The organism is Veillonella sp. R32, assembly GCF_010093125.1.
Lineage (GTDB): Bacteria > Bacillota > Negativicutes > Veillonellales > Veillonellaceae > Veillonella_A.
Genome location: NZ_NMZQ01000011.1, coordinates 115343 through 160143, shown reverse-complemented (window position 1 = coordinate 160143; position 44801 = coordinate 115343). Strand labels below are relative to the sequence as shown.

Genomic DNA, 44801 nt, shown 5'->3' with positions numbered 1-44801 from the left:
TTTTGTCCTATAACCCTAATTTCCATAATATCCATGTTGCGCATTTTTTTGTAGTAAATAGTTAGGGCATTGCAAATACGATCTGGTGAACCGCAGTCGTAACATTTGTCTTGGCGGATAGCACAGGGATTTTTAGAGGACTTTTTATTTTTTACTACATTTTGAGGCGCTGCTACATTGCGGGCTCGATAAATGGCCGCGCTTAGGTCTGGGGTGATTTTATTGGTGCCGAGTACAAAAAATACTTCTTCAGAGCCAAAGAGGGAACAGGCTACACGGTTACCGGTGCCATCAATATTGACCATTTCACCAGTTTGCGCTAGGGCATTAACGGAGGTGAGGAAGACATCTCGTTGCATAGTACGGAGAGCAGTTTGACGAAAATTCTCACTGTCTAAAGGGCGATGAATATCGGTTATCTCTATATTTTGCCCTTCTAAAGCCTCGTATACCTTTAACGTTTGTAATGTGCGTGAGTCGCCTAAAGCAACGCGCTTATTTTGAATGCGTGATTTTAAATAGGCTATTGCGTCTTCACCAGTTTCAAAATAGTGGACTACAAAGTTATTGCGCTCTAGATTTTTGATAGTTTTGGCCATATCAATAGGGGCTGTATTGTTTGTAGGGTTAGTTACTGCATCAATGGTAGTGTTTGTATTCGCCATAAAGAAACCTCCTTAGGAAGTAATAATACACCATAGTACTTTGACTTGTTTGTATAGTATGTATATTTGTATTTTATCATGATAAACGCCTTAAGGGCTAGTTAGTACAGCGATTTACCTACTTATATTCATTAGATTATAATTACTAGTTCCTGATTAGTATTTATTGATAGTTCATGATTGAAACTTATTGCTAGTTTATAATTGGCGCTTATTGCTAGATTTTGTTTAGCACGCATTAGTACTTTAGGAGGGGGATTTATTGGTAGTTTATAATCGGTATTTTATGGTAAGTAATAAGAAAAATTTGTAAATTTTACTTGACAGCAGAAGAAAATGTGTTTATTATAATATACAACCTTAGTGGACAGAGTATTACTTGAAGTGAACAAAAAGAATTGCTTTGTTGTTATCTTTACTATATTGTGGGGATATAGTACTAAGGAAATTGTTTGAGAAAACAGGGAATTGCTTGGCGAGTAAAAAGAGTGAGAGACATTTGCGAGCCTAGATAATTGAATAAGGTGCTCTTAAACCGTAGAGACGGAGATAAAAATAGGACGTGCACTTACAGAGAGTGAAGGTGGCTGAGATTTCACAGAACGCAGCTTATTAAATGGACCGTTGAGGGCGCTAGGAACGATTAGTATACGACGCATTATGTATGTAGTTGGTATAGCTTATAGGCCGATATAGCTTTGAGTTTATGTCAATACGAGTACATAGGGTATGCGTATGAAGTTAGCTGATTTAGTATGTAGCGACGCGACATTGGCGTTAACAATGAGGGGTATGTTAGTATCCTGCGAATGAGAGGGATTGAAGTAACTAGGGATATCAGTTATGGTAGCTTTTAGTTATAGTATCCAAACAAGGTGGTACCGCGAGTTTATACGACCCGTCCTTGGCATATATTGCCAAGGACGTTTTTTTATATCTAAAAGGAGCGAGTTATATGAGTCACATGTCATTGGCGGAACTACAGAATTATAAAGGGAAATATCCTGTAGTACCGATTTATAAAGAAATTTTTGCGGATGTGCGTACACCTATTAGTGTATTAAAGGCTTTAAAAAAAGTTAGTAAAACGGCCTTTTTATTAGAAAGTGCGGATAATAAAGAAAACTGGGGTCGCTATTCCTTTTTAGGCTTTGATCCCTTGTTAGAAATTACTTGTAAGGACGCGGTAGTAACGATTAAGGGGGCTATTACGCAACAGTTTACGACAACAGAGCCAAATGATGTGATTCGTAAGCTGTTGGCTGAATATAAAAGTCCTCGTTTTGAAGGATTACCTACCTTTACAGGCGGTTTAGTAGGTTACTTTGGTTATGAATACATGGGCTATGCAGAACCGACCTTACAACGTGGTTTTCAGCAGCAACGGGAACGGTTGAAAAAAGCCAGCTTAGGACAGGCGGTACCTAGTTTTAATGATGTAGATTTAATGCTCTTTGATAAAGTGATTGCCTTTGATCATTATAAAAATAAGATTTTCCTAATCGTTAACATTCGGACCGATGAATTAGAAACCAATTATTATAAAGGGCAGTTAGCATTAGATAGTTTAGCTAACTTAGTAGGAACGGGTGAGGAAGCAGATATACCAGCCGGGCAATTACTCAGTGACTTTGAAGGGGAGTTTTCAGAAGCGGAATTTGTCAAAGCTGTGGAGCAGGTAAAAGGCTATATTATGGAAGGTGATATTTTTCAAGGGGTGTTGTCAAATGGCCAACGCGCTAAATTCTCTGGTAGTTTGTTAAATGCGTACCGTGTGTTGCGAACGACCAATCCATCTCCTTATATGTTTTATTTTAGTAGTCCTCAGTTAGAATTGACTGGCGCATCGCCAGAAACACTGGTGAAAGTACATCAAGGGCGGGTAGATACATTCCCTATAGCGGGCACTATGCCACGAGGCAAGAATGAGGCTGAAGATAAAGCTTATGAACAGCAGTTGCTAGGTGATGAAAAAGAGTTGGCGGAACATAATATGTTGGTTGATTTAGGACGTAATGATTTAGGTAGGGTGTGTCAATTTGGTAGTGTAGCGGTTACGTCTCTTCGCGAAATACAACGCTTTTCGCATGTGATGCATATTTGCTCTGCTGTAACCGGAACCCTTCAAACTGATAAAGATGCGTTGGATGCGCTAAGTGCTACGTTACCAGCGGGTACTTTATCTGGGGCCCCTAAGATTCGAGCGGTTCAGATTTTACAAGACCTTGAAAGGTCACCGCGTGGTATTTACGCCGGTGCCATTGGGTATTTAGACTTTACTGGCAATATGGATACTTGTATCGGTATTCGCATGGCCGTTGCTAAAGAAGGTCAAGTGCTTGTGCGGGCCGGTGCAGGGATTGTACGGGATAGTAATCCTAAGAGTGAGTATGAAGAAACGCGTAATAAAGCACAATCTATGGTAGAAGCGATTCAGAAGGGAAGTATGGTGACTGGCTATGATATTGTTGATTGATAATTATGACAGTTTTTCCTTTAATTTGTACCAATTGTTAGGTGCCTTAACGCCACAGATTAAAGTTGTGCGCAGTGATGAGCTCACCGTAGCAGAGGTACTAGCCTTAAAGCCTAGTCATATCGTATTATCGCCTGGCCCTGGTCGTCCTAAGGAGGCTGGTATTTATGAAGCCTTAATTCCTAAGGTGGCGGGGAAGATTCCTTTACTAGGTGTGTGCTTAGGCCATCAAGCCATCGCTGAAGCGTATGGTGGAACTATAGGCTATGCGAAAGAGGTACTACATGGTAAGTCTAGTGAGGTTACACAATTGGTGGCATCAAAGTTATTTGTAGACGTACCTAATGTATTTACAGCGGCTCGTTATCATTCCTTAGCCGTGATGCGCGAGTCCTTGCCTGATGAGTTAGTAGTGACGGCTGAAACGGCGGATGGTGAGATTATGGCCTTGGAACATCGTCAATATGCTTTGTATGGCTTACAGTTTCACCCTGAATCTATTTTGACACCTCAAGGGACACAGTTGCTGACTAACTTTTTAAAGATTTGAGAAAGAAGAGTGATCATATGATACAAGAAGCAATAGAAACAGTAGTAGAAGGTCGAAATTTGACCTATGACATGGCGTTGGGGGCTATGCGAGACATAATGAATGGCGAGGCCAATGAAGCACAAATGGGGGCTTTATTAGGGGCTTTACGTTTAAAAGGAGAGAGCATTGAAGAAATTACCGGATTTGCTCAAGGTATGCGTGAGAAAGCAGTACCGGTAGCTCATGAGCAGGACGTGTTTGAAATTGTTGGCACTGGTGGAGATAAGGCGAATACCTTTAATATTTCAACCACCGCCGGTTTTGTGATTGCCGCTGGAGGCGTTCCGGTAGCGAAACATGGAAATCGCAGTGTATCTAGTAAGTGTGGTGCCGCTGATTGTTTAGAAGCGTTAGGCGTTCAATTAGGTATTCCTGGTGAAGCGAATCAAAAGGTATTAGCTGAAGTGGGGATGTGTTTCATGTTTGCCCCTTTATATCACAGCTCTATGAAATATGCAGCACCAGTTCGTAAGGCCTTAGGCATTCGTACGGTATTTAATGTATTGGGGCCATTAACTAATCCGGCTGGGGCGACTAAACAGCTTATGGGCGTATATGATCGTCAGTTAGTGGAGCCCTTAGCGCAAGTGTTGGCTAATTTAGGCGTTACTCGAGGTGCTGTAGTTCATGGTTTTGATGGGCTGGATGAAATTACGGCTTGTGATAAAACGTACGTATGTGAAATTAATGAGGGGCAACTTACGTCGTATATATTAGATCCTGCTGAGTATGGCCTTCCCTATGCAAAGTCTGAAGAGTTAGTGGGCGGCGATGGAGCTGTTAATGCCGCTATTACCCGAGCTATTTTAGAAGGGGAAAAGGGACCACGACGGAATGCCGTCTTATTGAATGCAGGCGTCAGTTTCCATTTAGCTGAACCGAATACTTCGATTGAGGCCGGCCTTGCGAAAGCGGCGCGCCTTATTGATGAAGGTAAAGCCTTAGCCGTGTTAGAAGCGTTAGTAAAAACTACGAATGAAGTAGTAAGACAATGAGGTAGACTATGATTCTTGATGATATTGTACAGGCTACGCGTAAGCGAATTGCTAAGGAAAAAAAGGAGACACCCTTACACGAATTAAAGGTATTAGCTACGTCCTTAGCTGACACGGAGTTAAAAGAAGGGCCCTTTGCCTATCCCTTTGAAAGGGCCTTGCGTGCTAGTGATATGAATTTTATCTGTGAAGTTAAGAAGGCATCTCCTTCAAAGGGCATTATTGCGGCCGAGTTTCCTTTTGTAAGGATTGCTAAGGATTACGAACAAGCTGGGGCCGCGGCGATTTCCGTACTTACCGAACCCGATTTCTTTAAGGGCCATGTATCGTATTTGATGCGTATTCGTGAAGAAGTAAATCTTCCTTTATTACAAAAGGATTTTTTCCTTGATGAATATCAAATATATGGTGCTAAAGTGCATGGGGCTAACGCTATACTGCTGATTTGTGCCATTTTAAATGATGAAGAATTACAGACTTTTCATGAGCTAGCGACTAGTTTGGGCTTATCTTGTTTGGTGGAAACTCATAGCGCTCAGGAGATAGAGCGCGCTTTGGCTGTGGGCGCTCGAATTATTGGCGTTAATAATCGCGATTTACGAGATTTTACAGTTAATATTGAGCATAGTTTGTCGCTTAGGCCATTAGTGCCACCTGAGGTAGTTTTCGTTTCAGAAAGTGGCTTAGAAACAGCAGCGGATATTCAGCACTTACGAGATCATCATATTCAAGCGGCTCTCATTGGGGAACATTTCATGCGGGCCCCTCATAAGGTGAAGGCGTTAGCCGAATTATATGGGGCGACACCAATTGTGCAGACTAAGATTTGTGGCTTGAAACGCTTAGACGATGTGAAGGCTATCAATGCGTTACCGGTGAAACCACAATATGTAGGCTTTGTATTTGCTCCTAGTTCGCGCCAAGTTACGGCGGAGCAAGCGCAGTCCTTAGTGGCTCAGTTAGAACCTACTATTCAAAAGGTAGGCGTTTTTGTTGATGAGACAGTAGACAGGATAGTGAATCTCGTTAAGTCGGTGCCTTTAGATGTGGTGCAAGTGTGTGGTGAAGGGGCGGAAGCTAAGGTGGTCGCTTTAAAAGAGCGACTGGCAACCCCCATTTGGCGTGCTGTGTCCGTACAATCAGCTGAGGATATTAAGGAGAGTGAAAAATCACAGGCTGATGTATTGCTCTTTGATACTCATAAAAAAGGATATAGTGGTGGTACGGGCGACGTGTTTGATTGGACTTTATTACAAGCATGTAAGAGGCCTTTCTTTTTAGCTGGTGGCTTAGGGCCTCAGAATATTGCTCGTGCTATTCGTCAAGTAAGACCTTATGGTGTTGATGTAAGTAGTGGTGTTGAGACAGAGGGCCAAAAAGATGCTATGAAGATTCAGCAATTTTTACAGATTATAGCCAATATAACGAAAGAGGTATGTATATGACAACGAAACGTAAAGGACGCTATGGTAATCATGGTGGTCAATATATTCCCGAAATTTTAATGAATGCGGTGCTTGAAGTGGAAGCCGCGTATGAACAATATAAGAAGGACCCTGCCTTTATTGCAGAATTAGAAGATTTGCAAGTGCATTATACAGGGCGGCCCTCCCTTTTATACTATGCGAAGCATATGAGTGAAGACTTAGGCGGCGCTAAGATTTACTTGAAGCGTGAAGATTTAAACCATACAGGCTCTCACAAGATTAATAATGTGTTAGGCCAAGTATTATTAGCTCAGCGCATGGGCAAAAAGCGTATTATTGCTGAAACGGGGGCTGGTCAACATGGCGTAGCAGCCGCTACGGCAGCGGCGCTTTTAGGGATGGAATGCGAAATTTTCATGGGCAAAGAAGATACGGAACGGCAAGCTCTTAATGTGTATCGTATGGAACTTTTAGGAGCTAAGGTGCATCCTGTTACTTCCGGCACGATGACGTTAAAAGATGCAGTGAGTGAAACTTTGCGTGAATGGACTCGTCGGGTGGATGACACCTACTATGCTATGGGTTCGGCTGTGGGGCCTCACCCATTTCCTATGATTGTGCGGGACTTTCAAAGCATTATTAGTAAAGAGACGCGGGCACAGATTTTAAAAGCGGAAGGCAAACTTCCTAGTATGGTCATGGCCTGTGTAGGTGGCGGTAGCAATGCTATTGGTATGTTCCATCATTTTATTCCTGATGAAGGGGTACAATTGGTAGGCTGTGAAGCGGCTGGTCTTGGCATTGAAACGAAAGAGCATGCAGCAACGTTAGCGAAAGGTACGCCTGGTATATTCCATGGTATGCGTTCTTATTTTGTGCAAAATGAATATGGTCAAATCGCACCGGTTTACTCTATTTCAGCCGGTCTTGATTATCCCGGCATTGGGCCAGAACATTCCTATTTACATGACACGGGTCGAGCTACTTATGTACCGATTACGGATGAAGAAGCGGTAACGGCCTTTGAATATTTATCTCGTACAGAAGGCATTATTCCTGCTATTGAAAGTGCACATGCTGTAGCACAGGCTATGAAAGTAGCGCCTACCATGGGGCGGGATGAATCAATTATCATTTGTTTGTCAGGCCGTGGCGACAAAGACGTAGCCGCTATGGCTAAATATAGGGGGCGTGAAATTCATGAGTAAACTAGCATATACTGATAATTTTGATATTCAAGCAGCCTTCGCTAAGGGCAAGGCATTTATTGGCTTTTTAACAGCGGGCGATCCTAATCTTGAGGCTACGGCTCGTTATATTCAAACGATGGCGCAGGCTGGTGCTGATTTAATTGAAATTGGTATTCCTTTTTCAGACCCTGTAGCTGAAGGAGAGGTAATACAACGGGCTTCAGAACGGGCGTTAGCTAAGGGAGCGTTAACGGATGCTATTTTTGATATGGTAGCTCAGGTTCGTGAAACTGTTACGATCCCGCTCGTGTTTATGACCTATTTAAATCCTGTATATGTGTATGGCACCGACCGTTTTTTCAAACGTTGTAAAGCCCTTCAAATTCGTGGCATTATTGTGCCAGACTTACCTTATGAAGAAAAGGAGGAATTGGAAACGGTAGCGGCCACATATGGAGTGACTGTTATTTCTCTCATTGCGCCTACGTCGGAACAGCGAATTGGACGCATTGCTAAAGAGGCTAAAGGCTTTATTTATTGTGTATCCTCGTTAGGTGTTACGGGTGTGCGTAAGAATATTACTACTGACATTGAGAGCTTAGTAGGAACGATTAAAAAATATACTGATATTCCGGTGGCCATAGGTTTTGGCATTGCCGAACCAGAGCAAGCGAAGGCTATGGCGGCCGTTTCAGATGGAGCCATCGTAGGGTCAGCCATTGTAAAAATCATCGAAGCTTATGGTGATAAGGCTGAAACACCTTTAGCAGAGTATGTAAAGTCTATGAAAAACGCTGTTAGCCAAGCTTAAAGGAAGTCTAAAGTAATCTAAAGAAATTTGTGTTGGCCAGTTCATAGAGAAGGATAAGGCAGTATACGCCTAGAAGCTATGGCAATTTAGCATAGCTTCTAGGCGTTTTTTCATGAAATGTTTAGGTCGATTCGGTATAGTGCACATAGGGAGATTACGCAGAAATTTAAAAACATGTTATAATATGGATGAATTAAGTCAATAAGGAGAATAACCATGAATTGGAAAAAAGTAGTACTAGTAGCGACTGTGTGTACGGCCTGCACCTTAGGTGTAAGTCAAGCTGACAATCGGTTAGCCGATGTAAAACCTACCGATTGGGCTTATCAGGGACTACAGACTTTGGTAAAACATGGGGCCATTACAGATACGAAAGGGTTAAATTTGAATGGTCAAGTATATACTCGTTATGAATTAACCCCCTTAATTGCAGATATTGTAGAAAAACGGGAACAGATGAATGATACGGATAAAAATATAGCTATTCGTTTGTATAGCGAATTCCGTGAAGATTTAATGCAATATAATCGCGACCAAGAAATTAAAGAAGGTAAGCGGGATGAAAGTGCGGCGGCTAATGGTGAAACGCCAGCCTTGACGAAGGAACAAATTGCAGAGCGTATGAAAAGCTTTGATGTAGATCGTAGCCGTGTGCAAACCGGTGGTGACGTACGGCTTCGTTTTGGCAATGGTGGTAAGAACGATTACCGTGCTCGTGTAGGTGTTGTGATTGGCGGTGGCAATGTGGCCGCACCTGATGCTTTATATGATAAAGTAGGGCGTCGCGCTATTGAAGAAGCTGATAAAGAAGCAGAAAAATCACGAGCTCAGTTTGCTAAGAATCGGGCCCGTATAGAAGCAGAAGAAGCAAAGGAAGCAAAGGAAGCAAAGGAAAAAGCAGATGCTGAGAAGAAAGCTAAGTCATCAGCGACTCAGGCTAACTCGGCAGAAGGCATTACATCGAGTGAACCTGTTTCAGATAGTAAAGAGGTGACTCCCGTAAACGAGGCTAGCAAAGAAACTACGCCAGTTGTGGCGGATAGCACTCCGGCTACGGACGTAACACCGGATACCGTACATAATAGTGATTCCCGTGAAGGCAAGGCATAGGCGAACATAACCTAGGAAAGTAACCATTTTGTTGTGAGTTTGGGTTACTAACGGTTGTTATGGCTTAGCTAGTTCGCCGTTTAGTAAGCAAACAATATAGATAGGAAATGGTGAAGTGTATGTTTTTAAGTCGTATTAAAAATAAGTTGAACACGGTGCATCAACACCGTATGCAAGTATCAGAGGTCTTTCGGTATATTGGGCCAGGGATTATCGTTACGGTAGGCTTTATTGATCCAGGCAACTGGGCTGCTAACTTAGCCGCCGGAGCCATGTTTGGTTATAATTTATTATGGGTCGTTACCTTATCGACTATCATGCTTATTTTATTACAACATAATGTGGCGCATTTGGGTATTGTTACCGGCCGTTGTTTATCCGAATGTGCTTATGAAACGTTGCCCCGTTGGTTATCGAGTATTTTGCTTAGTACGGCAGGGCTGGCGGCGGCAGCTACGGCCTTAGCCGAATTCATTGGGGCCGCTATTGCACTTAAAATGCTCTTTGGCATTCCTCTATTTATTGGTTCTATTTTAACGGCTATTATCTGTACATTTATGTTACTGACTAACTCGTACAGCAAGCTAGAAAAGGTGATTGCTGGGTTTGTATCGCTTATTGCCTTAGCGTATTTAGCTGAATTATCTATGGTTGATGTAGACTGGGCGGCCTCAGGTCTTGCGTGGGTGAATCCAACCTTGCCGAATGAATCCATGCTTGTAATCCTTAGTATTTTAGGGGCTGTTATTATGCCTCATAATCTCTTTTTGCATTCTGAAATCATTCAGAGCCGTGAGTTTAATAAAGCGGATCCGCAGGTGATGCAAAAACGGTTGCGCTATGAATTTTTAGACACCATTTTCTCCATGGGTATTGGCTGGGCTATTAATTCCGCCATGATTATCTTAGCGGCTGCTACGTTTTTTCAACAAGGCATTGTGGTAGAAGAGTTGGAGCAAGCCCAAGAATTATTGGTACCTTTAATTGGCCCATCAGCAGGTGTAATTTTTGCATTAGCCTTATTATTTGCTGGCTTTGCTTCCTCCGCTACGGCGGGTATGGCAGGGGCTAGTATTTTTGCAGGTATGTTTGGTGAATCCTATGATATGAAAGATTTTCATAGTCGGGTTGGGTTGGCGTTAACCTATGTGCCTGCGTTAGTGCTGATTCTATTTATTCAAGATTCCTTTAAAGCCCTGCTCATTTCACAGATGTTCTTGAGTTTACAATTGCCATTTACTATTTTCTTGCAGTTGTATTTAACAGGTTCAGCTAAAGTCATGGGGGCGTATAAAAATAAACCGTCTACCGCTATTATGCTGTGGATTATTGGTATTGTAGTAACTGGTATGAATATTTTCTTGTTATTTGAAGCGTAAACAGTTGTATAGTCAATTACACTGCTACTATTTAGTGGGTGTTAGGGCTGTTGCGTAGTAAATCATATGAATCGTATTTGATATGTCTGTAATTTTATAGACATGAGAGACGTTGGGTATGGCCACTTAGTAGGTAATGCCCAACGTTTTTGTATTATAGGAGTAGGCGTTGGCGTATTCCTAGGCGTATAGCAATGAATATTAAAAATGTGCTATAATTATATGATTAATGGGAAAATATGAGCGCTTTTTAGCGATTGTATAATTAATTCTTTCAGTGTCATGATTTCATTTGTAAATAGGAGGAAATAACTATGGCAGATGTTCTTCGTTCTGACTATGAAGAAATTGTTGAAGATGTATCGGTTCAGTTACAATCACAGTTAAATGCAGCTGAGTCGGGAACAATTATAGATTTATTTCACAGCGATACCTTAGATCCAGCACAGAATTTTTTATTCTTTGGTGCTACGGAACGGGCTTTATTAGAATATCGCAAAGGGCATAATAAGAAGACTGTATTTGTGCGCGTACAACCAGAAGGCTTAGCAACAGCTGAACCAGTGGCTACGCCAGTGAGTGCTTTGTTAGATCGCTTGATTTTGCGTCGTATGGACGAGTTCATGCATGACAAAATTTTTGTGGAAGATGTGTTCTATAATGGCGAACAAATCGTATATAGTGGGGCGGATTTAAAAAATCGTCATGTAGTGCTATTAATTGATGGCATTGACGAAGGTTCGCCATATCTCGCCGAAGTGATTGCTTTATGTGAAGAAATGAAGGCTAAATTTGTGGTAGCCGTGCCTTTGGTTATTTGGAGCCAAGCTGTACAAGAGCGTTTGACGGCTGAATTAAACGAAGAGGGGAATACACAACAAGGAATTGAAATCAATGAAAATACTCCTGTCTCCTAGTAAAACCAAGACTTTGCAAGGCACGCCAACGATGCCTTTGTTTCAAGAAGCAAGAACAGAGGCCATTGTAGGACAGGTACAAAGTTTAACGGTTGCTGAATTAGGTAAAGCGTTGAAGTTAGCTGAGGCTAAAGTAGAACCGTGGGTAACTTTTTATAAGGCTTATGAAACAGCGCCTGTGGGGACGGCTATTGAGAGTTATAATGGCTTAGCGTTTAAAAATTTAGATTGGGCCAGTTTAACTGAAGAGGCGCAGGCATTTGGCAGGGACCATGTATATATTTTGTCCGCTTTGTATGGTTTAGTTAGTCCCTTAAGTCCGATTAAGGAATATCGGCTCGACTTAGTGGATCGTATTTTTCCGAAAGGGACATCCGCAACAGGGCTGTTAGCAGGTTGCCAATCGTTATATGATTGTTGGGCAAAACCAGTTACAGAAGCCTTGGCCAATGAAGATTGGTTATTGAACTTAGCGTCTAAAGAATATTATAAATTAGTGGACCATCCGCGGATGGTGACAGTGGAATTTTTAGAATGTAAGCAAGGCGTGTGGAAACAATTGAGCACATCGTCAAAGCAAATGCGGGGCCAATTGGCTCACTATATGTTAGCCACTAAGGCTACATCGTGGCTTGATTTGCCAGAGGTGCTAGGTGAATTTACTCGTTTCACAGAGCTACCGGAGAATCTGTCTGAATCGTTGACAGTACAATATCGACGGAACCAATAACAATTAAAGTTAGTTTATACAGTAAAGAGAGAACAACAAGAGTGACTATGACAGTACAGGATATTTTGAAAAAAGACTTGGTCGGCGCTGACACGCTAACGGTGGAAGAATTACGCTTCCTCATGAGCGTCACTGACGAAGCCGATTTACAAGCTATCTATAAAAAAGCGTACGAAGTGAAGGCTCATTATGTAGATAAAGTAGCTTACTATCGTGGCTTAATTGAATTCTCCAATCGTTGCATTAAGAATTGCGAATATTGTGGAATTCGACGTGAAAATGACAAAACGGAACGCTTTGATATGAAGCGGGAAGATATTATAAAAATGGCGCAGTGGGCCTATGACCATGAGTATGGCTCTATTACCTTGCAATCAGGCGAACGCAGTGATGCGGCGTTTGTAGATTATGTAGTCGATTTAATTCACGATATTAAAGCCATTGGGGATGGGTCCCTAGGCATTACTATGTGCGTAGGCGAGCAGTCTGAAGAGGCGTATCGACGAATGGTAGAGGCCGGGGCTAGCCGGTATTTATTGCGCATTGAAACTAGTAATCCTACGTTGTATAGCAAGATTCATCCAAATGATGAACTTCACTCCTTTGAAACGCGTGTAGCTTGCCTTAAAAGCTTACGCAAAGTGGGTTTCCAAGTAGGCACTGGGGTTATGATTGGTTTGCCACATCAAACGGAAGATGATTTGGTTAATGATATTTTATTCTATCGTGATATGGATATTGATATGATTGGCATGGGGCCTTATGTAGTGCATCATGATACGCCATTAGGACAAGAAGCATTAGCTATGGGTCTTGATGATAAGGCCGGTAAGTTGCGCCGTATTCAATTAGGCCTTAAGATGATTGCGCTGACACGTTTATTCTTAAAAGATGTTAATATTGCCGCGACTACCGCGTTGCAGGCGCTTGATCCTTTGGGGCGTGAAAAAGGGCTGGCAGCTGGGGCTAATATTTTGATGCCAATTATTACCATTCCAGAACATCGGGCTAAATATCTATTATACGATAACAAACCTTGTGTGGATGATAATGCCGATAAATGTAAGGATTGTCTGACCCGCCGTGTTATGTCCATTGGCGATATGGTAGGGTGGAAACAAAACGGCGACTCTAAACATTATGGTAAACGGACTGGTTTATACTAATTTTATAAGTCTTTTTAGAGAACAGGTAACTACGATATGAGTGGCTACCTGTTTTTTGTTATATAAAAGGGACTATAACAAAAGATAGTAGCATATACTATCTCCGTTATAGTCCCTTTTTGCGTGTTCAGAGATTTTAGATATTAAATGTTATGGATTGTTTTACGTGTGTTATATTGTGTTTTTATGTATATAGAATAAGTGTTGTGTTTTATAATTAAGGAATTTTTTGCTAGTAAAACTAAAAAATAAGATTTTAAATGAGTTGTTCGCCATAAATATCGCGTGTTGCTGTATCTTCATTGTTAATGCGGATACGATCAATTTTATAGCGATCTTTGTCATTACCAGAAATACGATCAATACGAATTCTGTCTAAGACTTCAACTCTTGCTAATTCTGGATTAAATTCAATAACAGCTTTATTTAAATCAGCATCCATAGGCGCTCCGTTTTGCAGGGCTCGGTAAATAATTGTTGCAAATTCGTAGCGTGTCATTGGACGGTCTCCTTTAAATTCACCGTCTGGATACCCTTCCAGTAAACCACGGTCAGCTAATGATTTTACATATTCATAAGCCCAGTGATTTTCTGGTACATCAGGGAAGTTTACATTTAAATTCATATCCATATTTGTTCCATTATGAATGGTACCTCGTAAGGTAGCTAAGTCCTGCTGTTGCGCCAAGACTAATTCTTTTAAGGCTTCTACTTCTTTGGCTAATGCGATTTTAGAAGCACTTACATTGTTAGTTTGACCAAACTTAAAGCTAATACCGGTATTTATCATGTTTTTACCATTACCTAAAGAACCGGCTACATTAATGAGTGTATCTTCATTAGGACGATAAAAGGCACCTAATGCAACAGCATTAGCGCTTTGGTAATTACCATAACCTACAGCAAAGTTCCACTTATCATCAGGATTAAAATCCAAAGGATGTAAAGCAGCTAGGGCCGCTGCACCAGCGCCTACTTTTTTTACATCATTTCGTAATTTACTAATTGATTGATTCGTAGTATTGCTTAGGTTTTGAATATGTTGGCTAGTATCATATAGCTGGGAGCCGTTGATAGCATCCGTACTATTTTGACTAATTTCACCAGGTGCTACATTGCGAATTTTTTGATTATTAGCATTAAGACCTTGGCTGTTAATGTATGTTTTATCCCCTACATTATATTGCTGACTAGTAACACTGTTAAAAGTAGGCGTACTACTCATACGAACAGTTAATTGATTACCATTAGCTTCGGTTGTAATGTTTTGTCCATCCCCTTTTATGTTAAAGGTTGACCCTAACTTAGTTTCAGAGGATGTACCTTGATCACCGGCAAAGGTGAGTCCTTTTTGGAGTTGACTATGCACGGATTTAATTGCATCATGAACGGTGTTTTCACCAGTATCGCCAATATTAGACATAGAAAGTGAACCGTCTGGATGAACTCGTGCATTACCACCGAGTACTTGGGCTGTACTGTTGGCCATACGTCCCATAGCATCTGTTACGGTAAAGAGCTGAGAGCCATTAACGGCATCAGTGCTTGTCTCAGAGATACGACCAGCTGCTACATTAGTAATCGTTCGCTCGTTATTAGGGGCACCGACACTTACAGTGCTAGTAGGATTGTTGCCTGCAAAGCGACCGTAATAGATTCCCATATGCGTATGAGATTGTGTTTGTACGACCTCACTAGTTTGCGAATTAGCGCCTAAGGCTACTGAACCTTGGTGTGTGGCTTTAGCATTAGCACCAAAAGCCATGCTATTTTCTGCAGTAGCAGTAGCGCCGTTACCAATGGCTACACTGTTTAAGCCAGAGGCTTGGTTCCCCGTGCCTAAGGCTACTCCATTTTCACCAGTTACCATATTGTTATGACCAATAGCGGTACCTTGATGGGCAAAGATTGAATTACCTGAGCCAAAAGCACTAGCGTTGTTAGCTGGTTTGTCCATGATGCGACGTTCTACAGTGCGTTCACCTTCAAGCGGACATTCATCAATTATGTCTGCAGCAGAAAGAATTGTTGGTTGGAACCGTTCGTCGCAATCTGGATCACGCGGTACGGTGCGGACCGTTGGCTCTCCTAATGAATTACCCTTCATATCTTGCCAACTAATCTCTTCTGTAATGTAATCAGGTGTAACAGTTCGTTTGGTAGTGGCTTTTACATAGGTTCCTACCGTATTATTCACACCATAGCCTACGGATTGGTTGCCAAAAACTCGATTCGTGTGACCGAAAGCTTGTGCTAAATCACCATTAGCAGTATTGTTATTGCCAAAAGCGTTGGCCCCTTTACCGTCTACATCATTTTGATTACCATAGGCACTAGAGCTACCTTGCGTGCTATAAACATAGTTGTCCTGTCCTACGGCTGAATGACCGGGGCCAGGCACATTTGTTTTGGCTAAGTAATTATTATGTACATAGCTGTTTAGATTTAATTCGAAACCAGGGTGATTATTACCTCCATTCCCATTTTCACCATCAAATATGCTAGCTGCTTGTGCCGAAAACATAGAGGCACCTACAGCTGTAGCTGTTAATACCATGATTGATAACTTCTTCATATAAACCTCCAATCTAATGACATGATTCAATCATGAATAAAAGATATATGAAACATTTTGTCGTAGTTCATCGTAAAAATCAATAATTTGAAGTAGAAAAAGTTATGATAATTTTATATAAGTGTGGAAAAATAACTTAAATATATAGTGAAAATAAGGATTTTTGTTCATGAAACCAATTCATGAACATATTTAAATATATTGATAATATATAGTATATAATGTATTATTTTATTTTTAGTTATAAAATACATGTATTACTTAAAGTTATAGAAATAAAATGCTATAGAATATATATGAATTAAAAATTGAAGATATTTGAGGATAAATGAGTATATTTGCTGATATATTCATATGTGTTTATGTTTATGGATAGTTACATAAAAAAGAAGCAGAAAACACTGAAATAGTGCTTTCTGCTTCTTTAGTATAGGTTTTTATTAAGATTGTTTAATGACTGGTGTAATTTCAGATGTACAATGTGGGCAACGAGTAGCATCTTCGGCTACTTCTTGTTTACAGAATGGGCAAAGGGTTGGCTCTTCTTTTACTTCTTCTTTTTTAGGGAATAAGCGATTTACTTGTTTAATAACTAGGTAAATCGCAAAGGCTACAATTAAGAATTGAATTAAAGAATTTAAGAAGCTACCATACGCAATAACAGGGATACCTGCTGCTTTAGCTTCTGCTAAGGTATTGGCGTGTTGGCCGTTTAAGCTGATGAAGAAATCAGAGAAATCTACACCGCCAAGAACTAATCCAATTGGTGGCATAATAATATCGCTTACTAAGGACGATACGATTTTACCGAAAGCAGCACCAATAACAACGCCCACAGCTAAATCAATTACATTGCCACGTAAGGCAAATTCTTTAAAACCTTTAATAAATTCTTTCATATGTTTTCTTTCCTCCTAATAGTTACCCTTACAATGTATATAGCACTTGCTATATAAAAACTTTGTCAACTTTTTTGTTAACTGTATGGTAGTATATCTATAATTTCTGAACCTAGTATAGCACAACTATTGAGGTACTGTATACTATAAAATTTATAATTTTCGATATATTTTTTTAATAGGTTATATATAGTTTTTTTAGGGGCTTATTTCACTGAGTAAAGGTTATATATAGCAAAAAGTCACCATGTTATGAGAGAAATCATGGTGACTTTGCTAGATAGGTAATTGTTAACTTTGTAAGTTTTTTGGTAATAAGAAACGACCTACTAGGTAGGTAAGGACGGCAATGGTAATCATTACCGGGAACGTAGTGCCTAAGGGCGTTTCAAAAGTTAATACATTACGATATAAGATGAAACTAAGTACCCAAAGGACTAGGTTTGGAAGGTAAAATTTACGCCCAGATGCATCCTGCTTAAGGAGAAAGTATTGGGTAAAGAGAATCGCAATCATGGGCGTGAATACAGAACCAATGAGGAATAAAAAGTTTTCGTATTCTGTCATAGGCACGAAGATGGCTAGCAGAATACCGATAATTGTTAGAAAAATGGCGGTTATTTTTTCAGATAATGGCGGCCAAATACTAACAGCACTTACGCCTGCTGAGAACGCATCTAAGTAGGTAGTTGTGACAGTAGCAAAGATGATAATCAGTAAAGGCCATAAGCCAAGACCCGTTTTTAACATAACGGCAGCAATGTCAGTTTCACCTGCATATAGGGCTGAACCTAAGCCAATTACATACATCCAAATGCTGATGAGGGTATATGTGATTGTGCTAACTACGGTAGCAGCTACAGGCCTTTCTGCATGGCGAGTGTAGTCTGATACAAGTGGAAGCCAAGATAGGGGCATGGCCGTGGCTAATTCGATAGCAGCACCAAAGGACAGCGATTGATCGTCACTTAGTTGTAAAGTGGTTGCTATAACTGATTGTGGATCAAAGATGATGAAACTTAGCCAAATGGTAAGAATAAATAAAAGTGTTACCGCCACTAGATTGAGTCGTGTCAAATTAGTAAATCCTAGGAGTAGCCAGAGGATGATAAGTCCGCCAATGATTAAAGACCAAAGGGTCGTTCCTAAGGGGTAAATGGCATCTGTTGCAGCGGCGCCTGTTATAATCATAACGGTAGTCCAGCCGATGAGTTGAAGCACATTGGCTAAAGCAAAGCCAGAGGCTCCTTGACGGCCAAAACCAATGCGCACTGTTTCCATAGCACTGCGCCCTGTTTGGGCACCAATGAGACCCGCTAAGAAGAATAAGCAGCCGCCAATTAGATGGCCTAAGATAATAGCCCAAAGACCTTGGGTAAAACCAAGGGGCGCAAATAAGGTGCCAGTAAAAATTTCGGCAATCGATAAAGCAGCACCAAACCATAATAAGCTGTGAGATAAAAGTTTAGTTTTAGGAATTGTTGTTGTACTCATAGAATACCCTTTCCAACGGCTTATGCTTGGCAGGTGTATATGAGTTAGTCAACAGTTTACTGCCAATTATAAGGTATGTTGTTGTAAGTTATGTAAGGCTCCGGTACGGCGTAATGTGAACAGTAAAATTCCGGCCAATAGGGAGCCTCCTATGGTAGAAATCAAAAAAGGAACCACATAGGTATAAAAGGCGACTTGGCCAGCTGTTTTACCAAGAACTACAATCGCTAATGGATAGGCCGATAGACCACCTAAAATGCCTGTGCCAAATACTTCAGCGCCTAAGGTGAGCAGCAGACTGCCTGTACGTTGGTAAACAATACCCGCTAAGAGAGCGCCCCACATACTACCAGGATAGGCAAGAATACTGCCTAAACCTAAGAGGAGACGCAAGGTACTGGCGCAAAAGGCCACACTAACACCTACATAGCGACCTAAAAAGACGGCACAGAGAATATTTACCATATGCTGAACAGGGGCACATTTACTAATCCCTACAGGGAAGGAAAAGGTACTGCCCACTACGGCTACGGCAACTAATAAACTAGCTATGGTAACTTTTTTAACATTACTTGAAGATGAATTCATTACAAACACCTGTTGCGGTCGAGACTTACTGGTCTCCTCTCACGCCGGAACACGGCTTCCCATCGCTGTAATGACAACTGTCGGGCGCTCCCCCGCCAGTTGGTCTGTAGTGACAGACAACATAAAAAAACAGAGGCACCGAATACGGTACCTCTGTAAGAGTTTGTGTCGTCTATAACATCTTCCTACGACGGCATTATCCGTATCAGGTATAAGGGTCGAAGTTAGATGACTTCCTCTCAGCCTACGTTCATAAGCTCCCCTGAAATTTATACCGTGATTATAGCACAGCTTACTAAGAGTATGCAACTTATAATCTTGGATTATTTCAAAAGGCCTTAGTTCTAGGCTAATTATAACTTTAAGAAATAGCTCTTTACAGGCTGTAAGACCTATGCTATTATAATAAAACCATTTACATAAGTAACTGCCACCGGGTAGTGTGCGTAAGCATATTGTACATATCAGTAGGTCTTAGAAGATATGTATGATGTGCTTTTTGTTTTTTATAGCAGAGCTTTGTTGATATAAGGAGAGAGCATGAATATTACTTTTAAAAAGATACACTTAGATGATTTGATGGATTTGCGTGCTATAGCGATGCAAACGTTTAGAGAAACTTTTGGTCATCATAATACAGAAGCAGAACTAGAAGACTATTTTAATACGGCTTTTAGTCCAGAAACATTAGCGTCCGAATTAATGGATTTGGATTCGCAACATTATTTTGCCTTGGTAGATGATGCGATAGCAGGCTATTTGAAACTTAATCAAGGAGCTGCGCAAACCGAACAGGAACTGGCGAATGCGTTTGAAGTGCAGCGTATCTATGTATTAAAAGCGTTTCAGGGGCAAGGGGTAGGTAAATTTTTGTTCGAAAAAGCCTTGCAGTTAGCCTGTGAAACCGATTGTGAATGGGTATGGTTAGGCGTTTGGGATCAAAATTATAAAGCACAACGTTTTTATGAAAAATATAAATTTGAACGTTTTAGTGAGCATCAATTTCCTGTAGGCGATAAAGTCGACACCGATTGGATGTTGCGTCGTTCCGTGGCTTCTTTACAAGCTGAGTTTGGTCAATCTAAGTAGTGTTTAATCCTAGATATTATGCCTAATTGTAGGTGTTGGTACTGGGCCTCAAATAGTTAATGTATGATAAATTAATAATAAAAAGGAAAAGCCCTTATTCAGTTGTTACTACTGTGCTATATAGCATGCTAGTTGCTGAATAAGTTTTTTTTTGCAGGATAAAATTTTAAAAGAAAGATGTGATAGGAAGTGTTTATTTAAAAATAAACATTATACTATGCATTTAGTTTTTTAGCGGTTTTTTAAGAATGGCCAATAAAAGCGCGGTTACTATAGAACCAATGAGGATAGCGCCTAAGTACATTAGAGGATTACCAATAGTTGGTACTACGAAAATACCACCATGAGGAGCTCGTAAGGTGCATTCAAAGGCCATGGATAAAGCCCCGGCTACTGCGGCGCCAATTACACAGGATGGAATGACGCGAATCGGGTCAGACGCTGCAAAAGGAATGGCCCCTTCCGTAATAAAGGAGAACCCCATAATATAGTTGGTAATACCTGATTTGCGTTCCGCTGGGGTGAAACGATTTGGGAAGAAGGTAGTGCAAAGAGCAATGGCTAATGGCGGTACCATACCACCGGCCATAACAGCGGCCATAACCCCGTATTCACCAGTGGCTAATAAGCCCGTGCCAATGACATAGGCTGCTTTATTAACAGGACCACCCATATCAACAGCCATCATGCCGGCAAAGATAAGGCCAATGACTACACGGCTACTTGTATTCATACTCTTTAATGCATTCATTAGACCTTCATTTAAGGCGCCCACTGGAGGGTTAATAATAAAGGTAATAATAATACCCATAAGAAGTACGCCTAGTACTGGATAGAGCAATACAGGTTTAATACCCTCCAAGGTGTGTGGTAAGCCGGAAAAGGCTTTTTTCAATAGGAGCATTAAATAACCGGCTACAAAGCCAGCCAAGAGAGCCCCTAAGAAGCCGGAACCACCAGCATTAGCTAAATAGCCGCCTACAAAACCAACGGCTAGGCCTGGTCGGTCAGCAATACTCATGCCGATGAAGCCCGCTAGGACTGGTAACATGAAACTAAAGGAAGCGCCTCCAATTTTCATAAAGAAAGCGGCTAATTCTGTACCAGAACCAAATTTACTAGGGTCTGCTGGATTGAAATCATCAAATAAGAAGGCTAGGGCAATAAGAATACCACCGCCAATAACGAATGGCAACATATGAGATACACCATTCATTAAATGTTTGTAGATTTGACGGCCTATGCTGTCATTCGCTGTGACTGCATTACTATCGCTGTCTTCGCCACTAGCTTGATAGGTAGCGGGATTGCCGGTAGTGGCTTCCGTGAGCAGTTCTTTAGCCTTATTAATACCGTCAGCCACTTTTACTTGAATTAGTGGTTTGCCATTGAAACGAGCCATTGGCACGCTTTTATCAGCGGCTACAATAATACAGGTGGCATTAGCAATGTCTTCAGCTGTAAGGGCATCTTTTACGCCACTAGCACCATTTTGTTCTACTTTGATAGAAATACCCATATCGGCAGCTGTACGGCTTAAGGCTTCGGCGGCCATGGCTGTATGAGCGATACCTGTAGGGCAGGCTGTAACGGCTAACACTTCATAATGCCCTGTACTTGCTACATTAGTTTTATTAGTTATTGCTTTGGAACTCGTTGTAGTAGTTGAGGCAGGCTCAGTTTGGGAGGTTTTCATGGCAGTTGTAGCCGGTGTAACATTTTGCTCAACTATAGCTAACGCTTCGGTTTCTGTCATATTTGGTTTGAATTGATTGGCTTCTTTTACATCAATGAGAGCTAAGAAACCTTCCACAGTTTGCGCTTTGATTAAGGCTTCTTTGAAATCAGGATCCATAATAAGGGTAGCTAAATTAGCGAGTACTTGCACATGTGTATCGGCTTCCCCTTCAGGGGCTGCAATCATGAAAAAGAGGCGAGATGGTTCACCATCAAGGCTTTCAAAGTCCATACCACCTGGTACGGTCATGGCAGCTAGACCAGGGGCGGCAACACCAGCGCTTTTGGCATGTGGCGTAGCAAGGCCCATACCAAGGCCAGTGGAACCGGACTCTTCACGAGTGAAGACATCTTTAATGTATTGTGCTTTGTCATTTAAATTGCCGCTAGCATCCATTAAATCGGCTAATTGACGGATAGCTTCTTCTTTGGTGCTAGGTGAGGCCTGCAGTTGAATGGATTGTTTTTTTAATAAGTCCGTAATTTTCATAATATCCTCCTACAGTAATGCTTCTACATCGGCACGACTCGCTAACCACTCTTGAAAAGCGGACGCTGAACCGGCTGCAACGCCCATAGCTAGGGCTGTATCATAATCGCCTTGTGATTCTAAATAGCCTGCTAAAAAGCCAGCTACCATGGAATCACCAGAGCCTACTGAATTAACTAAGGTGCCTTTAGGCACTTTTTTAGTTCGCACTTGACCATGCTCATCTAAAAGAATAGCTCCATCACCAGCGCGGGAGACTAAGACATTGCGCGCTCCTTTCGATTGTAGTTGACGGGCTGCATCGATAATATGATCTTCTGTTTCAAAGGTCCTATGGAAGACGCTTTCTAATTCGTGATGATTTGGTTTAATTAAAAATGGCCGATAGGATAATACATTCATAAGTAAGTCTTGGGTCGCATCAACAATGATTTGAATTTGGCGATCTTGTAGATACTCCATAATTTGACGGTACATCGTATTTGGTAATCCTTTGGGGATACTGCCTGATAAAATGAGGATGTCCCCGTCCACTAAGGTGTCTAGTTGACGATATAGCTTGGCCACATCAGCTTCGGTAATGGCTGGCCCTTGGGCATTAATTTCTGTTTCCCCTTCGCTTTTTAGTTTTACGTTGATACGTGAATTACCTTCTGCCAGTCGTACAAAAGCCTCATTACAGCCTTCATTACTGAGTTGACGAATGATTTCGTCACCAGTGAAACCAGCAATAAAGCCCAAGGCAGTATTGTCATGACCGAGATGACGTAACATAATGGATACATTAATTCCTTTGCCACCGGCTACAATAAAGTCTTCGTAGGTTCGATTGACACCTTGAGGTTGAAAGGTGTGTAACCGCATAACATAGTCTAAGGACGGATTAAAGGTTACGGTATAAATCATGGCAAGACCTCCTTTACCTCGGTGTAGGAGGCATAGGCTCCTTTTACGCGGGTCGTAATAATAGTTGCACTTTCAAGGGGGGCAAAGGTAATGGGAGAAATTTTATCAAATTTAGAAGAATCACATAATACATAAGGGTGGTGACAGCGATGCATCGCCTTTGTTTTGATGGCTGCCTCTGCTGGATCAGGTGTACTGAAACCACCTTTAATACTAACCCCATTAGCGCCAAAGAAGCCTTTGGTGAAGTTAAATACTTCTAATTGTTGTAAAGCAGTATCGCCAATAATGGCGCCAGTTACGGCTTTTACTTGACCGCCCAATAAAATAACACGGCAGTGTCGTGCTGCTAAAAAAGCAGCATGAGAGGTTCCGTTGGTGACAAAGGTAACATTTTGAGCTTTTACATAGGGTAAAATATGCTCCGTGGTGGTGCCCGCATCGATGAAGACGAAATCATGGTCTTCAATTAGCTTGGCGGCTTCGCGAGCAATGGCTTCTTTTTCATCAGTAAATAGATTAGCTTTCGTATCTACATCCGGTTCTGTGGTGAAATAATCGACATCACAACTAACGGCACCGCCATGGACTTTTTGCAATAAGCCTTTGTTGTGCAATTCCGTTAAATCACGGCGAATAGTGGCTGCCGAAGAGTCTAAGTCTTGTACTAATTCTTGCACAGTAACGGCACGCTTAGTACGAAGTCGATCGAGAATCAAAGATTGGCGTTCTTCAGATAACATAAGTAGCTCCTCACTTAGATAGACTGTTTAACTTTACATCTTATTTACAATATAATCATAATCGCTCATTTTAGTCGATAAAAAACCATCAATTGTGCGCAAAAGTAATCAATAACGATAAAAACAGAATATTAATGACTAATACGCATATAAGATATGATGGATTTGTATGGATAATTAACCTTCTTATGTTTATTAAGTAAACCATATAAAAATGGTTGGAGTTGACAATAGCTGTTGTGCATGGTTAAATAGCATTGAAATTACTTTGTAAACCTTGAATATTTTACTAGATGACAAAATGAATGATGATACATAATAATCGTCAGTTTTTAGTAAGCTCGCATACAGGTTTAAAACAGTGGAGTACAGGTTTAAAAGCAGTTGGGTATTTTATAATTTAGTGTAGGTAGCGCTAGGTAGGAAGGGATAATCTATGGCACAGACAAACAGTAAGGGATTATTTGTGGTAGGAACAGGCACTGATGTAGGTAAAACGTATATAACGGGGTTATTGGTAAAAGCGTTGCGTACCGGTGATTATAATGCTGGTTATTATAAAGCAGCCGTTAGTGGGGCTCCTTCTATTGCAGCCAGTGATGCAGGCTATGTAAAAAAAGTTGCACAATTAGAGGCGCCTGATGACACTTTATTATCTTATTTATATGACCATGCGGTCTCCCCTCATTTGGCGGCCAAATGGGAAGGTAATCCGGTAGAGCAGAGTGTTATTACAGCTGGTTTTGAAGCGGCTAAAGAGCGTTACGAGTATGTGACGATGGAAGGTAGTGGCGGCATTATGTGTCCACTTCGCTATGATGAAACAGAACAAATCTTTTTAGAAGATGTGATTCAATGGTTCCGTTTACCTACGCTATTAGTGGCACATGCTGGGTTAGGGACCATTAATGCTACGGTTCTTACCGTTGAATATTTACGGGCTCGTAATATTCCTGTAAAGGGGGTTATTTTGAATTATTATACGGATAGCCCAATGGAACAAGATAATAAAGCTATGATTGAAACGTTAACTGGTGTGTCCGTCATCGCTTGTGTGCCAGAAGGAGCCAACGATTTAGGGGTTAGTGCTGCTTCTTTAGCTGCTTTATATGACGAAGTATAATTTATAGTTAGGGTATTTATAGTTACGGTATTTATAGAGGAGATACGTATGAAATCACAGGTGTGGGTTGAAAAAGATTTAGCACATATTTGGCATCCTTGTTCACAAATGAAAGATTATGAAACTTTGCCACCTATTGTTATTGATCATGGTAAAGGGGCGTATCTATACGATGTAGATGGGAAGGAATATATTGATATTATCAGCTCTTGGTGGTGTAATTTATTAGGTCATTGTAATCCTAAAATTAATGAAGCTATTAAGCAACAATTAGATACATTAGAACATGTTATTTTTGCTAATTTGAGTCATAAGCCAGCCATTACATTAGCTGAAAAATTAGTTGAAATTTTGCCAAAGGGCTTAAATAAATTACATTTTAATGACAATGGCTCAGGGGCTGTTGAATGTGCACTTAAAGTGGCGTTTCAGTATCAATATCAGACGGGACATCCAGAACGGCAGAAATTTATGTGCCTCAGTGAAAGTTATCATGGCGAAACGATGGGTGCCTTAGCAGTAGGGAGTATGGATTTATTCGCTAAAATGTACCAGCCTATGTTAATGGAAACCATTCATACAGAGGCGCCTGACTGTTATCGTTGTCCTTATAATAAGACTCGTGAGACTTGCGATTGCGAATGTTTTGTTCATATGGAAGAAAACTTTGCTAAGCATAGTCATGAATTAGCGGCTGTTATTGTGGAACCGATTGTACAAGGCTGTGCAGGAATGCGTATTTACCCACCAGCATATTTGAAAAAATTAAGAGCTCTTTGTGATCAATATGGCGTGTTGCTTATTGCTGATGAAATCGCTACTGGATTTGGCCGTACGGGGAAATTCTTCGCTTGTGATCATGCAGGCATTACACCGGATATTATGACTATTTCCAAAGCATTGACTGGAGGCTATATGCCAATGTCGATTATGGCTGTAACCGATGCTATTTATGATGCCTTTTATGCTGATTATTTTGAATATAAAGCTTTTATGCATAGTCATACTTATAGTGGCAATCCATTGGGCTGTGCGGCGGCACTAGCTACTATCGATATTTTACAACATGACGGCGTTATGGAAGCGGCCCAAGAAAAAGCTGTCTTTTTACATAAGGCCTTACAGGAAGCTTTGGGCAATCATCCGAATGTAGGTGAAATTCGCCATATTGGTCTTATTAATGCTATTGAATTAGTAAAGGATCCTAAGACGAAGGAACCGTTACCAGGTAAAGCTCGTACAGGGTATGAAATTTACAAAAAAGCCTTAGATAGAGGTTTATTATTACGCCCGTTGGGTGATATTTTATACTTTAATCCACCATTGACGATTGATAATGATACCTTAGAAGAAGCTATTCGTCGAACCGTTGCCTCTTTTGATGATGTGTTAGGTTAATTATTATTAATAATTTGCATTTGCTATTATGCTAAAATAAGAGTAATCTATACATAGAAAATATTAAATGTGATAAAAATTATCAATTGATAATTTTTGATTTATTGTTTCTATATATACTGTAACGTTTAGAGTGACGTTATATGGAGGACTCTTATGAGCAATACAACGGTAACAAATGTAAATAGTAATAGTGAGGAATGGCAAGTAGAGCGGGAGGCTTGGAATAGCCGTTCTGAGTTTTTTGTAGAATTACATGAAAAAATAGAACGAACAGCACAAGTTGACTATTTTATTAGCTTTTTGAAAGAGCATAATTTATTACCTGCTACTGGTGGTCGCACCTTAGATATTGGCTGTGGCGTTGGTGATTATGCATTAGGTTTGGCTAAACTAGGCTATAAAGCAACAGGCATTGACTTGTCTAACGGCATGATTGAGGGGGGCCGGCAGCTAGCTGAAAAAGAAAATTTAGATTTAGACTTGTATGTAGCTCCTTGGAGTGAGGTAACGCGTCTATCCTTAGGTTGGGATAAGGATTTTGATTTGACGTACAGTTTCTTCTGTCCAGTCATGTTTGATGCACAAAACATTGAAGCCATGACGCGTACTAGCCGTGATAAGTGTTTGCTAGTTGCTTTTGCAGGGCGACAAGATACCATTGTAGATGCTTTGACAGAACATTTCTATGGTGTGGATGACTTTGATTGGCAAGCTAATATTGATGGTGTTTTGCAGACCGCTAAGGCTGTTGGTGAAGCGGTCAAGGTAGCGTATATTACGACTCCTGAAGAAGAATTCTTTACAGAGGAAGAAGCGTTACGTTACTTTACTATGCGACTTCATAGCGAAGAGTGGGGAACTGTAGAGGATATGAGAGAACAAATATTACCGTTATTAGCACCGTATCGTCAGGCGGATGGACGGATTCGTAATACGTCAGAAGATAAAGTAGCTTGGATTTCTTGGTCAGTGAAATAATTGGTTAAATATAAAAGGTGTTTGAGCGTAAGCGTTCAAACACCTTTTTTCCAGTAAAATAAAAAGAAAATATTGATAATCATATTTCTTTTGTTTTCTATTTCACTTAATAATTAAGATGTGATACAATATTCTTAGTTGTAGTAAATATAAGCAGTGTATCGTTACTTCAAAAATTATTAAGGAGGTTTCTGCATGATAGAAGTAATTGAGAATGCTGGAGTACTTCATGAGGAGGTAAAACTTAGATTAGAAAAATTGCCAGTGTCAGCGATTTGTGATGGGTTGACACAATTAGGGGTACCAAATGGAAATGTTTTGCCAGGTTGTTTAGATCCTTTAGTATCGCCACGGCATACAGTGGTTGGATTAGCAACTACTGTATATGCACCGACAGGAAGCGCTATGCCTGTGCTAATTTCTATTTTCTCAAGTTGTTCTGATCGGATATTAGTTGTTGCTACTGATAGTCATTTGGGTAATGCATATTTGGGAGATATTCAAGCGTATATTGCTAAAAGAAAAGGCTGTTTGGGTCTAGTTATTGATGGCTATATTAGAGATAGTAAAGAAATTAAGGCATTAGATTTGCCAGTTTTTTGTCGAGGGAAGATTCCTAATCGGCCTAATAAGTCAACGGGTGGATATATTAATAAAGACATTGTTATTGGTGGCGTTTTAATAAAAAATGGGGACGTGGTTTGTGCTGATGATGATGGTGTTGTCATTATTCCATTTGAACTATTAAATGAAACTATAGAGGCGGCAGAGCAAAAAGAAATTGCAGACGAGCAGAGAAGATTACGAGCTGAACAGTTTGACTATATTCATGCACAAGACATAGAAGATTATTATAATATTATGTCCAATGATTTAAAAAAATATATAAAATAATTCTTACTAGTATAATGACAAAAAGAGCTTTTTACAGTAGCGTGTAAAAAGCTCTTTTTCTTTTTAGAAAATAGTTGTTGTAGTAATTATAGCAAAAATATTTTTAGTTTTTTTCGAATTCTATGGCTTCTAGTACTTCTAGTGCAGGAATAACTTTTGTTATTCCACAAGTGAAGAATAGGATACGAATAACATGACAAATTTCATCAACCGTAGCGCCTGCTTCATAAGCTAATTTAGCATGTACTTTAGTAGTCATTTCAGTACCCGTAGCCATTCCTATTGCCATGACAATGAGTTCTCTATATTTTGTTGGCAGTTCTTGGCCTTTTTTATTACAGAGTGTATATTGATTGATAAAAGCCTGAACTAAGTTAGGGTCATTACCCATACGACAATGGGATTCAGTAACTGAGCCACCACGCAAAGTTTTTAATTCACTTAATAATTCCTGGGCTTTTGAAAGCTTTTCTATATTAGTTTGTTTCATAGTGTTCTCCTTTTGGTAATACATTAGATAACTTTTTATTTATATTTTTCCTGGAGAAATTCGAGTGCTACATTTCCGAATAGTGCATAAGTTATAATATCTTCTTCTAATTCGGAAAGGTGGCTTATTTCAGATTTTGCTTTAGATAATTCTGGTTCGAGAAGTTCTCCTGGACGTTGAGTATGGATGGTAGCAGTACCAAGAGCTTTTTCTAGTAACGTTGTATCAATTGGTGCTGGTGGTTGCCCATATAGGCCTTCGCAATATTTTTTCATTTCTGTACTTATCATATTATAGCGACCGCCACTTAGAATATTAAAGGTTGCTTGTGCCCCGCAGATTTGACTCGATGGGGTAGCTAGTGGTGGATAGCCCATATCTTTTCTAACGGCAATCATTTCTTGTAAGACTTGAGGAAGTAGTTCACTATGGCCCATATCATTTAATTGTTTTTCTAAATTTGTCAGCATGCCGCCAGGAATTTGATGTTGTAAACAACCAATATCTACACCTCTAGTTTTTGTTTCAAATTCAGAGTATTTTTTTCGTAAGCTAATTAAATATTCATGGACACTTGCAAATTTGTTAATATCTAATTGGGTGTCTCGATTTGTATTTTTTAAAGCTGTAATAATACTTTCGGCAGCAGGGTGGGCTGCACCTAGTGAAAAGGCGGCACAACAAACGTCTACACCATCAATTCCAGCTCTAATTGCTTCCATATAACACATTTCGGCCATACCACCAGTAGAATGGCAATGTAAGAACACCGGAACATCAAGTTCTTTTTTCAACATTTTAGTTAATTCATAAGCAACTTGTGGTGTCATAAGGCCAGCCATATCTTCGACATGTAATGCGGATGCGCCCATATTGACTTGATCTTTTGCATTTTGGACAAAGGCTTCTAATGTATGTACGGGGCTAATAGTGTATTGTAAAGATCCTTCAATAATTTTTCCTGCTTTTTTTATGGCATTAAAGGCTACTTCACAATTGCGTAAGTCTTGTAAGGCATCAAATGTTAAGAAAATATCAACGCCATTTTCGGCAGCTTTTTTGATGAATGCTTCTACTACATCATCTGCATAAGCTCTATAGCCAACTAAGTTTTGCCCACGTAATACCATTTTAAGCGGCGTTTTAGGAGCTGCTTGTTTTATTAAGTGTAACCGTTCCCAAGGATCTTCTTTTAGGTAGCGGATACACACATCAAACGTGGCACCGCCCCAAACCTCAAGGGAATCAAAGCCTAAATTATCAATTTGAGGAAGAATTTTTATAATTTCTTCAGTGGTTAATCGTGTTGCAATTTGTGATTGTTGTCCGTCTCGAAAATCCAGACCCACTAACTTAACTGGTGAAGAATTTGTAGGGCAGAGTTCAATCATTTGCTTCTCCTTTTTATAATAGTAAATGAAATATAATTTTAATTCAAACTTGCTAAAACGATTTACTATAACGTTAATCTAATGATAGTTGTTAATAAAGGCATTGTCAAGTTTTTATATTGAGATAACTATATTAAAATAGCACAAGTCACTCTAATTAGAGTGACTTGTGCTATTTTGGCTATTAGATCCGAAGTAAGCATTAGGTACTAATTTATATAGTGCTAAGAAGTACTTTTAAAAGCTTTCGCGTCGTTTAAGAGTTCCTTTTTTTACTATATGCTTTGGCGTTAATTGTTTGCCTGAAATATGATTATTTAAAGTTTGTAATGCAATTTTAGCAATTTCCATGTTGGGCATTTCTATCGTGGTTATAGATGGGGTGTTAAATTCTGCAAAATCAGGATTTAAGAAGCCCATAGCTATTACTTTGATGTCTTGAGGAACACGAAGTTTTTGTTTTAACAAACTGTGTATTACGCCAATCGCATGCGAGTCTGATTCACATACAATCACTTCTGGGAGAACGGGTAATTTAGTAATATTTTGTACTGAATCGGAGCCACCTTTTATTGAGTTAGCACCGATAAAAATATACTTTTCATCTATTAATAAATTCTGTTTTTTACAAGCTTGCAAGAAGTATTGGTGACGAAGATTACTTGCTAAATATGGGGTAGAGGAGTGGGTTAGTGCTGTTTTTGAGAGATTATTTTCTTTGATTAAATCTATAACACATTGCACATTGTATCTGTCATCTAAATTAATTGTAGAAAAGCGCTTGGAAGGTCTATTAAGTAAAACAATAGGAGTTTGACTATTAATAGTTTCTAGAAATTTAATATCTTTTTCAGAGCATGCACCAATGATAGCGCCGTGATATTGTCCGCGAGTTAGTGCGGTTGTGTACTCGTTTAATTTATTCGCTGTATAAGTTTGAATTACAATTTCGATATTGAGGTTATTTTTTTGTGCCTCTGATTGCATTCCTGTTAAAAAAGATGACAGAAAATGGGAGCGGAAATCTGAAGGCCAGAAGAAAGCAATTGTTTTTCTGTTATTATCTTGTCCACCTCTCAATTTGCGTGCACTTAAGTCTGGTGTATATTGAAGAGCTTTCATAGCTTCATATACTTTCTCACAGGTGGTCTTAGAAATGCGTCGTTCAGAAGCTTTTCCATTTATGATTACAGATACTGTAGTGGGCGAGACACCAGCTAACGTTGCAACATCTTTTATTGTAGCCATTAAATCATCATCTTCTTTCTTGGAAAAACTTATGTCAGTAAAGTTGTAACTTATTTTTACTATTCATTATCTATTAAACCACAAAATAGGGAAAAATGAATAGTTATTCTGTGAAATTTAAGTATGCAAAAATTTTATATGCTAAAACGTTTTACTAGATTTTTACGAAATATCATCAAAATAAGTAAGAGTTTTCCTTAGAAATAAGGGGAAAGTTGATAAGATGAGAAAAAGTTATACATGGTATGTAAAAATGTAGGCGGTTATTGCAACGCGTTGACATATTTTAGTCCAGCCTGTATATTTAACGTGAACAAACGTTAAACTAAAACGATAAACTTAAACAAAAGATTAAGAATGTGTAGTTGTTCCTTGGTTGGATATGTTAGAAAGAAGGAAACGTTATGGAACGAATTAAAAAAACAATGGATGGTAATGAAGCAGCCGCTTATGCTTCTTATGCATTTACTGAAGTAGCAGCAATTTATCCTATTACACCATCTTCGCCAATGGCAGAACATGTAGATTCATGGTCTGCAGCGGGGAAAAAGAATATTTTTGGGCAACCAGTAAAATTAGTAGAAATGCAATCAGAAGCAGGGGCTATTGCAGCAGTTCATGGTGCGGCTGATGGTGGTTCTTTATGTAGTACCTATACAGCATCGCAGGGGCTAATGTTAATGATCCCAACTATGTTTCGTATTGCGGGGCAATTAAAATCTACTGTATTACATGTAGCTTCTCGTAATGTGGCAACCCATGCTATTTCGATTGATGCAGAACAATCAGACGTAATGGCTTGTAGACAAACTGGTTTTGCTATTTTAGCATCTAGTTCTGTACAAGAAGCCATGGATTTAGGGGCTGTAGCTCATTTATCTACAATTAAAGGTCATGTACCATTTATGCATTTCTTTGATGGATTTAGAACATCTCACGAAATCCAAAAAATTGATTGTTTAAAATATGAAGATTTAGCTGAGTTAGTTGATTACGATGAGTTAAATAAGTTTAAAAAGAATGCATTGAATCCTGAATATCCTGTATTGCGCACAACTGGACAATACTCTGATACATATTTCCAGAGCCGTGAGGCTTGTAATGCATATTATGATGCTATTCCTGATATTGTAGCTGATTATATGCGAAAAATTGGCGAATTAACTGGTCGTAATTATAAACCATTTAATTATTATGGAGCTCCTGATGCTGAGCACATTATTATTGGCATGGGTTCTTTATCAGGCACAGCACAAGAAACTGTTGACTATTTAACCAGCCAAGGTGAAAAAGTGGGCTATATAGATGTGCATTTATATCGTCCATTCTCGCCTAAATACTTTTTAGATGTGTTACCTGATACAGTTAAAAGCATTACTGTAGGTGACAGAACTAAAGAACCAGGTGCTATGGGGGAACCATTGTATGAAGATGTATGTTCTTTGATTTTAGAGCATAAACCTAATATTAAAGTATATGCTTGCCGCTATGGTTTAGCAGGTAAAGATATGACACCGCATGAAGTGATTACTATCTTTAAAAACATGAAAAACGAAGAACCTAAAAATCACTACACGATTGGTATTACTGATGATGTAACATTTTTATCAATTCCTGTTGAACGGGATGACAGCTTAACATTGAGTGATGCAATTAGTTGTAAATTCTGGGGATTAGGCTCTGATGGTACAGTGGGGGCTAATAAAAATACAATCAAAATTATTGGCGACCATACGGATATGTATGTACAAGCATATTTTGAATATGATGGGAAAAAATCTGGTGGCTTAACTCGTTCTCACTTAAGATTTGGCAATACGCCTATTCGCTCTACATACTTAGTAAAATCAGCTGATTTTGTAGCTTGTCACAATAAATCATACATTGGTCAGTATGATTTATTAGGGGATGTAAAAAATGGTGGTTCCGTTTTAATTTCTTGTAATTGGAGTCAAGCGGAATTAGAAGAACACTTGCCAATTGACTTTAAAATGCAAGCGGCTAAGAAAAATATTAAGCTATATACCATTGATGCGACTGGTATTGCACAAGAACTTGGCTTAGGTAGTAGAACTAATACAATTCTTCAAGCAGCTTTCTTTAAAATTACAAAAATTTTACCTCAAGATAAAGCTGCACAATATATGAAAGATGCCATTTTAAAATCATATGGACATAAAGGCGAAAATATTATCAATATGAACAATGCTGCCGTAGATAGAGGCTTTGAAGGTGTTGTTGAAGTTGAGGTGCCTAAAGAATGGGCTGATTTAGTTCCTGATAAAGTAACTGAAAATTCTGAAGTACCATTCTTTATTAGTGAAATTCAAGAGCCGGTTAATAAAATGGTTGGTAATGACATTCCAGTTAGCACATTTGTTAATTATGCGGATGGGACTGTTCCACAAGGAACTAGTAAATTTGAAAAACGTGGCATTGCGGTTAATATTCCAATTTGGGATGCTGAAAAATGTGTTCAATGTAATCAGTGTTCATATGTGTGTCCACATGCAGCGATTAGACCATTTTTAGTAGATCCAGATGAGGCCAATGCAGCGCCGGAAACATTTATAACAGCTCCATTAAAAGGAATCAAAGATAATAATAATGTTTATAGAATTCAAGTAGCCGCATTAGATTGTGTAGGCTGTGGTAGCTGTGCTAATGTTTGCCCTGCACCAGGAAAAGCATTAACTATGCAGCCTCTTGATGATAATCGTAAAGAAGCTGGACATTGGGATTATGCGATGACATTAAGTCCTAAAGTAAATCCAATGGGTAAGAATACGGTTAAAGGAAGTCAGTTTGAACAACCTTTATTAGAATTCCCAGGCGCTTGTCCAGGTTGTGGTGAAACTCCGTATGCAAAATTAATTACGCAACTTTTTGGTGATCGTATGTATGTTGCTACAGCAACAGGGTGTTCTCAAGTATGGGCTACTAGCTTCCCATCATTCCCTTATACAACGAATGCATTAGGACATGGACCAGCTGTAGCGGGCTCATTATTTGAAAATAATGCAGAATTTGGCTTAGGTATTTATTTATCAGTAGAGCAGCAAAGAGAAAGATTAAGATCTGAAGTCGAACAATTTGTTAAGACTATCACTGAAAGTCGTTTAAAAGACTTATTAAATACTTGGTTAGAAAAATATGATGATGAACAAGAAACTAAAGTATTAAGTTTGCAGATCGCAGAAGCGTTGGCAGAGTTTGAATGCAAAGATAGTAATGTTGAAAAACTATTTATTAGCATTAAGAACTCTAAAGAACATTTCTCTAAAAAATCTATTTGGTTATTTGGTGGCGATGGTTGGGCTTATGATATTGGTTTCGGCGGTTTAGACCATGTGATTGCTTCAGGTGCTAATGTAAATATTTTAGTATTTGATACAGAAGTTTACTCTAATACAGGTGGACAAGCTTCAAAAGCTACACCAACAGGCGCAGTTGCTGAATTTGCTGCAGCTGGTAAAACGCGTAAAAAGAAAGACTTGGGTATGATGGCTATGAGTTATGGTGATGTATATGTAGCTCAAGTTTCAATGGGAGCTAATCAGAATCAGTTCTTAAAAGCTGTTTTAGAGGCTGAATCGTATAATGGACCATCTTTAATTATATGCTATGCTCCATGCATTAATCATGGTTTAAAATGTGGCATGAATAAAGTTCAAAATGAAATGAAAGATGCTGTAGATACAGGATATTGGCAGTTATACCGTTATGATCCAAGACGTATTGATCTTAATGAAAATCCATTTATCCTTGATTCTAAAGAGCCTAATGGTAAGTTCTTAGAGTTTATTCGTGGAGAAGTTCGATATGCATCGTTGGAAAAGAAATCTCCTGAATTAGCCCAAATCTTATTTGAACGCTCTGAAGCAGAGGCTATGGCACGTTATAACAGATATAAATCATTAGCGAATAAATAGGAGTATCACTATGAGTACAGTGATTGAAAAGTGGTTAGGAAAACCAGCAGGTGAAATCGTAGATGTTACGCCAGATCATATGGTTATTACGGATGGAAGTGGATATAGTTTTACAGAGTCATTTAAAAATAATGTTTCTGAGCCTGAGAAGGTGAAAATTTTTATTGATCATCATGTTCCATCGGGAGATCCAGCATATGCTCGAGTTATGGGGGAGCTTGAAAAATTCTCTGCTCAACATAACATTTCGTATTTACAAGCAAAAGGAATAGCATACCAATATATGCTAAATCATGTTGTTAAATCTGGCGAGATTATTGTTGGGGCAGGGAAACATCAGACAATATATTCTGTTAAGGGTGCTTTAGGCATTAGTGTGCCTGATGAAATATTGCAACAAGCATTAGCAGAATCTAAATTCTCCCTTTTAGTACCTAATACAGTAAAAATTAATTTAGTAGGTGAAAAGCCTAATTTAGTTTCTATATTCGACATCGCCTTATGTTTTGTAAGAGCAGCTCAACAAAGCCAGTTAAAGGGACTGTGTTTTGAATTTTCTGAAGAAATATATGGAAAATTTTCAGAACATGAATTAATAGTTTTTATGAGCTTTATGTCTGAAGCCGGTGCGACTATGACTGTTATTGGGAATAGTGATGCAAACGAATGTAAACAATTTACATTTGATCTTTCTTCTGATGAAAAAGTTGTAGCTTTACCAGAATCTTTTTCTGGTAGAGCTGAAGGCTGTAGATTGTCTCCTTTAGACGGAGTAAAGGGAACTTCAATAGAGGCAGCTTTTGTAGGTGGTTATACTGGTGGACATATAGAAGACTTGAGGTTAGCTGCTGATCTTATGCGTGGTAAGCGTGTTAAGTGGGGTGTTCGACTTAATATAAGTCCAGTTAGCAGTGAGGTATATTTACAGGCTGCAGAAGAAGGCTTATTAGAAACATTTATTGATTTTGGAGCGCAGATTCTTCCACCAGGCGATCACGGAAGAATGTCGCAGGGGCCTGCAGTATTAGGTCATAATGAGGTTGCTATTACGACAGGTGTTTATAATTATAGCAATTGCTTAGGTGGGATTAATACTAAGTTATTTGTAGGCTCTGTGGAAACGGTTGTATCTGCAGCCATTAATGGTTATTTGGATTAGGAGTTTAGCTATGGAATTAACTTTAACTGGCAAGATATGGAAGTTTCCTGATGATGTTGACACCGACACAATTATTCCTGGTAAGAGAGGGACACTTCCTACGATAGAAGAGATGGGCGCGTATTGTTTTGAACATTTGCGACCTGAATTTGCATCGAGTGTTAAGCCTGGAGATATTTTGGTAGGTGGTAAAAACTTTGGATGTGGTTCTTCTCGTGAACAGGCACCAGCTTGTATTGCTGTTCATGGTGTTAAATGCATCATAGCTAAATCGTTTGCTCGTATTTTTTTTAGAAATGCATTTAACTCGGGCATAGTTTTAATTGAATGTGATGGAATTCAAGAGAACTGTGAAGAAGGCGATATAGTTACGGTCGAAGTAAATAAAGCAGTTACTGTAAATGGGAAGTCATATCCTATCAGCCAGATACCTGATAACTTATTAGAAATTGTTAAGGATGGCGGATTATTAGAGCATTGTAAAAAAATTAATAAAAGTAAGGAGGTGTAAATTTTATGGGCTATACAATGGTTGAGAAAATTTTAATGCATAATGCCGGATTGGATACAGTTAAGACAGGTGATATTGTAATTACAAAACCTGATATGTTTATGGTTCATGATATTTATACTCCTTATTTAGTGGATGTACTAAAGAAAATGGGGACTAAAGAATTAGAAAATCCCCATAAATTAACCGTAGTATTTGACCACTGCATGCCGACTGCTGTAGCTAATAATGACTCCATTCATTATCAAGCGGGCATAGAGTTAGCAGAAACTTGGAAATTAGATAAAGAAAAGATTCATATCGGTGAAGGGATTTGCCATACCATTATGCATGAGAAGCGATATGCTTTGCCAGGTACAGTGGTTACAGCAACTGATAGTCACACGACTACTTATGGTGGAGGCGGTTGTTTTTGTAGCGGTATCGGTACAACCGAAATGGCAGCAGCGCTCACAACTGGTGAATTATGGTTTAAAGTACCAGAAGCAATAAAAGTTGTCCTTACAGGAAGCTTTGCTGATGGTTCCTCAGCAAAAGATTTAATTTTACAGATATTAAGTGATATTAAATCTGATGGGGCTCAATATAAATCTATGGAATTTGTAGGACCTGCTATTAAAGAGCTGGGGATGGATGCGCGTTATACTATTGCGAATATGGCATTAGAAGCAGGCGCTAAATGTGCTCTTTTCCCTGTAGATGAGATTACGGCTAAGTATTTTGACATGGAATTAGATGAGATTAGTTGGGTACATCCTGATGAAGATGCTGAATATGAATGCATTCTGGAATATGACTTGAGTAAACTGGAACCACTTATGGCTTGCCCACAAGGTGTAGATAATGTTCATCCGGTGAGTGAAGTTTTGGGTCAGAAGGTACATGAAGTTTATATTGGATCATGTACTAACGGTAGTTTAGATGATTTAGCTGTTGCAGCTAGTTATTTGGAAGGTAAAAAAGTAGCGCCTCATGTACGATTTATTGTAGCCCCAGCTACAAATCATATTTATAAAGAAGCAATAAAAAAAGGCTATATAAAGACGTTTGTTGAATCAGGTGCGATTATTATTCATCCTTGTTGTGGCCTTTGCTGTGGAATGCCTTATGGCCTAATGGCTGATGACGAAATTATTGTTTCTACGGCTAATCGTAACTTTATTGGTCGAATGGGGACTAAAAAGACATTGATATATTTAAGTTCTCCAGCGGTAGCGGCAGTAACTGCTATAAAAGGTCATATATCCTCGCCAGCTAATATGAATTGAGGAGGCATAACATGATAAAAAATTTTGCTGAATTAGAAGCTAAATTAAGTGGTGAAACTGTAAAAAGAAGAATCGCAGTAGTTTGGGCTGCTGAAGAACACACATTAACAGCCGTAAAACATATTGTTGATAAAGGTCTTGTTATCCCTGTCTTGATTGGGAATAAATTAGAAATTGAGAAAGTCGCGCAAAAAGTAGGTTTAGATTCTCAGAAATTTGAACTGATTCCTGCTGATGATGAAGTTAAGGCTTCAGAGTTGGCGGCTCAATTAGCTAAAGATGGTAATGTTGATGGCATTATGAAAGGTGCGCTTGAAACAGGCGTGTTAATGAAGGTTTTAGTTAATAAAGAAAAAGGAATTCGCTCTAAGTCAGTGATGTCTTTGTTAGCTTTTATGGAAAGCCCAAATTATCATAAAATATTTGCTGTTACTGATGTAGGATTATTGACATATCCTACATTAGAGCAAAAACAAGGTGCTCTAGAGAATGCTGTTATTGCTTATCGCGCACTAGGCATTAATAATCCTAAAGTTGCTGTTTTAGCTGCGGTAGAACATGTAAATCCTAAGATGCCTGATTCAGTTGATGCAGGTGAGTTAAAAGAATTAAATAAACAGGGTGTAATTAAAGATTGTATCGTAGAAGGGCCTATATCCTATGATTTAGCAATGGATCCAGAATCAAAAATTATTAAAAAATATGACAGTCCAGTAGCTGGTGATGCGGATATTTTAGTTGTGCCAGATATTGTTTCTGGCAATTTATTGGCAAAATCTTTAACTTGCACTGGCGGGGCTAAAACTTGTGGGATAATTTTAGGTGCGTTGGTACCACTTATTATTACATCACGGGCCGCAACGATTGAAGATAAATATATGGCTATTATTCTATCTGCTTTGATTGGGAAACGATAATATAAATTTGCTATGTATGTCTATTAAGTAACAAATTAATTTTAAGGTATAACTTTAGAGGGAGGTCCCATAATGGATTACTTTGCGTTTTCATCAATTATTGCATTGATTTTAGCGATTATTATAGGCGTTAAGCGATGTGTAAATATTGGGATTATGTCAATGCTATTTGCCTTTTTACTTGGCAAGTTTGTTTATGATATGAATTTAGGGAAGTTGATTGTCACTGGGTGGCCTACAGGTTTATTCGTTATCATGATGTCGGTTATGTTACTTTTTGCATTTGCGACAACGAATGATACAACCAAAATTTTAGCTTCAAAATTAGCTTATAGCTGTAGAAACTATGCAAAACTTTTGCCTTGGGTGTTTATGTTAGCAACAGGTTTACTAACATTCTGTGGGGCAGATCCTACTGTAGCAGCCTTTATGTTACCTATTGCTTTAATGGTAGGTGATAGAGTTGGTTTGAATCCGCTTATTCTAATGGTAATGATTATTGCTGGTGCGGATATTGGTTCGGCAGGGCCATTTAGTGTTATTGGTGTTGTTACATCTGGATTAGCTAAGGAGATTGGTGTAGATAATTACTTTGCAGTTTGGGCAGCTACAGCGACAGCAATGATGATTCATTCCTTACTTGCTTATTTCTTATTAGGTGGTTGGAAAGCTAAAGCTATTGATGGCAATTTAGAATTAGAAAAACCTGAACCGTTTAATACAAAACAAAAAATTACATTAGCTATTATTGCACTAGTATTATGTATGATTTTATTCTTCAAAATCCCAATTGGAGCAGCTATGTTAATTGGTGTAGCTTTTATGTTGCTCTTTAAGGTGTCTGATGAAAAATTAGCTATTAAGAGCGTCAATTGGAATGTATTAATTATGGTTAGTGGTACGAGTATTTTAATTAATGTAATGAATGAAGTGGGCGGCATTAAGATGTTAGCTCAAGGCTTATCTACCATTATGACTCCGTTCACAGCTACCACTATTTTAGCACTCATGGGTGGTTTGATGACGAGTGTATCTAGTGGAACCGGAGTTGTAATGCCGACTTTGATTCCTACAGTTCCTGAAATTGCTAATGCTGTAGGTGGCGGTTTGCAGTATGTAGAATATGTTCAGGCTATTCAATCAGGTGCTATCGGTTCAGTTGTATATAGTCCATTATCACCATTAGGCGCTATTGCATTAGGTGCATTACCAGATCATTACAATACGCGTGAAATTTTTACTAAAATGATTTTTGTAGCTATCATTGCGTTAGTTGTTACTTTAACACTAAATATTTCAGGTGTATTTAGATTTTTTATCTAAAAATTAATGCATAATTTTATATTTATAATTAAATATCCTCTCAGCATTTGTTGAGAGGATATTTTTTTCAAGGGGGATCATTATGACAGCGAAAATATATAAAGTATTTACCATTAATCCTGGTTCGACTTCTACAAAAATTGCTTTATTTCATGGCGATGAAAAAGTATTTGCACAAAATATTGACCATCAAGCCAGCGAATTAAGTCAATTCCATTCAATAAATGATCAATTAGAGTATCGTTATGATGTAATCCGTAAAGTATTGGCAGAAAATAAGGTTGATTTAACAGGTACTGATGCATTTTCCGCTCGTGGCGGTGGTACTTGTAGCGTTGAAGGCGGGGTATATGGCGTTAATGAGCGTTTAATAGAAGATCAACGGAGTGGTCAATATGTTCAACATCCCGCTGCATTAGGAGCTCAATTGGCAGAACTTTTTAAAAAGGAATATGGTGGTATTGCATGTATTGTAAATGCTCCAGATGTAGATGAATTTACGGATATAGCCAGAATTACGGGCATTAAAGGGGTTTATCGTCAAAGTAAAATACATGCTTTAAACCAAAAAGAAATGTGCATACGGCTAGCCAATGATAGGGGGCAAACATATAGTGATTTAAATATTATTGTGGCTCATATTGGTGGCGGTGTCTCAGTAACAGCTCATGAAAAAGGAATCATGGTTGATTCAAATGATATTGCGCATGGAGAAGGGCCTATGGCACCAACTCGTATTGGCTATATTCCAGCTGCGTCTATGTTAAAGCTTTGTGAATCTGAGGTTGATACTGCAGAATTAAAATTATTATTAACTAAGTCTGGTGGATTAGTTAGTCATTTGGGAACCTCTGATGCGCGGGAAGTTGGCAAAATGATTAATGATGGTAGTCGATATGCTAAAATTGTTTATGATGCGTTCATTTATCAGATTGCTAAAGAAATAGGCGCAATGGCGGCTGTTTTAAAAGGAAAGGTAGATGCTATTATTTTAACAGGCGGTATATCTCATGATAAATATGTAGTAGATACATTAAATTCATATATAGGCTATATTGCTGAAATTGCAGTTATGCCTGGTGAGTTTGAAATGGAAGCATTAGCTGCCGGAGCCATTCGCGTTATGTCTGGTAAAGAAGACATAAAGACGTATACAGGGAACCCTGTATGGTCGGCTGAAAAATTTGAGAAGGCTATGGGAATATAAGTAAAAAATAAAAATAGGATTGCTATTAATATCAGATAATTCGTAGATATTATGGCAGTCCTATTTTTATTTCTTAATACAGTATACAATAGCTAGTATACTGGTTTCACTATTGAGACTTGCAAACTATGACTAAGTAGGTATAATGGTAGTTAGACGAATTTCGATAATTCGATAAGATGTGAGTAAATGATGTAAAGAAATGAAATGAGTATAGGCAAGACAATGTATTACATACGCAGAAAGAAGGTTAATTTTATGAAATATATTACTAAAACATTGGCTGTGCTTGGCTTTGTAGGAGCTTTGAGTATGGCCTTTATGAATCCTGTACAGGCGCAAGATTATTGGTATTATGTAGGGGCCGATAGCCATGATAATACTATTTCTATCGATAATAGTAGTGTAGATAAAGACGATAATGTAGCTCAACTTTGGATTCGTGTGGTAAAACCAGGCGGGGATTACTATTTTGAAAAAATGGAGATTAAAAAAGAACAACACACGATTCAAACATTGGATATGAAGTACTATCACAATAATGGCACTTTGTATAATGATAATGAATATACGTATGATAACAAACCCGCAGCTGTGATAGCTGGCAGTATGGGGGAAGCTTTATACAAATTAGTGTGGGGTGCCCAATAATCTATGATACTGCATATCTTTTTGACAACAGTTATGCCAATTTTACTACTGGTACTCATTGGCTATTTTATGGACAAGAAGTTTCACCTAGATTTAGATACGCTTAGTAAAATCAACTTTTATGTGGTCGCACCAGCCTTTTTGTTTACGAATACTTATAGTTACACAGTCACGGCGGAGAGCGCTGAAGTGGTATGGCTGACGGTTATTGGCTTTATCGCTACCTGGTTAGCTAGTTTAGTGTTTGAAAAGGGATTACGTTTGAAAAAAGAAAAGTGTGGTATTTTTAGGAATGCCGTACTTTTTAATAATTGTGGCAATATTGGAGTGCCTTTGATTGTGTTTATTTATTCGAATGATCCTTTTTTACAGAATGGGCAACCGATTTGGCTTCAAGCGGCCATTGCTATTCAAATTGTAGTGTTTGTTTGGCAAAATATAGTGACTAATAGTTTTGGCTTTTATTTTGCTGGACAAGGTAAAATGAGCCGTTATGATGCATTTATGCTTGTTTTTAAAATGCCAATTATTTATGCGGTAGCTGGGGCGTTGCTCTGCAACTTTGGAGCTATTCTCATTAAAGACACGTTCTTTTGGCCTGTTCTTATGAATGTAAGTAATGCGCTCGTGATGGTTGCTTTATTTACTTTAGGTGTTCAATTAGCGAGGACTCCATTTAATTTCTTTAATCGAGAAGTGATATGGGGCAGTGCTGTTCGCTTGATTATAGGCCCTATGGTGGCTTGGGCGACTATAGCTGTTTATGATATGTTGATTGAGCCTGTATCAACGCTTGTTATGCAAGTATTAGTTATTTCAGCGGCCGTCCCTAGTGGGGTTACAACGGCACTAATTGCAGGCGTTTTAAAGACAGAAACTGAATATGCGACTCAGTTAGTAGTGGCGACCACCGTGTTATCAGCTGTTACCTTACCTGTTGTTATAATGTTAGTTAAATAGTATTTGAAAAAGCCCCTACAATGGCACTGTTAGATTATGGTTCGTAAGAACGTTAATCTTGTTAGCGCCGTTGTAGGGGCTTAATTGTTTTTATTCGAGTGATTGAGTTATTTGTGGTTACTTAATGAACCGGTCTGATAAAACCTATGGTATAAGCCTTGAGGTGCTTACCAATTCCCCATCCAAGTAATAATAATGGCATTGACGAAGTCAATAAGGAAAGGACCAACGAGGGATACGATTAACCAAGCTTTTGGCGAAGGACCGTATTTTTCCGCTAAGGATTGCATGTTAGCTAAGCCATTAGCTGTAGCCCCCATAGCAAAACCGATACCACCAACACCGAGCATTACGCCATCGTAGTTTTTGCCGAAGAGTAAGAAGTAGCCAAGCCATGCAAAGAGAATCATTAAAATTGTTTGTGCAATTAGAATAACAATCAATGGAAGGGCTAAGTTAACGAGTTCATATAGTTTCAAGCTATTAATAGCCATAGTAACGTATACGGTAAGGGCTACTTCAGAAACTACGTTAAGACCGCCGCCTTGTACGCGATAGGCGCCAGTGAAGTCGCCAATGTTACGAATCACCGCAGCCACTAGCATAGCACCGATATAAGCTGGTAAAGTAATCAAGGTGTTTAAATAGCCACTAAGGATAGCACCTAAGCCTACGCTAACGAATACGAAAGCAGCGGCTTTTAATACACCGTTTACATCGGTGGTTTCTTCTTCTTCAAGAATAGACATATCAAATACATGTGGTTCTAGTTGAGCCGTTGCAGCTGATTCATTGCCTTCACTAGTTTGTACTTTGTGAGCCCCTGGTGTTTTAATATTGTAGCGTTTGATGAGGAATTCCCCAAATGGTCCGCCCAATACAAGTGCTACGACCATCCCGAATGTAGCGGATGTAATAGCTACGGTGGTGGCTCCTTGGATACTATAGGTACTTTCAAAATAAGGGCCAAAAGCAGCTGATGTACCTAGACCACCCATAAGGGAAACGGCACCGGCTAAGATGCCATAATGTGGATCAATCCCCATAGCACCGGCGATGGACATGCCAAGCAAGTTTTGTAAGAAGCCAAGGACGGAGGAAATTACAAGATAGAGAATAAGGGCTAAACCGCCGTATTTAATCAATTTTAAACTCGCCATCATACCAATGGTAGTAAAGAATACGAGTAAGGCAACGGTGGAGAGCGTATTATCAAAGTCAACTTGTAAAATACCGTTTACGCGTAAACCGGATAGGATAAAGGCTAGTGGTAGACCGCCGATTACAGCTGCTGGTAAGCTAAGTTTCTGGAATAAGGGAACTTTGCCTTTAATCCATACGCCGATGAAATAAGTTACAAATGCGAGTG

General features: G+C 39.1%; 37 protein-coding genes and 1 riboswitch (1 of these 38 cut by a window edge). Of the genes, 25 read left to right on the top strand and 12 right to left on the bottom strand.

Annotated elements, in window-relative coordinates; genetic code table 11:
* Positions 1-665 (bottom strand): lactate utilization protein (locus VER_RS03585; protein ID WP_162099506.1); only part of this gene is annotated, 665 nt, incomplete at its 3' end.
* Positions 666-1620: 955 nt separating this feature from the next.
* On the opposite strand from VER_RS03585, the gene VER_RS03580 reads away from it, so the two are divergent.
* The 11 genes from VER_RS03580 (at position 1621) to hydE (ending at position 13458) form a co-directional block, all read left to right on the top strand.
* On the top strand, positions 1621-3141 hold the full coding sequence (locus VER_RS03580; protein ID WP_162099505.1) for an anthranilate synthase component I family protein: 1521 nt from the start codon (positions 1621-1623) through the stop codon (positions 3139-3141).
* Entirely contained in the window at positions 3125-3691 is a 567-nt protein-coding gene (locus VER_RS03575; RefSeq protein WP_162099504.1) for an aminodeoxychorismate/anthranilate synthase component II, read from the top strand. The genes VER_RS03580 and VER_RS03575 overlap by 17 nt, the downstream gene beginning before the upstream one ends.
* A gap of 17 nt (positions 3692-3708) precedes the next feature.
* On the top strand, positions 3709-4728 hold the full coding sequence (gene trpD, locus VER_RS03570) for an anthranilate phosphoribosyltransferase (RefSeq protein ID WP_162099503.1): 1020 nt from the start codon (positions 3709-3711) through the stop codon (positions 4726-4728).
* A gap of 8 nt (positions 4729-4736) precedes the next feature.
* Entirely contained in the window at positions 4737-6173 is a 1437-nt protein-coding gene (gene trpCF / locus VER_RS03565; RefSeq protein ID WP_162099502.1) for a bifunctional indole-3-glycerol-phosphate synthase TrpC/phosphoribosylanthranilate isomerase TrpF, read from the top strand.
* Positions 6170-7363, top strand: coding sequence for a tryptophan synthase subunit beta (trpB, locus tag VER_RS03560; protein ID WP_162099501.1), 1194 nt, complete (start codon positions 6170-6172; stop codon positions 7361-7363). The genes trpCF and trpB overlap by 4 nt, the downstream gene beginning before the upstream one ends.
* A complete protein-coding gene (gene trpA / locus VER_RS03555) occupies positions 7356-8156 on the top strand; it encodes a tryptophan synthase subunit alpha (RefSeq protein ID WP_162099500.1) in 801 nt (266 codons plus the stop codon). Before trpB ends, trpA begins: the two co-directional genes overlap by 8 nt.
* Before the next feature lie 216 nt (positions 8157-8372).
* Positions 8373-9266, top strand: coding sequence for a hypothetical protein (locus tag VER_RS03550; RefSeq protein WP_162099499.1), 894 nt, complete (start codon positions 8373-8375; stop codon positions 9264-9266).
* A 119-nt stretch (positions 9267-9385) separates the two neighbouring features.
* Complete coding sequence (locus tag VER_RS03545; protein ID WP_202922117.1) at positions 9386-10645, top strand: Nramp family divalent metal transporter; 1260 nt, start codon at positions 9386-9388, stop codon at positions 10643-10645.
* Between the two features lie 314 nt (positions 10646-10959).
* The gene (locus VER_RS03540) at positions 10960-11562 is read left to right on the top strand and encodes a hypothetical protein (RefSeq protein ID WP_162099498.1); all 603 of its coding nucleotides are present in this window, start codon (positions 10960-10962) and stop codon (positions 11560-11562) included.
* Positions 11540-12292, top strand: coding sequence for a YaaA family protein (locus tag VER_RS03535; RefSeq protein ID WP_162099497.1), 753 nt, complete (start codon positions 11540-11542; stop codon positions 12290-12292). Before VER_RS03540 ends, VER_RS03535 begins: the two co-directional genes overlap by 23 nt.
* Positions 12293-12339: 47 nt before the next feature.
* Positions 12340-13458: a [FeFe] hydrogenase H-cluster radical SAM maturase HydE gene (hydE, locus tag VER_RS03530; RefSeq protein WP_162099496.1), complete on the top strand. Its 1119-nt coding sequence runs from the start codon at positions 12340-12342 to the stop codon at positions 13456-13458.
* A 256-nt stretch (positions 13459-13714) separates the two neighbouring features.
* On the opposite strand, the gene VER_RS03525 is transcribed toward hydE, so the two are convergent.
* The 4 genes from VER_RS03525 to thiW all read right to left on the bottom strand — a co-directional run bounded on the left by VER_RS03525 (position 13715) and on the right by thiW (position 19014).
* A complete protein-coding gene (locus VER_RS03525; protein ID WP_162099495.1) occupies positions 13715-16033 on the bottom strand; it encodes an S-layer homology domain-containing protein in 2319 nt (772 codons plus the stop codon).
* Between the two features lie 440 nt (positions 16034-16473).
* Positions 16474-16932 carry a large conductance mechanosensitive channel protein MscL gene (gene mscL / locus VER_RS03520; protein ID WP_162099494.1) on the bottom strand — a complete coding sequence of 153 codons (459 nt, stop codon included), beginning with the start codon at positions 16930-16932 and terminating at the stop codon, positions 16474-16476.
* Positions 16933-17223: 291 nt separating this feature from the next.
* Positions 17224-18426 carry a putative hydroxymethylpyrimidine transporter CytX gene (gene cytX, locus VER_RS03515; protein WP_162099493.1) on the bottom strand — a complete coding sequence of 401 codons (1203 nt, stop codon included), beginning with the start codon at positions 18424-18426 and terminating at the stop codon, positions 17224-17226.
* 66 nt (positions 18427-18492) lie between these two features.
* Positions 18493-19014: an energy coupling factor transporter S component ThiW gene (gene thiW, locus VER_RS03510; protein WP_162099492.1), complete on the bottom strand. Its 522-nt coding sequence runs from the start codon at positions 19012-19014 to the stop codon at positions 18493-18495.
* A gap of 165 nt (positions 19015-19179) precedes the next feature.
* Positions 19180-19288: riboswitch (TPP riboswitch) on the bottom strand.
* 266 nt (positions 19289-19554) lie between these two features.
* On the opposite strand from thiW, the gene VER_RS03505 reads away from it, so the two are divergent.
* Positions 19555-20103 (top strand): GNAT family N-acetyltransferase, encoded by a 549-nt coding sequence (locus VER_RS03505; protein WP_162099491.1) that lies wholly within the window; start codon positions 19555-19557, stop codon positions 20101-20103.
* Between the two features lie 223 nt (positions 20104-20326).
* Here VER_RS03505 and VER_RS03500 read toward each other — a convergent pair whose 3' ends face one another.
* Genes VER_RS03500 through VER_RS03490 form a run of 3 tightly spaced genes read right to left on the bottom strand, consistent with a single transcriptional unit; the run spans position 20327 to position 23979 of the window.
* Complete coding sequence (locus tag VER_RS03500; protein ID WP_162099490.1) at positions 20327-22330, bottom strand: fructose-specific PTS transporter subunit EIIC; 2004 nt, start codon at positions 22328-22330, stop codon at positions 20327-20329.
* Between the two features lie 9 nt (positions 22331-22339).
* Positions 22340-23236: a 1-phosphofructokinase gene (gene pfkB, locus VER_RS03495; RefSeq protein WP_162099489.1), complete on the bottom strand. Its 897-nt coding sequence runs from the start codon at positions 23234-23236 to the stop codon at positions 22340-22342.
* Positions 23233-23979 carry a DeoR/GlpR family DNA-binding transcription regulator gene (locus VER_RS03490; RefSeq protein ID WP_162099488.1) on the bottom strand — a complete coding sequence of 249 codons (747 nt, stop codon included), beginning with the start codon at positions 23977-23979 and terminating at the stop codon, positions 23233-23235. The genes pfkB and VER_RS03490 overlap by 4 nt, the downstream gene beginning before the upstream one ends.
* 436 nt (positions 23980-24415) lie before the next feature.
* On the opposite strand from VER_RS03490, the gene bioD reads away from it, so the two are divergent.
* From bioD to VER_RS03470, 4 genes are all read left to right on the top strand, one after another.
* Complete coding sequence (gene bioD / locus VER_RS03485; RefSeq protein WP_162099487.1) at positions 24416-25102, top strand: dethiobiotin synthase; 687 nt, start codon at positions 24416-24418, stop codon at positions 25100-25102.
* Between the two features lie 48 nt (positions 25103-25150).
* A complete protein-coding gene (bioA, locus tag VER_RS03480; RefSeq protein ID WP_162099486.1) occupies positions 25151-26500 on the top strand; it encodes an adenosylmethionine--8-amino-7-oxononanoate transaminase in 1350 nt (449 codons plus the stop codon).
* Between the two features lie 156 nt (positions 26501-26656).
* Complete coding sequence (locus tag VER_RS03475; protein ID WP_162099485.1) at positions 26657-27481, top strand: class I SAM-dependent methyltransferase; 825 nt, start codon at positions 26657-26659, stop codon at positions 27479-27481.
* A gap of 195 nt (positions 27482-27676) precedes the next feature.
* A complete protein-coding gene (locus VER_RS03470; RefSeq protein WP_162099484.1) occupies positions 27677-28375 on the top strand; it encodes an RraA family protein in 699 nt (232 codons plus the stop codon).
* Positions 28376-28478: 103 nt separating this feature from the next.
* On the opposite strand, the gene VER_RS03465 is transcribed toward VER_RS03470, so the two are convergent.
* The 3 genes from VER_RS03465 to VER_RS03455 all read right to left on the bottom strand — a co-directional run bounded on the left by VER_RS03465 (position 28479) and on the right by VER_RS03455 (position 31504).
* Positions 28479-28865: a carboxymuconolactone decarboxylase family protein gene (locus VER_RS03465; protein ID WP_162099483.1), complete on the bottom strand. Its 387-nt coding sequence runs from the start codon at positions 28863-28865 to the stop codon at positions 28479-28481.
* Between the two features lie 35 nt (positions 28866-28900).
* Positions 28901-30256 (bottom strand): pyruvate carboxylase subunit B, encoded by a 1356-nt coding sequence (locus tag VER_RS03460; protein ID WP_162099482.1) that lies wholly within the window; start codon positions 30254-30256, stop codon positions 28901-28903.
* A gap of 237 nt (positions 30257-30493) precedes the next feature.
* A complete protein-coding gene (locus VER_RS03455; RefSeq protein ID WP_162099481.1) occupies positions 30494-31504 on the bottom strand; it encodes a LacI family DNA-binding transcriptional regulator in 1011 nt (336 codons plus the stop codon).
* Between the two features lie 404 nt (positions 31505-31908).
* Here VER_RS03455 and nifJ point away from each other — a divergent pair, with 404 nt between their 5' ends.
* The 9 genes from nifJ to VER_RS03410 all read left to right on the top strand — a co-directional run bounded on the left by nifJ (position 31909) and on the right by VER_RS03410 (position 43432).
* Positions 31909-35436 carry a pyruvate:ferredoxin (flavodoxin) oxidoreductase gene (gene nifJ / locus VER_RS03450; protein ID WP_162099480.1) on the top strand — a complete coding sequence of 1176 codons (3528 nt, stop codon included), beginning with the start codon at positions 31909-31911 and terminating at the stop codon, positions 35434-35436.
* Positions 35437-35446: 10 nt separating this feature from the next.
* Positions 35447-36595 carry an aconitase family protein gene (locus VER_RS03445; protein ID WP_162099479.1) on the top strand — a complete coding sequence of 383 codons (1149 nt, stop codon included), beginning with the start codon at positions 35447-35449 and terminating at the stop codon, positions 36593-36595.
* 10 nt (positions 36596-36605) lie between these two features.
* On the top strand, positions 36606-37106 hold the full coding sequence (locus VER_RS03440) for a 3-isopropylmalate dehydratase (protein ID WP_162099478.1): 501 nt from the start codon (positions 36606-36608) through the stop codon (positions 37104-37106).
* Between the two features lie 5 nt (positions 37107-37111).
* The gene (locus VER_RS03435; protein ID WP_162099477.1) at positions 37112-38374 is read left to right on the top strand and encodes an aconitase/3-isopropylmalate dehydratase large subunit family protein; all 1263 of its coding nucleotides are present in this window, start codon (positions 37112-37114) and stop codon (positions 38372-38374) included.
* Between the two features lie 11 nt (positions 38375-38385).
* On the top strand, positions 38386-39291 hold the full coding sequence (locus VER_RS03430) for a phosphate acyltransferase (protein WP_162099476.1): 906 nt from the start codon (positions 38386-38388) through the stop codon (positions 39289-39291).
* 72 nt (positions 39292-39363) lie between these two features.
* Complete coding sequence (locus tag VER_RS03425) at positions 39364-40614, top strand: SLC13 family permease (protein WP_162099475.1); 1251 nt, start codon at positions 39364-39366, stop codon at positions 40612-40614.
* 82 nt (positions 40615-40696) lie between these two features.
* Positions 40697-41821, top strand: coding sequence for a butyrate kinase (gene buk, locus VER_RS03420; protein ID WP_162099474.1), 1125 nt, complete (start codon positions 40697-40699; stop codon positions 41819-41821).
* A gap of 258 nt (positions 41822-42079) precedes the next feature.
* Complete coding sequence (locus tag VER_RS03415; protein ID WP_162099473.1) at positions 42080-42472, top strand: hypothetical protein; 393 nt, start codon at positions 42080-42082, stop codon at positions 42470-42472.
* Between the two features lie 3 nt (positions 42473-42475).
* Positions 42476-43432: an AEC family transporter gene (locus VER_RS03410; protein ID WP_162099472.1), complete on the top strand. Its 957-nt coding sequence runs from the start codon at positions 42476-42478 to the stop codon at positions 43430-43432.
* A 167-nt stretch (positions 43433-43599) separates the two neighbouring features.
* Here VER_RS03410 and VER_RS03405 read toward each other — a convergent pair whose 3' ends face one another.
* Positions 43600-44801 carry the 3' portion of a sodium/glutamate symporter gene (locus tag VER_RS03405; RefSeq protein ID WP_162099471.1) on the bottom strand. 49 nt of this gene lie beyond the right edge of the window, so the window shows 1202 of its 1251 coding nt (coding positions 50-1251); its start codon lies beyond the right edge, outside the window; it ends in the stop codon at positions 43600-43602.

Bases quoted from the DNA above. Each gene is read 5' to 3' on its own strand.
- VER_RS03410 (WP_162099472.1), top strand. From the start codon at position 42,476: ATGATACTGCATATCTTTTTGACAACAGTTATGCCAATTTTACTACTG.
- trpB (WP_162099501.1), top strand. From the start codon at position 6,170: ATGACAACGAAACGTAAAGGACGCTATGGTAATCATGGTGGTCAATAT.
- VER_RS03580 (WP_162099505.1), top strand. From the start codon at position 1,621: ATGAGTCACATGTCATTGGCGGAACTACAGAATTATAAAGGGAAATAT.
- VER_RS03440 (WP_162099478.1), top strand. From the start codon at position 36,606: ATGGAATTAACTTTAACTGGCAAGATATGGAAGTTTCCTGATGATGTT.
- VER_RS03445 (WP_162099479.1), top strand. From the start codon at position 35,447: ATGAGTACAGTGATTGAAAAGTGGTTAGGAAAACCAGCAGGTGAAATC.
- nifJ (WP_162099480.1), top strand. From the start codon at position 31,909: ATGGAACGAATTAAAAAAACAATGGATGGTAATGAAGCAGCCGCTTAT.
- hydE (WP_162099496.1), top strand. From the start codon at position 12,340: ATGACAGTACAGGATATTTTGAAAAAAGACTTGGTCGGCGCTGACACG.
- buk (WP_162099474.1), top strand. From the start codon at position 40,697: ATGACAGCGAAAATATATAAAGTATTTACCATTAATCCTGGTTCGACT.
- VER_RS03545 (WP_202922117.1), top strand. From the start codon at position 9,386: ATGTTTTTAAGTCGTATTAAAAATAAGTTGAACACGGTGCATCAACAC.
- bioD (WP_162099487.1), top strand. From the start codon at position 24,416: ATGGCACAGACAAACAGTAAGGGATTATTTGTGGTAGGAACAGGCACT.
- mscL (WP_162099494.1), bottom strand. From the start codon at position 16,932: ATGAAAGAATTTATTAAAGGTTTTAAAGAATTTGCCTTACGTGGCAAT.
- VER_RS03500 (WP_162099490.1), bottom strand. From the start codon at position 22,330: ATGAAAATTACGGACTTATTAAAAAAACAATCCATTCAACTGCAGGCC.
- VER_RS03550 (WP_162099499.1), top strand. From the start codon at position 8,373: ATGAATTGGAAAAAAGTAGTACTAGTAGCGACTGTGTGTACGGCCTGC.
- VER_RS03455 (WP_162099481.1), bottom strand. From the start codon at position 31,504: ATGGCTACAATAAAAGATGTTGCAACGTTAGCTGGTGTCTCGCCCACT.
- thiW (WP_162099492.1), bottom strand. From the start codon at position 19,014: ATGAATTCATCTTCAAGTAATGTTAAAAAAGTTACCATAGCTAGTTTA.
- VER_RS03415 (WP_162099473.1), top strand. From the start codon at position 42,080: ATGAAATATATTACTAAAACATTGGCTGTGCTTGGCTTTGTAGGAGCT.
- VER_RS03465 (WP_162099483.1), bottom strand. From the start codon at position 28,865: ATGAAACAAACTAATATAGAAAAGCTTTCAAAAGCCCAGGAATTATTA.
- VER_RS03460 (WP_162099482.1), bottom strand. From the start codon at position 30,256: ATGATTGAACTCTGCCCTACAAATTCTTCACCAGTTAAGTTAGTGGGT.
- VER_RS03435 (WP_162099477.1), top strand. From the start codon at position 37,112: ATGGGCTATACAATGGTTGAGAAAATTTTAATGCATAATGCCGGATTG.
- VER_RS03475 (WP_162099485.1), top strand. From the start codon at position 26,657: ATGAGCAATACAACGGTAACAAATGTAAATAGTAATAGTGAGGAATGG.
- trpCF (WP_162099502.1), top strand. From the start codon at position 4,737: ATGATTCTTGATGATATTGTACAGGCTACGCGTAAGCGAATTGCTAAG.
- VER_RS03535 (WP_162099497.1), top strand. From the start codon at position 11,540: ATGAAAATACTCCTGTCTCCTAGTAAAACCAAGACTTTGCAAGGCACG.
- pfkB (WP_162099489.1), bottom strand. From the start codon at position 23,236: ATGATTTATACCGTAACCTTTAATCCGTCCTTAGACTATGTTATGCGG.
- VER_RS03490 (WP_162099488.1), bottom strand. From the start codon at position 23,979: ATGTTATCTGAAGAACGCCAATCTTTGATTCTCGATCGACTTCGTACT.
- VER_RS03525 (WP_162099495.1), bottom strand. From the start codon at position 16,033: ATGAAGAAGTTATCAATCATGGTATTAACAGCTACAGCTGTAGGTGCC.
- VER_RS03575 (WP_162099504.1), top strand. From the start codon at position 3,125: ATGATATTGTTGATTGATAATTATGACAGTTTTTCCTTTAATTTGTAC.
- trpD (WP_162099503.1), top strand. From the start codon at position 3,709: ATGATACAAGAAGCAATAGAAACAGTAGTAGAAGGTCGAAATTTGACC.
- VER_RS03540 (WP_162099498.1), top strand. From the start codon at position 10,960: ATGGCAGATGTTCTTCGTTCTGACTATGAAGAAATTGTTGAAGATGTA.
- VER_RS03505 (WP_162099491.1), top strand. From the start codon at position 19,555: ATGAATATTACTTTTAAAAAGATACACTTAGATGATTTGATGGATTTG.
- trpA (WP_162099500.1), top strand. From the start codon at position 7,356: ATGAGTAAACTAGCATATACTGATAATTTTGATATTCAAGCAGCCTTC.
- VER_RS03425 (WP_162099475.1), top strand. From the start codon at position 39,364: ATGGATTACTTTGCGTTTTCATCAATTATTGCATTGATTTTAGCGATT.
- cytX (WP_162099493.1), bottom strand. From the start codon at position 18,426: ATGAGTACAACAACAATTCCTAAAACTAAACTTTTATCTCACAGCTTA.
- VER_RS03470 (WP_162099484.1), top strand. From the start codon at position 27,677: ATGATAGAAGTAATTGAGAATGCTGGAGTACTTCATGAGGAGGTAAAA.
- bioA (WP_162099486.1), top strand. From the start codon at position 25,151: ATGAAATCACAGGTGTGGGTTGAAAAAGATTTAGCACATATTTGGCAT.
- VER_RS03430 (WP_162099476.1), top strand. From the start codon at position 38,386: ATGATAAAAAATTTTGCTGAATTAGAAGCTAAATTAAGTGGTGAAACT.